The sequence below is a fragment of the Allomuricauda sp. ARW1Y1 genome, from assembly GCF_013407935.1.
GTDB lineage: Bacteria > Bacteroidota > Bacteroidia > Flavobacteriales > Flavobacteriaceae > Flagellimonas.
This window is the reverse complement of sequence record NZ_JACBZU010000004.1, coordinates 230,687-288,357: the sequence shown is the minus strand read 5'-3', so window position 1 is coordinate 288,357 and position 57,671 is coordinate 230,687. Positions and strand designations below refer to the sequence as shown.

The 57,671-nt window shown below is 44.0% G+C and carries 54 protein-coding genes and 1 tRNA gene (2 of these 55 running past the window's edge); 34 read left to right on the top strand and 21 right to left on the bottom strand.

Features of this window, described 5'->3' with window-relative positions; all coding sequences use genetic code 11:
• From GGE08_RS12565 to GGE08_RS12520, 10 genes are all read left to right on the top strand, one after another.
• A protein-coding gene (locus tag GGE08_RS12565) for a DUF3857 domain-containing protein (RefSeq protein WP_179385235.1) crosses the window boundary here: on the top strand, positions 1-1,190 show its 3' portion. It extends 823 nt beyond the left edge of the window; the window shows 1,190 of its 2,013 coding nt (coding positions 824-2,013); its start codon lies off the left edge, out of view; it ends in the stop codon at positions 1,188-1,190.
• 7 nt (positions 1,191-1,197) lie between these two features.
• Positions 1,198-3,159, top strand: coding sequence for a DUF3857 domain-containing protein (locus GGE08_RS12560; protein WP_179385234.1), 1,962 nt, complete (start codon positions 1,198-1,200; stop codon positions 3,157-3,159).
• 45 nt (positions 3,160-3,204) lie between these two features.
• Positions 3,205-3,531: a nucleotide pyrophosphohydrolase gene (locus GGE08_RS12555; RefSeq protein ID WP_179385233.1), complete on the top strand. Its 327-nt coding sequence runs from the start codon at positions 3,205-3,207 to the stop codon at positions 3,529-3,531.
• A 69-nt stretch (positions 3,532-3,600) separates the two neighbouring features.
• Positions 3,601-4,830, top strand: coding sequence for a 3-phosphoshikimate 1-carboxyvinyltransferase (gene aroA / locus GGE08_RS12550; protein ID WP_179385232.1), 1,230 nt, complete (start codon positions 3,601-3,603; stop codon positions 4,828-4,830).
• An 87-nt stretch (positions 4,831-4,917) separates the two neighbouring features.
• Positions 4,918-5,967: a tRNA preQ1(34) S-adenosylmethionine ribosyltransferase-isomerase QueA gene (gene queA / locus GGE08_RS12545; protein ID WP_179385231.1), complete on the top strand. Its 1,050-nt coding sequence runs from the start codon at positions 4,918-4,920 to the stop codon at positions 5,965-5,967.
• 73 nt (positions 5,968-6,040) lie between these two features.
• Positions 6,041-7,081 (top strand): 23S rRNA (adenine(2503)-C(2))-methyltransferase RlmN, encoded by a 1,041-nt coding sequence (rlmN, locus tag GGE08_RS12540; protein WP_179385230.1) that lies wholly within the window; start codon positions 6,041-6,043, stop codon positions 7,079-7,081.
• Between the two features lie 213 nt (positions 7,082-7,294).
• Positions 7,295-8,269 carry a polyprenyl synthetase family protein gene (locus tag GGE08_RS12535; protein WP_179385229.1) on the top strand — a complete coding sequence of 325 codons (975 nt, stop codon included), beginning with the start codon at positions 7,295-7,297 and terminating at the stop codon, positions 8,267-8,269.
• A gap of 112 nt (positions 8,270-8,381) precedes the next feature.
• Positions 8,382-8,960 (top strand): RNA polymerase sigma factor, encoded by a 579-nt coding sequence (locus GGE08_RS12530; RefSeq protein WP_179385228.1) that lies wholly within the window; start codon positions 8,382-8,384, stop codon positions 8,958-8,960.
• 5 nt (positions 8,961-8,965) lie between these two features.
• Positions 8,966-9,688 (top strand): hypothetical protein, encoded by a 723-nt coding sequence (locus tag GGE08_RS12525; protein ID WP_179385227.1) that lies wholly within the window; start codon positions 8,966-8,968, stop codon positions 9,686-9,688.
• A gap of 84 nt (positions 9,689-9,772) precedes the next feature.
• The gene (locus GGE08_RS12520; protein ID WP_179385226.1) at positions 9,773-10,843 is read left to right on the top strand and encodes a hypothetical protein; all 1,071 of its coding nucleotides are present in this window, start codon (positions 9,773-9,775) and stop codon (positions 10,841-10,843) included.
• Positions 10,844-10,887: 44 nt separating this feature from the next.
• Here GGE08_RS12520 and GGE08_RS12515 read toward each other — a convergent pair whose 3' ends face one another.
• Positions 10,888-11,130, bottom strand: a complete 243-nt coding sequence (locus GGE08_RS12515) for a zinc-ribbon domain-containing protein (RefSeq protein WP_179385225.1) — start codon at positions 11,128-11,130, stop codon at positions 10,888-10,890.
• 105 nt (positions 11,131-11,235) lie between these two features.
• On the opposite strand from GGE08_RS12515, the gene GGE08_RS12510 reads away from it, so the two are divergent.
• Entirely contained in the window at positions 11,236-11,865 is a 630-nt protein-coding gene (locus tag GGE08_RS12510) for a 2OG-Fe(II) oxygenase (protein ID WP_257024027.1), read from the top strand.
• Here GGE08_RS12510 and GGE08_RS12505 read toward each other — a convergent pair whose 3' ends face one another.
• From GGE08_RS12505 to GGE08_RS12495, 3 genes are all read right to left on the bottom strand, one after another.
• A complete protein-coding gene (locus GGE08_RS12505) occupies positions 11,866-12,177 on the bottom strand; it encodes a phosphoribosylpyrophosphate synthetase (protein WP_179385224.1) in 312 nt (103 codons plus the stop codon).
• Between the two features lie 9 nt (positions 12,178-12,186).
• The gene (locus GGE08_RS12500) at positions 12,187-12,720 is read right to left on the bottom strand and encodes a flavodoxin domain-containing protein (RefSeq protein WP_179385223.1); all 534 of its coding nucleotides are present in this window, start codon (positions 12,718-12,720) and stop codon (positions 12,187-12,189) included.
• Between the two features lie 88 nt (positions 12,721-12,808).
• On the bottom strand, positions 12,809-14,635 hold the full coding sequence (locus GGE08_RS12495; protein ID WP_257024026.1) for a Xaa-Pro dipeptidyl-peptidase: 1,827 nt from the start codon (positions 14,633-14,635) through the stop codon (positions 12,809-12,811).
• 135 nt (positions 14,636-14,770) lie between these two features.
• Between GGE08_RS12495 and dnaG the strand changes: the two genes are divergently transcribed.
• Entirely contained in the window at positions 14,771-16,744 is a 1,974-nt protein-coding gene (gene dnaG / locus GGE08_RS12490; RefSeq protein WP_179385222.1) for a DNA primase, read from the top strand.
• A 65-nt stretch (positions 16,745-16,809) separates the two neighbouring features.
• On the opposite strand, the gene GGE08_RS12485 is transcribed toward dnaG, so the two are convergent.
• Complete coding sequence (locus tag GGE08_RS12485) at positions 16,810-17,439, bottom strand: response regulator transcription factor (protein ID WP_179385221.1); 630 nt, start codon at positions 17,437-17,439, stop codon at positions 16,810-16,812.
• Positions 17,440-17,598: 159 nt separating this feature from the next.
• The gene (gene nadE / locus GGE08_RS12480) at positions 17,599-18,387 is read right to left on the bottom strand and encodes an NAD(+) synthase (RefSeq protein WP_179385220.1); all 789 of its coding nucleotides are present in this window, start codon (positions 18,385-18,387) and stop codon (positions 17,599-17,601) included.
• A gap of 66 nt (positions 18,388-18,453) precedes the next feature.
• On the opposite strand from nadE, the gene gldB reads away from it, so the two are divergent.
• Positions 18,454-19,443 (top strand): gliding motility lipoprotein GldB, encoded by a 990-nt coding sequence (gene gldB / locus GGE08_RS12475; protein ID WP_179385219.1) that lies wholly within the window; start codon positions 18,454-18,456, stop codon positions 19,441-19,443.
• Positions 19,444-19,779 (top strand): gliding motility protein GldC, encoded by a 336-nt coding sequence (gldC, locus tag GGE08_RS12470; protein ID WP_179385218.1) that lies wholly within the window; start codon positions 19,444-19,446, stop codon positions 19,777-19,779.
• Positions 19,780-19,783: 4 nt separating this feature from the next.
• Here gldC and GGE08_RS12465 read toward each other — a convergent pair whose 3' ends face one another.
• The 5 genes from GGE08_RS12465 to GGE08_RS12445 form a co-directional block, all read right to left on the bottom strand.
• Positions 19,784-20,284, bottom strand: a complete 501-nt coding sequence (locus tag GGE08_RS12465; protein WP_179385217.1) for a hypothetical protein — start codon at positions 20,282-20,284, stop codon at positions 19,784-19,786.
• 69 nt (positions 20,285-20,353) lie between these two features.
• Entirely contained in the window at positions 20,354-21,082 is a 729-nt protein-coding gene (locus GGE08_RS12460) for a pirin family protein (protein ID WP_179385216.1), read from the bottom strand.
• Between the two features lie 91 nt (positions 21,083-21,173).
• Complete coding sequence (locus GGE08_RS12455; protein ID WP_179385215.1) at positions 21,174-22,040, bottom strand: helix-turn-helix domain-containing protein; 867 nt, start codon at positions 22,038-22,040, stop codon at positions 21,174-21,176.
• A gap of 53 nt (positions 22,041-22,093) precedes the next feature.
• On the bottom strand, positions 22,094-22,705 hold the full coding sequence (yihA, locus tag GGE08_RS12450; protein ID WP_179385214.1) for a ribosome biogenesis GTP-binding protein YihA/YsxC: 612 nt from the start codon (positions 22,703-22,705) through the stop codon (positions 22,094-22,096).
• A 2-nt stretch (positions 22,706-22,707) separates the two neighbouring features.
• Positions 22,708-23,472, bottom strand: coding sequence for an alpha/beta fold hydrolase (locus tag GGE08_RS12445; protein ID WP_179385213.1), 765 nt, complete (start codon positions 23,470-23,472; stop codon positions 22,708-22,710).
• Positions 23,473-23,737: 265 nt separating this feature from the next.
• Here GGE08_RS12445 and GGE08_RS16230 point away from each other — a divergent pair, with 265 nt between their 5' ends.
• The 15 genes from GGE08_RS16230 to GGE08_RS12370 all read left to right on the top strand — a co-directional run bounded on the left by GGE08_RS16230 (position 23,738) and on the right by GGE08_RS12370 (position 39,952).
• Positions 23,738-24,193, top strand: coding sequence for a division/cell wall cluster transcriptional repressor MraZ (locus GGE08_RS16230; RefSeq protein WP_179385212.1), 456 nt, complete (start codon positions 23,738-23,740; stop codon positions 24,191-24,193).
• The gene (gene rsmH, locus GGE08_RS12435; RefSeq protein WP_179385211.1) at positions 24,186-25,088 is read left to right on the top strand and encodes a 16S rRNA (cytosine(1402)-N(4))-methyltransferase RsmH; all 903 of its coding nucleotides are present in this window, start codon (positions 24,186-24,188) and stop codon (positions 25,086-25,088) included. Before GGE08_RS16230 ends, rsmH begins: the two co-directional genes overlap by 8 nt.
• Before the next feature lie 41 nt (positions 25,089-25,129).
• Entirely contained in the window at positions 25,130-25,447 is a 318-nt protein-coding gene (locus tag GGE08_RS12430) for an FtsL-like putative cell division protein (protein WP_179385210.1), read from the top strand.
• Positions 25,447-27,456 (top strand): penicillin-binding protein, encoded by a 2,010-nt coding sequence (locus tag GGE08_RS12425; protein ID WP_179385209.1) that lies wholly within the window; start codon positions 25,447-25,449, stop codon positions 27,454-27,456. The genes GGE08_RS12430 and GGE08_RS12425 overlap by 1 nt, the downstream gene beginning before the upstream one ends.
• Entirely contained in the window at positions 27,453-28,916 is a 1,464-nt protein-coding gene (locus GGE08_RS12420; protein WP_179385208.1) for a UDP-N-acetylmuramoyl-L-alanyl-D-glutamate--2,6-diaminopimelate ligase, read from the top strand. The genes GGE08_RS12425 and GGE08_RS12420 overlap by 4 nt, the downstream gene beginning before the upstream one ends.
• Positions 28,917-28,924: 8 nt before the next feature.
• On the top strand, positions 28,925-30,145 hold the full coding sequence (gene mraY / locus GGE08_RS12415; protein ID WP_179385207.1) for a phospho-N-acetylmuramoyl-pentapeptide-transferase: 1,221 nt from the start codon (positions 28,925-28,927) through the stop codon (positions 30,143-30,145).
• Between the two features lie 2 nt (positions 30,146-30,147).
• Complete coding sequence (murD, locus tag GGE08_RS12410; protein ID WP_179385206.1) at positions 30,148-31,482, top strand: UDP-N-acetylmuramoyl-L-alanine--D-glutamate ligase; 1,335 nt, start codon at positions 30,148-30,150, stop codon at positions 31,480-31,482.
• Positions 31,483-31,485: 3 nt separating this feature from the next.
• Complete coding sequence (locus GGE08_RS12405) at positions 31,486-32,691, top strand: FtsW/RodA/SpoVE family cell cycle protein (RefSeq protein WP_179385205.1); 1,206 nt, start codon at positions 31,486-31,488, stop codon at positions 32,689-32,691.
• Complete coding sequence (gene murG / locus GGE08_RS12400; protein ID WP_179385204.1) at positions 32,678-33,769, top strand: undecaprenyldiphospho-muramoylpentapeptide beta-N-acetylglucosaminyltransferase; 1,092 nt, start codon at positions 32,678-32,680, stop codon at positions 33,767-33,769. Before GGE08_RS12405 ends, murG begins: the two co-directional genes overlap by 14 nt.
• A 112-nt stretch (positions 33,770-33,881) precedes the next feature.
• Positions 33,882-35,231, top strand: coding sequence for a UDP-N-acetylmuramate--L-alanine ligase (murC, locus tag GGE08_RS12395; protein ID WP_179385203.1), 1,350 nt, complete (start codon positions 33,882-33,884; stop codon positions 35,229-35,231).
• The gene (locus GGE08_RS12390) at positions 35,221-35,940 is read left to right on the top strand and encodes a cell division protein FtsQ/DivIB (protein ID WP_179385202.1); all 720 of its coding nucleotides are present in this window, start codon (positions 35,221-35,223) and stop codon (positions 35,938-35,940) included. Before murC ends, GGE08_RS12390 begins: the two co-directional genes overlap by 11 nt.
• A gap of 3 nt (positions 35,941-35,943) precedes the next feature.
• A complete protein-coding gene (ftsA, locus tag GGE08_RS12385) occupies positions 35,944-37,278 on the top strand; it encodes a cell division protein FtsA (RefSeq protein WP_179385201.1) in 1,335 nt (444 codons plus the stop codon).
• Between the two features lie 27 nt (positions 37,279-37,305).
• On the top strand, positions 37,306-39,309 hold the full coding sequence (ftsZ, locus tag GGE08_RS12380) for a cell division protein FtsZ (protein WP_179385200.1): 2,004 nt from the start codon (positions 37,306-37,308) through the stop codon (positions 39,307-39,309).
• Positions 39,310-39,409: 100 nt separating this feature from the next.
• Complete coding sequence (locus GGE08_RS12375) at positions 39,410-39,862, top strand: GatB/YqeY domain-containing protein (protein WP_179385199.1); 453 nt, start codon at positions 39,410-39,412, stop codon at positions 39,860-39,862.
• Between the two features lie 13 nt (positions 39,863-39,875).
• Positions 39,876-39,952: transfer RNA gene (locus GGE08_RS12370), tRNA-Arg, on the top strand.
• A gap of 50 nt (positions 39,953-40,002) precedes the next feature.
• Here the strand turns inward: GGE08_RS12370 and GGE08_RS12365 are convergent.
• Positions 40,003-42,402 (bottom strand): hybrid sensor histidine kinase/response regulator, encoded by a 2,400-nt coding sequence (locus GGE08_RS12365; RefSeq protein WP_179385198.1) that lies wholly within the window; start codon positions 42,400-42,402, stop codon positions 40,003-40,005.
• A gap of 219 nt (positions 42,403-42,621) precedes the next feature.
• Positions 42,622-43,197, bottom strand: a complete 576-nt coding sequence (locus tag GGE08_RS12360; protein WP_179385197.1) for a hypothetical protein — start codon at positions 43,195-43,197, stop codon at positions 42,622-42,624.
• A 412-nt stretch (positions 43,198-43,609) separates the two neighbouring features.
• Here GGE08_RS12360 and GGE08_RS12355 point away from each other — a divergent pair, with 412 nt between their 5' ends.
• From GGE08_RS12355 to GGE08_RS12340, 4 genes are all read left to right on the top strand, one after another.
• A complete protein-coding gene (locus GGE08_RS12355; RefSeq protein WP_179385196.1) occupies positions 43,610-44,053 on the top strand; it encodes a YHS domain-containing (seleno)protein in 444 nt (147 codons plus the stop codon).
• A gap of 65 nt (positions 44,054-44,118) precedes the next feature.
• Complete coding sequence (locus tag GGE08_RS12350) at positions 44,119-44,604, top strand: DinB family protein (RefSeq protein ID WP_179385195.1); 486 nt, start codon at positions 44,119-44,121, stop codon at positions 44,602-44,604.
• The gene (locus GGE08_RS12345; RefSeq protein WP_179385194.1) at positions 44,592-45,308 is read left to right on the top strand and encodes an NRDE family protein; all 717 of its coding nucleotides are present in this window, start codon (positions 44,592-44,594) and stop codon (positions 45,306-45,308) included. The genes GGE08_RS12350 and GGE08_RS12345 overlap by 13 nt, the downstream gene beginning before the upstream one ends.
• A 5-nt stretch (positions 45,309-45,313) precedes the next feature.
• Positions 45,314-46,357, top strand: a complete 1,044-nt coding sequence (locus tag GGE08_RS12340) for a D-alanine--D-alanine ligase (RefSeq protein WP_179385193.1) — start codon at positions 45,314-45,316, stop codon at positions 46,355-46,357.
• Between the two features lie 6 nt (positions 46,358-46,363).
• Here the strand turns inward: GGE08_RS12340 and GGE08_RS12335 are convergent, their stop codons facing one another.
• The 5 genes from GGE08_RS12335 to rpsO all read right to left on the bottom strand — a co-directional run bounded on the left by GGE08_RS12335 (position 46,364) and on the right by rpsO (position 52,024).
• The gene (locus tag GGE08_RS12335) at positions 46,364-47,350 is read right to left on the bottom strand and encodes a YpdA family putative bacillithiol disulfide reductase (protein WP_179385192.1); all 987 of its coding nucleotides are present in this window, start codon (positions 47,348-47,350) and stop codon (positions 46,364-46,366) included.
• Entirely contained in the window at positions 47,350-48,009 is a 660-nt protein-coding gene (gene rpe, locus GGE08_RS12330; protein WP_179385191.1) for a ribulose-phosphate 3-epimerase, read from the bottom strand. The genes GGE08_RS12335 and rpe overlap by 1 nt, the downstream gene beginning before the upstream one ends.
• Positions 48,010-48,196: 187 nt before the next feature.
• The gene (locus GGE08_RS12325; RefSeq protein WP_100817395.1) at positions 48,197-49,060 is read right to left on the bottom strand and encodes an RNA polymerase sigma factor RpoD/SigA; all 864 of its coding nucleotides are present in this window, start codon (positions 49,058-49,060) and stop codon (positions 48,197-48,199) included.
• Between the two features lie 235 nt (positions 49,061-49,295).
• Positions 49,296-51,536 carry a polyribonucleotide nucleotidyltransferase gene (locus GGE08_RS12320; protein WP_179385190.1) on the bottom strand — a complete coding sequence of 747 codons (2,241 nt, stop codon included), beginning with the start codon at positions 51,534-51,536 and terminating at the stop codon, positions 49,296-49,298.
• A gap of 218 nt (positions 51,537-51,754) precedes the next feature.
• Positions 51,755-52,024 carry a 30S ribosomal protein S15 gene (gene rpsO / locus GGE08_RS12315; protein WP_179385189.1) on the bottom strand — a complete coding sequence of 90 codons (270 nt, stop codon included), beginning with the start codon at positions 52,022-52,024 and terminating at the stop codon, positions 51,755-51,757.
• Positions 52,025-52,199: 175 nt separating this feature from the next.
• Here rpsO and GGE08_RS12310 point away from each other — a divergent pair, with 175 nt between their 5' ends.
• Complete coding sequence (locus tag GGE08_RS12310) at positions 52,200-53,078, top strand: hypothetical protein (RefSeq protein WP_179385188.1); 879 nt, start codon at positions 52,200-52,202, stop codon at positions 53,076-53,078.
• Between the two features lie 92 nt (positions 53,079-53,170).
• Here GGE08_RS12310 and accD read toward each other — a convergent pair whose 3' ends face one another.
• The 3 genes in view from accD to GGE08_RS12295 are tightly spaced (at most 53 nt apart) and all read right to left on the bottom strand, a layout consistent with a single transcriptional unit that may run on beyond the window.
• A complete protein-coding gene (gene accD, locus GGE08_RS12305) occupies positions 53,171-54,031 on the bottom strand; it encodes an acetyl-CoA carboxylase, carboxyltransferase subunit beta (protein ID WP_179385187.1) in 861 nt (286 codons plus the stop codon).
• Positions 54,032-54,058: 27 nt separating this feature from the next.
• Complete coding sequence (fbaA, locus tag GGE08_RS12300) at positions 54,059-55,126, bottom strand: class II fructose-bisphosphate aldolase (RefSeq protein WP_179385186.1); 1,068 nt, start codon at positions 55,124-55,126, stop codon at positions 54,059-54,061.
• Between the two features lie 53 nt (positions 55,127-55,179).
• On the bottom strand, positions 55,180-57,671 hold the 3' portion of the coding sequence (locus GGE08_RS12295; protein WP_179385314.1) for a BamA/TamA family outer membrane protein. Its footprint extends 94 nt past the window's final position; only the last 2,492 of its 2,586 coding nucleotides appear in the window; its start codon lies off the right edge, out of view — the gene reads right to left on this strand; the stop codon is at positions 55,180-55,182.

The following is a 57,671-nucleotide window of genomic DNA, read 5'->3' as shown; positions in this document are numbered from 1 at the left end:
CCCGTTTTCCCAACCAACCATTTAAAAACTACAGTTTAACCTGGGAGGATGTGGCAAAATCCATTTACGACTACGACAGTTTTGGAGATGAGCTGAACAGGAAAAACTATTTTGATGATGATGTGGACCAAGTCCTAAATGGGCTTTCATCCGATTCAGAAAAGGCGATGGCCCTATTCCAGTTTGTAAAGAACAAAATGAACTGGGATAATTTTGTAGGTGTGGGCTGCAGCAGCCAAGGCATTCGTAAAGCTTATAAAGAAGGCAAGGGCAATGTGGCCGAGATCAATCTGATGCTGATAGCCATGCTTCGGTATGCCGGATTGCAAGCAGATCCTGTCTTGGTAAGTACAAGATCGCACGGTATCCCTTTACTGCCTACCAGCGATGGCTTTAATTATGTAGTGGCAGGGCTCCAGCTCGATAATGGCTTTGTACTTTTGGATGCGACCGAAAAAAATGCATTTCCCGATGTACTGCCCATGCGTGCGTTGAACTGGTTTGGCAGACTGATTAAAGAAGACGGTACTTCTGTTCAAGTAGATCTTACCCCAAAAACAAAATCACTCGATGCTGTTATGATGAGCGTTGACCTAAACGATGATGGTTCCATTCATGGCAGGTACCGTCAGCAGTATACCGCAAACAATGCCTTTATTTTTAGGAACAATTTTGGGGAAGGCTCCGAGGATTCATATTTGGATGAGCTGGAAAAGCGCTACGGCGACCTGGAAATTTCGGATTTTGAACTCCAAAATCAAGACGACTTGTCCAAACCCGTTGTTCAAACGTTCAGCTATAGTAAAGAATCAGCTTATGAGGAAATAGCAGGGAAACTATACCTATCACCTCTTTTTTATCTCACTACCAGTGAAAACCCCTTCAAAACAGAAAAGAGGGAGTTCCCTATCGATTACGGATATCCTTGGACGGATAAATACTTGATTACCATCAATATTCCCGAAGGATATGCTGTAGAGTCAATCCCGGAACCCATTGCGGTTGCCCTTCCCGAAAACATGGGACAGTTTAAGTACATCATATCTGCCGAAAACAACATCATTAACGCCCGTGTAGAAACGGAACTTAACACCCATGTGATTCCAGCCAGTTATTATCCAGATTTAAAGGAGTTTTACGGTCATATCGTGAAAAAGGAAGCTGAAAAAGTAATCCTTACCAAACTGTAGCACACCTATGAAAAAAACAGGGATTCTCTTGCTGCTTCTGCAGCATATGGTTTTGCAGGGACAGCAATTGGAATTTGGAGAACTGACCATTTTCGAATCTGCATTCAAGACCTATGAAAAGGATACGACGGCCCATGCAGTGTATCTTTTTGAAAAAGGAGACAATTTCTTTGAAGTTAGGCGAGGGTATGTCTGGTTGATAAAAAAGTATCATGCCAAAATCAAGATATTGGACAAAAAGGGGTTTTCGGAGGCAGATATCCGTATTCCGTACTACCATTCCGATACGGGTACTGAAGAGGTAAACGATATTAGAGCCATAACCCATACAGATGGCTTAAAGCACATTGTGATGGACAATAATATATTTGATGCCGAAGTCAACGAACATTGGTCGGAGAAAAGATTTACCTTTTCCAATGTGCAGGAAGGATCTATTTTGGAATTTACTTATGAAGTTCAGTCCCCTTTTTTTTACAACTTAAACGGATGGGATTTCCAAGACGACATTCCCAAGGTTTACACGGAGTATAATGCTAAGATCCCTGGGAACTACAGTTATAACCGATCTTTATTTGGAAACCTGCCCTTAACGGTAAATGAAGCAACAATAAAAGAGAATTGCTTTAGTATTCCCAACGTCAATAAACAAGCGGACTGCGAGGTGCTCAAGTACGTTATGGAAGATGTGCCTGCTTTTAAAAGTGACGAGGAATATATGCTTGCCGCTTCTAATTATCAATCTCGTTTGGAGTTTGAGCTATCCGAATACCTGAGTTTTCGGGGGGTTAAAGAGCGGTATACCAAATCTTGGAAAGATGTTGATAAGGAATTTAGATCAGATCGTGATATCGGGGGGCAACTTAGAAAAAAGAACTATTTTGAACGAAACGTACCAATAGACATCATCACTGGTACGGAGGAAGAGCAGGAAAAGGCACTCAATCTTTACAACTTTGTGAAATCCCATTATTCTTGGAACGGAAAGTTTGGAATCTTTCGGGACAATAACGTGAAAAAAGCATTTGACGAGGGTGTTGGCAACGTAGCGGAAATCAACATTACTTTGATCAATCTGCTCAATGCTGCAGGAATGGATGCCGATTTGATGTTGCTCTCCACAAGGGCTCACGGGCTTCCAAAAAGAAGCCATCCAGTAATGTCGGATTTTAATTATGTAATTGCCAAACTCGATATTGACGGAACCACATATCTTTTGGATGCCACGGAAAAACAGCTTCCCTTCGGAATGCTTCCCTACCGTTGCCTGAACTATTATGGAAGGGTTATGGACCTCGATGGGGAAAGTTATTGGTACGACATCGAATCGCCCAAAGGGAATAGCAAGGAAGTGATGCTTCAGCTTGACCTAAATTTAGATGAGGGCACTGCGCGAGGAACTTTTGATGAGATGTCCCGAGGATATGAAGCCTACTTCAAAAGAAACCATTTATCAAGTATTACCAATCAGCAATATTTGGATGAGGTGGAAAAGAATACCAATGGTGACTTTTACATAGATCAATATGAGCTGGATGCCGAGAAATCCAATGACAATTTGTTAATGGAACATTTTAGCTTCGAGTTGGAAAACTTGGATACCTCTACCAGCATTTATTTTAACCCGTTTTTGATTCGCTTTTTCCAAAGTAACCCTTTCAAAAGCTCAGAGAGGAACTACCCTGTCGATTTTGGGTACCTTCGCAATTACAAGTACATGGCCAACATTACTATCCCAAAAGGTTATCGGGTGAAGAGCCTTCCACAAAACAACAACTTGGCACTTCCGGGAGGGAGTGGAGTGCTTAGGTTTAACTGTTCTACATCCGAGAACAATGTCATCATTTTCTTTAACCTTCAATTGCGTTCAACACAATACAAAAGTGAGGGCTATTTATTTATAAAAGAGTTGTTTGAACAGGCTGTGACCAGCATCAACCAAAGTTATTTGGTGTTTGAAAAGGTCTAAAAGAGTATTGTTAGTACCTTAGTGCAGATTTTAAATTCCTCTGAGGTGAACATAGAAAATGCACAAAAAGCGGTTGATGAATGGATCAAAAACCACGGGGTCCGATACTTTAACGAACTGACCAATATGGCCCAGCTCACCGAAGAGGTGGGAGAGGTGGCACGAATAATCGCCAGACGCTATGGTGAACAAAGCGAAAAGGAATCCGACAAGGCCAAAGATTTAGGGGAAGAACTCGCCGATGTGGTCTTTGTGGTGCTTTGTTTGGCCAATCAAACGGGCATCGACCTGCAAAAGGCTTTTGATAAAAAGTTGGACCTAAAGACCAAACGTGACCACGACCGTCATCAAAATAACAAAAAGCTCAAATAAAGTTGGCCCGCTGACAGGACATTAGGCCTGTTTTTTCTAGTTTTGACCATTCATGCAAACCCAAACGAATTGAAACTCCAACTTTCAGCACCCGACCACAAAAAAATCCAAAAGTCCATTGCCATTACCGGCTCCAAGAGCGAAACCAACCGCTCCTTGTTGTTGCAGGCACTGTTTCCCAATATCAAAATTGAGAACCTTTCCAATTCGGATGATGGAGAAGTCATGCAGAAAGGATTGGGCAAATCCGAAGGTACAGTGGACATTCACCACGCAGGAACGGCCATGCGTTTTTTAACCGCCTATTTTGCTTCGCAAGAAGGTAAGCACGTTACCTTAACGGGTTCAGAACGTATGCAGGAACGACCTATCCAAGTTTTGGTCGAAGCGTTACGCTCCTTGGGTGCGGATATCGAATACCTAAAAGAGGAAGGCTACCCTCCCTTGAACATCAAAGGGAAAACATTGGAAAAAAGTACAGTTTCCCTTCCTGCAAATATCAGTAGTCAATACATTTCAGCCTTGTTGCTGATTGCCCCGAGCCTGAAAAACGGCCTAAAGTTGGAACTGGTAGGGAAGATTACATCGGTACCCTATATCAAAATGACCCTGGCCCTGTTGGAACAAATCGGGGTTGAAACGACTTTTGAAGGAAACAAAATCACCGTTGCACCCCAAAAAGCTGTTGCCGATACTACCTTGGTGGTGGAATCTGACTGGAGTTCCGCCAGTTATTTTTACAGCATAGCAGCCCTCTGCGAAGCAGGCTCGGAGATTCAACTGGCTTCCTACAAAAAGAATTCCCTGCAAGGTGATAGCATTTTGGCCGAAATCTATACAAGTTTCGGAGTTGAGACCTCTTTTTCCAACAACTCCATTGTGCTGAAAAAAAACAACGAACCCATTACTAATTACTTGGAGTACGACCTGTCCAATGCCCCGGATATTGCACAGACCATCGCTGTGACCTGTTTGGGATTGGGCATAGGTTGTCATTTGGCTGGATTGCATACGCTGCCCATAAAGGAAACGGACCGATTGGCCGCATTGCAGACCGAATTGGGTAAGTTTGGGGCCAAAGTGGAAATTGATGCCGAGAGCTTGACCCTTCACCCGCAAAACAACTTGAAACCAGAGGTTTCGGTCGATACCTATAACGATCATCGAATGGCGATGGCCTTTGGACCACTGGCTCTCAAGGCTGATTTTACCGTGAACGATGCCGAAGTGGTTTCCAAATCCTATCCCGATTTTTGGAGCGACCTAAAGACGCTTGGATTCCTGGTCCAAGAATTGTAATCCACATTTAATCATCAAATTACTTGACATCCGCTATGGGTAGGTTGTATATTTGCCCCTCTTTTAAAAAATCGAAAAAAAGTCCACATGAAATTATCAAACTTCAATTTTGAATTGCCTAAAGAGTTATTGGCAGAATATCCTGCGGAACACAGGGACGAATCCAGACTAATGGTGGTTCACCGTGATAGCGGAAAAATTGAACATAAAATGTTCAAAGACCTTGTCGATTATTTTGATGAAGACGATGTCTTGGTCTTGAACAACACTAAGGTATTTCCAGCCCGACTTTTTGGAAACAAGGAAAAAACAGGAGCCCGTATCGAGGTTTTCTTGTTGAGGGAACTAAACCAAGAACAGCGTTTATGGGATGTGTTGGTAGATCCAGCTCGAAAGATTCGTATCGGAAACAAACTGTATTTCGGGGAGGACGAAAGTTTGGTGGCCGAGGTTATCGATAATACCACATCAAGAGGTAGGACCCTACGCTTTCTTTACGATGGCTCTTATACCGATTTTAGAAGAAAATTGAGGGAATTGGGAGAAACCCCACTTCCAAAATACATCAAAAGGGAGGTCACACCAGAAGATGAGGAACGCTACCAGACCATTTATGCCAAGCATGAAGGTGCCGTAGCCGCCCCAACTGCAGGACTTCACTTTTCGAAGCATTTGCTCAAGCGATTGGAAATTAAAGGTATCAACTTTGCCGAGGTTACCCTTCACGTAGGATTGGGGACTTTTAACCCGGTTGAGGTGGAAGACCTGTCCAAGCACAAAATGGATAGTGAGGAGTTGGTCATCGATGAAAAGGCCACCGAAATCGTAAATACGGCTAAAGCCAACAAAAGAAAAGTTTGCGCTGTGGGGACCACGGTGATGAGAAGTTTGGAAAGTGCCGTTTCATCCGAGCATACGTTGAATACCTTTGAGGGCTGGACCAACAAGTTTATTTTCCCTCCTTATGAATTCAGCATAGCCAATTGTATGGTGACCAACTTTCACTTGCCAAAATCCACATTATTGATGATGATTTCGGCATTTATGGGGCACGACCTCATGAAAAAGGCCTACAAACAGGCCATTTTGGAAGGTTACCGTTTCTATTCCTACGGGGATGCCATGCTGATTCTATAAAACGGAATATTCGTAAAACAGAAATCCCGTTCGCTTATGGCCAGCGGGATTTTTTCTTGCTTATCTTTAGCTAGTGGAAGTCAAAAAAAAGGACATACGGGCATTGACCAAGGAACAGCTCCGCAATTTTTTTGTGGAGCAGGGCGATAAAGCATTCCGGGGCAACCAAGTCTATGAATGGTTGTGGCAAAGGTCTGCCCACGATTTTGATGCCATGACCAACATCTCCAAGGAAACCCGTAAAATGTTGAAGGATAACTTTGTGATCAACCACATTCGGGTGGATCAAATGCAGCGCAGTTCGGATGGTACCATTAAAAATGCGGTGCGTTTGCACGATGGTCTGGTCGTGGAGTCCGTTCTAATACCCACCGAAACCCGAACCACGGCATGTGTTTCCAGTCAAGTGGGTTGTAGTTTGGATTGCCGATTCTGTGCTACCGCACGTTTAAAGCGGATGCGAAACCTGAATCCCGATGAAATCTACGATCAAGTGGTGGCGATAGATAACGAGAGCCGATTGTATTTTGACCGTCCGTTGAGCAACATCGTTTTTATGGGGATGGGCGAACCCTTGATGAACTACAACAACGTGCTCAAGGCCATCGATAAGATTACATCGCCCGAGGGACTCGGTATGTCTCCGAAGCGCATTGTGGTTTCGACCTCCGGCGTACCCAAAATCATAAAAAAAATGGCCGACGAAGAAGTCAAGTTCGGCTTGGCGGTGTCCTTGCATTCGGCAATTGATGAGGTTCGCACTTCCATCATGCCCTTTAATGCCACATTCCCTTTGAAAGATTTACGGGAATCCTTGGAATATTGGTACAGCAAGACCAAGAACAGGATTACCTACGAATATGTGGTGTGGAAAGGAATCAACGATACCCAAGAAGCAGCCGATGCCTTGGTCAAGTTCTGCAAGTTTGCCCCTTCAAAAGTAAATTTGATAGAGTACAACCCCATTGATGATGGCGAGTTTCAACAAGCCTCCAATCAAGCGGTGGAAATGTACCAGAATACCTTGGAACGCAACGGGATCACGGTCACTATCCGCAGATCTCGTGGAAAGGATATCGATGCCGCCTGTGGTCAGCTAGCAAACAAGAGCTAGTTTTGAGACAAGGGACAGGAGACAGGAGACAGGAGACAGGAGACATTTTGTTTTTCCATTTTTCCCTTTCACCTTTTCCCCTTCACCCTTGGTCCTCATTTCCTGCAAATCATCGATAGTTTGAGGACTGTATCTTAAAACTCGGATTTCATTCCATCAACTCTTTCATTTTCCCTACTTTTAGGGTTTCAAAACCAAACACCACCCGTTACGTTGAAAATCGTTTCGCAGATAAGGGAGCCCATTGAGAATGAGATGCAGCTTTTCGAGGAAAAATTCCTCAAGTCTATGTCCTCCAAAGTCGCATTGTTCAATAGGATTACCTATTACATAGTCAACAGAAAGGGCAAGCAAATGCGCCCGATGTTTGTTTTTTTGACCGCCAAATTGTTGAACGGCGAAGTCAACGAACGGACCTACACCGGAGCTTCCATTATTGAGTTGATACATACTGCGAGCTTGGTTCATGACGATGTAGTGGACGACAGCAACAAGCGCAGGGGCTTTTTCTCCATCAATGCCCTGTGGAAAAACAAAATTGCCGTTTTGGTGGGGGATTTTCTGTTTTCCAAAGGCCTTTTGGTCTCTTTGGAAGGCAAGAACTATGATTTATTGCACATTATTTCCAATGCCGTTCGTGATATGAGCGAAGGGGAACTCCTCCAAATCGAAAAGGCAAGACTTTTGGATATTACGGAAGAGGTGTATTATGATATCATCCGCCAAAAGACCGCCACTTTGATTGCAGCCTGTTGCAGCATGGGTGCCTGTTCCGTGCGTCCCGATTCGGAAGAAGTGGAAACCTTTCGGAAATTCGGGGAACTCTGCGGCATGGCGTTTCAAATAAAGGATGACCTTTTTGATTATGGCGCCGAAAAAATCGGCAAGCCCACTGGAATCGATATCAAGGAACAAAAAATGACCCTTCCTTTGATCTATGCCTTAAACCAGAGTGATAAGGAAAAGAAAAAGTGGTTGATCAACTCCATCAAAAAACACAATAAGGACAAAAAGCGCGTCAAGGAAGTCATTGCCTATGTGAAGGAAAAAGGTGGACTGGATTATGCTGTGGTGAAGATGCTGGAGTTCAAGGATGAAGCCTTGGCCATTTTGGACAATTATCCCGATTCCGAATACAAAAGTGCCCTCAAACTTATGGTCAACTACGTGGTAGACCGAAAAAAATAATTTTTAATAAATTGAAAATCAATATTTTACTGAAAATTTTTAATTTTCAGGCAACTATTTGTGTTTGTATCCCGTCTCTATTAATAGAAGCACTTTTGTAAACCAAACTTTTTTGAAAATCATTACGCTACATAGCAACGAAAAGCAGTTAATCAAGAAATCGATCAAGGGAGACCCACAGGCCCAAAAGGAGCTCTACGATAGATTTTCGCCTAAAATGCTGAGCGTTTGCAGGCAGTACATTAAGGACCTGCATTTTGCTGAGGACGTGATGATCAATGGATTTGTTAAGGTATTCAATCATTTAGGTTCTTATCAATTTAAGGGCAGTTTTGAAGGTTGGATTCGGACCATTATGGTGCGGGAAAGCATTTCTTATTTGCGGAAAAGACAGTTTGTGGTTTACGATGATGAAATCATGGAAGAAACAAAAGACATTGATTTTGGGCACAATAGCGGTCTTTTGGATGTGGAGTATGTGCAGCATTTGATCGATGGACTGCCCGAAGGTTATAAAGCGGTGTTTTTGTTGTATGCCATGGAAGGGTACGGGCACAAGGAAATCGCCGATATGCTCGAAATCACGGAGGGCACATCAAAATCACAACTGTTCAAGGCCCGAAAGATGCTTCAGGAAAATTTGAATTTAAAAGGAATGTCGCCCAAATCACAATCGGCGAACAAACAATAAGGGATATGGATAAATTGGAAAAACATATCAAGGAAAAACTGGAGGAGCGAACCATTGCACCGTCCGAAGGTGCTTGGGATAAGATTGCTTCACAGGTCAAAGGACCTTCGCCCAAAAGGAGAACCCCTTGGTTGCTATATGCCGTCGCCGCCAGTGTAGTGGGTGTGGTATTGGTGTCGGTTTTCTTTTTCACGAACGAGTCACCCAGAGTAGAGGAAAACCAAGTAGTGGAAACGGCAATAAAACCCGAAACCACGATTGAGCCCGAACAAAATACCAATGTCGAACCTCTTGAGGATTCAATGGAAGTTGTTGGGATTGAGGTTGACTCCAAGATTGCCGAGATAGAGGAGCCTTTGAATCTCGAGCAGCCTTTTTCCAACGATAGGATAGCGGAGGAAGAAACCAAAACCCCATTAAAGGATGAAATTTTAATCAACTCGGATGCGTTGATTGCCCAAAAAGTGGAAGAAGTGGTGGCACAGGTAAAACTGATGGAGCATGCGCACCAGGATGTAACCGATGCCGAGGTAGACTCCCTTTTGAGGGCGGCCCAACGCCAAATCTTAACGGATAAGTTGTTCACGGAAAGCGGCTCTGTCGATGCCATGTCGCTGCTGGCCGAAGTGGAAGACGAGTTGGACGAGACGTTCCGTGACCAAATCTTTGATGCACTCAAATCAGGTTACCTAAAATTACGTACTGCGGTGGCAGACCGAAATCAGTAGAATTATTCATCAATCAAGTCAAACCTCTTACAACTTCCTGCCCGAACGGCAGGAAGGAGGGAGGTTTATAATCCAAAAACAATCATGAAAACAATTGCATTTTATTCAACCATCTTAGTCTTGTTCCTTGGTTCCGTAGCGGCTTTTGGACAAGAAGATTATCAACAGAAAATTGATGCGCTAAAGTTGGAAAAACAGCGCATCATTGAACAAGAGAAGGAAGCCCTGAAATTGGAGGTAAGGGATATCAACCAGCGTTTGGACAATGGTGATATCACTGAAAACGAAGCTAGGGTTTTGAAGGAAGAAGTGGCCAAACAACGAGCCCTGAACATTGAAAATCGCGTGGCCATTATCGATAACAGAATTGCCTTGCTGGAACGAAACAAAGGGAAGGTGCTGACCTTAGCCGAAACGGATACCATTTATGATGATTGGGGACGTTTGGGTATTCTTATCGATGGCAAACCGATTATCAGCTTTAGACGAAATCCAAGAAACCGGGAGATTAAATACGATAGGCGAACGTATTCCGATTTTGTCATGGCCGTTGGTTTAAACAATGCTTTGATTGAAGGGCAGTCCTTGAACGATACCCCCTATAAAGTTGGAGGAAGCCGTTTTTTTGAAATGGGCTGGCAATGGCGTACCAGGGTCTTTAAAAATTCCAATTGGCTTCGGTTCAATTATGGCTTTTCTTTCCAGTTCAATGGCCTAAAACCTGACGGGAACCGAATCTTTGTTCAAGAAGGAAACCAAACCGTTTTGGAGGAATTCGAGTTTGATTTGGATAAATCCAAGTTTCGAATGGACAATCTAGTTTTCCCCGTTCATTTTGAAGTTGGTCCCTCGCGATTACGAAAAACGGAGCGCAGCATGCGATACTCCATCAGAGATCAATTTAGACTTGGTTTTGGGGGCTACGGCGGATTCAACCTTGGTACTCGTCAAAAATTAAAGTACAATCGTGATGGCGAAAATGTAAAGGACAAGCTCAAAAGGGATTACAACAGTAGCGACCTTATCTATGGTGTGAGCGGATACATGGGCTTCGATGGGGTGTTGCTTTACATCAAATACGATTTGAACCCAATTTTCAAGGATGCGGAAATCAAACAAAACAATATATCACTGGGCCTTCGGTTTGATATATAACCACTCCAATGGGTTAGCTAACGGTCGGGTTTCCCGGCCGTTTTTTATTTCAGTAGGGCTTGTTCCATTTCTGGGGTAAAATCTTCCTTGTAGTAGACTTTTTTGCAGTGGGAACATTCCGCATAGCGGATATTATTGATCGTAAATAGCGGAATCCAGAACAAATGGGCATAGTTGGGCTGTGCCACTACTGTCAATGTCCCAGTTTGGTTGCAATAGGGACATGTTGCGCGGGTAAGTACCTTGGTCTCTTTTTTGCCGGGTCGTGTTCCAAAGAATAGAATCATGGCTACTGGATGTTGATATGTTCAAAATTAGCGTTTTCCAAATGATTAAAGAAAAATGAATTTCGTTTTTAATTATTTTCTACATTCGCCCACATTTTTGAAGCATTGAACGCCTATCACGGTTTGGAGGATTGGTTGTCCTGGATGGATGATATCTCCAGTAAGGATTATGTGATTATCGACCACTTTCTGAGGGACGAGCTGTATACGGAGATCAAAACTTTTTTTCTCGGTAAGCTGCCCAGTTTTAAGGAGGCGGGAATAGGTGCCCATGCCGATCATCAAATCGACACGAAAATACGGGGGGATTTCACCTATTGGTTGGACAGGAACCGTGACGCCCAATTAACAGGCTATTGGAGCCTGCTGGATGAGACGATGCATATTTTCAACCGATATTGCTACCTCAGTCTGTCGGGATATGAATTCCATTTGGCCCATTACCCATCGGGTGGTCATTACGATAAGCATTTGGACCAGTTCGAAAACCGTAACAACCGGATGATTTCCATGATCATCTATTTGAACGATGACTGGAAACAAGGGGATGGTGGCGAGCTCGAAATCTTCGAAAAAGATGGTTCCAGTTTTTTGGTAGAACCCTTGGCGGGCCGCTGTGTCATGTTTAAAAGTGCCGAAGTGCCCCATGCAGTGCTCAAGGCCCACAAAAGTAGATTTAGCCTTACGGGATGGTTGTTGCACCAACCCTCTTCGGTGGGCAAATTGTTCGTATGATCAATCCTTTTTGTACGGAATCTGTTTAATGAGTTCCTCGTTTTGCCCACTGGTGGCGCTATAGGACATCACCATGGTACCCTTGGTACCGTCCTTTGCCTCAATGGCAAATACAGTAGACTGATCGCCCGGATTGGTCATTCCCTCAAACCGATAGGAATCGATAATCTGGAGGTCATCAGGCTGATACTCCCTTTTGGAATAGAGTGCCTTAATGCACGTTTCGTCGGCCTCAAAATCCTCTTTATATCCGTCCTCTTGTGTCAATGTATTTATTGCTTCTGAAAGTGTTGTAAAACTATGTCTGTCCATATATGTTGATTATGTTTTTAATCGGTTCGAAAAACTCAGGACCTGTTCCTTGACTTTGGTCCAATCCGTGTATTCATGGTCTTTGTCTGTATCCACGGACCCTCCTTCTTTTTTGGCAATGGAACGCATGATCAGCTTTTTGAAATAATTATATTTTGTGTATTTCAAAGCGCCGGCGATATGCCAAACGGTCGCAGTGTTCCATTGCGTTTCTTTCAAAAAGTCCTCGGCTACCTGCGCTATCTCTTCGTGTTCCTCTTTAATGGAAGATGCCATGGCCATACTCACTGAAAAAAAAGCCGTGGGCATGCTATTCAAGGTATCTAAATGCTCTAGCACATAATCCTTGATCAAGGTGTTGTACTTCTGCACATGTACGGAGCTCCCGATAAGGGCAGCATCAAAATCGTTCGGGGCGGGAGGTTCCTCCACAGCGTTGGCAATAGCTACTTGATGGCCTTCCTCCTGAAGGACTTGTTCCATAAACCGGGCAATTTTTCGTGTTTGCCCTTCCACGGTGCCATAAATGATCAAGATTTTCATGAGAACTTAGGTATTGGTTAAACTCCCCTAAGTTCATGAATATCTCCTTTAAGTTACATGATTTTGGTCAGTTGACCATCCAAAACCATCATAATTTCCCACCTACAATGGGCAGGGTGAGTGTAGTTCCCTCCAAATCTACGGTCAATTCGGTGCCGGGCTCCGGCCAGAGGGTGAATTCTTTGTCGCTGGAGAATATCATCAAGCCAATTTGTTGCCCCTTTGGGATTATTTGGTCATCGGGCATCAACTCAAATTCCATTTCATAAAATTTCCCTGGAACCAAAGGTTCACTCTCGGTCAATGATCGATGGTTTTGAGGGTCGGCCCATCCACGCGTGATGATGTTATCGGTAATTTTGGTGTTCAGGGCTTCCGACCATGGCAATGAAACCAACCATACGGATAAATTGGCAGCAGGTTTGCTGCTGGCCATCTTGATCTTGATTTTGGGTATGCCGGAGATGTGCACATCCTCGGTTAATATTGGAGTGACATATAGTAATCGGTGCTCGGTGGTCTCCGCTTTTGCCAAACTGGAGCCTGAAAAGGAATAATTGTCCACCAAGGTCTCGGTTCCAGCATCATCTGGCCTATCCGTAGACAATCCACCTTTTCCTGGGGCACCTGGACTTAGGTGAAATGTGACGTCCTTGGCATCCGGATTGGGATAGTCTGCATAGGGAGTTGGGTTGTCCTTTGCATCATTTTCCCTCACGATCCATGCTTTGGGGTCGTTTTCTACCCCGTTTTCTGCCCCGTACAGGTAACGGGTAAACCAGCGGTTCATCATCGAAATAGGAGGTGGGCCGCCATGTCCGTTCTGATGATAATAAATTTGGACAGGCAATCCCATTTCTTTGGCCTTTTTATAAATCCGATAGCTGTGTTCGGGCATTACGTTCCAGTCGTTAAAACCGTGCGACATTAATAAGGCCGCTTTCATGGGTTTCATGTCGTTCAGATAATCCCTTCCGGCCCAAAAGTCATTGTAATCACCGGTAATACGATCGAGTCCGTTCTTCATTTCCGTATCACGGATTACTTTATTGTTCCGGGCTCTTTTGGATTCGTCACCGCTGTGGATAAAATCATAAAGCACATCAATATCTTCACCCAAATACCCTCCTGGAGACCGAACCAATCCATTGGAACGGTAATAGTGGTAATAGGAAGTGTTCGGGGCAATGGGGATGATGGCTTCCAGTCCATCGACTCCCGTTGTCGCGGCCGCCAATGGTAGGGTCCCGTTGTACGAAGTGCCGGTCATGCCCACCTTTCCAGTGGACCAATAAGCCTTCACTTCGGTGTCCCCATCCCTTTCGGTATAGCCTTTGGCCCTTCCGTTGAGCCAATCGATAACGGCTTTTGGGGCAAGGGATTCATTGTCGCCGCCCACAGTTGGAGCACCTTCCGATAGCCCTGTGCCCGGGGAAGAGGAATGGACAACGATATAGCCTCTGGGCACCCATGTCATCACTTGGGAGTTTGAAATAATGGGGCGTTCCCCAACACGTGTTACGTTGGGATGTGTTCTCGGTTTTGGAGCTTCTCCCAGTTCGTGTTTTACGTCCCAAAAAATACCTTTATCCATTCCTGCGGTACCTGCATAATAGGGACTGGATTCATAAATTACGGGAAGTTGTAGTCCTTCTGTTTCGGTTTGTTCCGGTCGTGTGACATCTACGTGCATACGGTCTAGTTTTCCGTCACCATCCGAATCAAACTCCGTTTCTACCCAAAGGTCGTGGCGAATCCATTTGCTGGGGTCGGAAAAGGCTTCGACCACTTGTGCTTCGCCATTTTCGATAATGGGACCCGCTTTTTTGGCCATTTGGCCGTAGGCAGATACAATAAAAGTCAATAGTGCGGTGGTGATGGCCCAACGAGTACTTGCCATTTTTTTGATCTTCATATTTCTTGTAATCTAGTTTACTTGCTTCAACGGCAAGAGCCTCTAAGATACAAAATGTAAAAGATGGAATTCCTTCTTGCATTCACCAAAAACATTGTTTTTATTTACCTTTAACCGCTAGATTCATACAGTACCGTGATTTCAAAAACCACCATAGACCAAGTATACGAGACTGCCCGTTTGGAGGAGGTGATCGGTGATTTTGTACAATTGAAGAAATCAGGGTCCAATTTTAAGGGATTGAGTCCTTTTACGGATGAACGGACCCCTAGTTTCATGGTTTCCCCTGTGAAGCAGATATGGAAGGATTTCAGTAGCGGGAAAGGAGGCAATGTGGTGGCTTTTTTGATGGAGCACGAACATTTTACCTATCCCGAAGCCATAAAGTACTTGGCCAAAAAATATAATATTGAGGTTGAGGAAACCGAACAGACCAATGAGCAAAAGGAGCAGGCCAACGAGCGGGAAAGCATGTATCTGGTCTCGGAATATGCCCAAAAGTATTTTGCCCAGACCCTTTGGGAAAGCGAACCGGGAAAGGCCATAGGGCTGTCTTACTTCAAGGAACGTGGATTCACGGACGAGACCATCAAAAAGTTTGGCCTTGGCTATAGTTTGGATGAGTGGGAGGCCTTTACCAAAACCGCCTTGGATAAGGGGTATCAGTTGGAGTTTTTGGAAAAAACAGGGCTGACCATTGTCAAGGAACAGGCAGGGGGCGAGAACAGGACCTTTGACCGTTTCAAAGGGCGGGTCATGTTCCCCATCCATTCCATGAGTGGCCGAGTGCTCGGTTTTGGTGGCCGTATTTTGATGAACGATAAGAAAGCCGCCAAATACTTGAACTCGCCCGAAAGCGAGATTTACCACAAAAGCAAGGTGCTCTACGGAATTTATTTTGCCAAACAGGCCATTGCCAAAGAGGACAACTGTTTTTTGGTGGAAGGGTATACGGATGTCATCCAAATGTACCAAAGCGGTATTGAGAATGTGGTATCTTCCAGTGGAACCGCATTGACCCCCGAACAGATTCGGCTCATCAATAGGTTGACCAAGAACATTACCGTTCTTTTTGATGGTGATGCTGCAGGACTTAGGGCTTCCCTTCGCGGTATCGACCTGATCTTGGAACAGGGGATGAACGTAAAGGTGTGCACTTTTCCGGAGGGCGAGGATCCCGATAGTTTTTCCAAGAACAATACCTACGAGGATTTGGTGGCGTATCTGGAGGGGAATGCCATGGACTTTATCCAGTTCAAAACTTCCTTGCTGGCCAAGGAAGCCGCCAACGACCCTATCAAAAGGGCCGATACGGTGCGGGATATTGTAAACAGTATCAGTAAAATCCCCGATCGTATCCGACAGGAAATTTATGTGCAGGAATGTGCCAAGATGATGCAGATTTCTGAAGAAGTCCTGTACAATACCTTGGCGCAGCTGGACAAAAGACATCAAACCGAAACTGTAAAAAAGGCCAAACAAGAACAGAGGGCCTTTGAAGTGGTCAAGAACGATGCGGTGGTGGAAAAGGTGGATGTTCAGTACGAATTGGAACGTAAGATTATTGAGGTCCTTTTACTATATGGTAACCAAAAGCAGGAATTTGAGGACTTAGTGCTGAAAGAAAACGAAAATGGTGAATTAGTGCTGGAGCCTGAAATTGTAGAGTCCAAAGTATATGAAAAAGTGTATTTGGATCTACAGGATGATGAGATTGAACTGACGAATGAGCAGTTCAAGACCATTTATTACAAATTGATAGAGCGGCTTAACGAGGATACCGAATTTTCGGTGAGTACCTTTTTATCGGAACTTGATCAAGAAATCGTTGCCGAGGTGTCTTCCATATTGATGGAGGAGGAACAATATGTGCTCCATGATTGGGAGAGACGGGACATTTATCCCAAGGAGAAAAAAATAGGAGTGGCACAATTGGTGGGGGAGACTATTCTAACCCTTCGGTGCAACCTTATTAAAAACCGTATTGAAAAGCTGAAGGAAAAAACACAGGACCACGTGGGCGACAATACCGAAATTTTGGAGGAAATCATGAACTACCTTCAACTTAACAAACTCTTGAACGCCAAATTGAACCGCGTACTTTCCTAAACGTAAAAACCCTTTCCAATACAATTGAAAAGGGTCAATACAATAGTTGGTTTGGTTGGGTATTTCTAATAGAGTTCCAGGGCTTTGGCCTGTTGCAGCAAGTCCACCAAATTATCCACGTTCAACTTCTTCATCAATCGTGCTTTGTAGGTGCTTACTGTTTTTTCGTTCAGATTTAATCCCTCTGCTACTTCTTTGTTTCGCTTACCGCTGGCCAAGAGTTTCAATACTTCAACTTCTCGGGAAGAGAGTTTTCTAAAGAATCTTCTTGGTTTTTGGGTACTTTCGTCGAAGGCAAGTCTTTGGGCCAGTTCATTGGTGATGAACATATTGCCTTCGCTTACTTTTCTTACGGCTGAAATAATATACTCCAAATCGGCAGTTTTGGAAAGGTATCCGTAGGCACCGGCTCGTATGGTGCTCAGGGCGTACACATCTTCGGACTGTCCGCTGTACATTAAAGTTTTAATGTCAGGGAAATCCTGTTTCATTTTTCTTAGGGTGGCAATTCCGTTGATTTCGGGAATGTCCATCTCCAAAATAACTACATCGGGGGTTATGGATTTCAATGTATTAAAAAGCTCTTCGGTAGTTGATACGTCTGCAATGATTTCAATGTCAGAGCTGGATTCAAGTACCTTTTTGATACCAAGCCTTACAACCGGATGGTTATCAGCTATCAATACTTTTATCATTTTCTTAAGATTTGTTTAATGAATGGTTAGTGGCTAAAAACTTACAATAATTAGCAAGCAAGATAACAATTTAATCATGTAAAAGTGTAATTTTTTTCTTAAAACCATAGTTTTTATATGGTTTTTTTCGTCTTAATCTAAGGTTTTTAGGGTGAACCGCTACTTTAAATTACTTGGAATTTCACAAATGGGAATCGGAACCATCTTGTGTTTGTTGGCGGTGTTGTATCTTTTATAAATAGTGAAAACTTCCTTTTCCCGACCCGTAAAATCGGCTGCGGTTTTACCCTTATCGTCCATGTCCATCGCCCATTCCAGTTCGGGGTACGATGCCCCTATTTGGTCTTCGTCCGTTCTGCTATCTCCCCAGAGTCCATCGGTGGGGGCTGCCTCCATGATATCTTGGTTGACACCCAGCACTCTTCCTAGTTCGTACACTTCTGTTTTGACCAGGTCGGCAATAGGGGAGAGATCTACACCGCCGTCACCATATTTAGTATAGAAGCCTACGCCAAAATCTTCAACCTTATTCCCGGTTCCCGCTACCAAATACCCTTTAAGGGCAGCAAAATAATATAAGGTTGTCATCCGGAGCCTTGCCCGGGTATTGGCAAGCGACATCATCCGTTCCTCCTCATCATCCACTTTTGGGAAAGCACCCACCAAACTGTCAAAGACGGGAGTAAGGTCAACGGGTTGTCTGGACACATTGGGAAAGTTTTCCATCAACCAATCAATATGTCGGTCCGCACGGGTTACCTGATTTTTACCTTGGTGAATCGGCATTTCCAAACACAAAAGGTCCAATCCAGTTTTGGCACATAAGGTAGAGGTGACCGCAGAATCGATACCTCCCGACACCCCAATGACAAAACCCTTGCACTTGGCATTTTCGGCATAGTCCCTTAACCAATCAACAATATGTGCGATTACCTTTTCTGTTTGCATATCTTCCTATTTAGATTCAATAATTTACCTTTGTGCCCTGTAAATTTAAACCCTGTACCCTTAAAAATGAAGCGGTTGTTGAAATACTTTAGGAATAGGATAGGTCATGGGATGCCTTTGGCTCTTATCTTGGTGCTTTGGTCCTGTGGGGAAACCGATAAAACGGAAGCTGAAATCGATAAAGTTCCCGTTGATCTCCGTATTTCAAGGTTCGACCAAGAATTTGCCGATGCCTCTGCTACGGAAATTCCCGAATTAATGGAAAAATATCCTTATCTGTTCCCAGAACAGTTTCCCGATAGCGTATGGGTGGCCAAGTTGTCCGATACCATTCAAATTGAGCTTTCCGAAGAAGTAGACAAGGCTTTTAGAGATTTTGAAGAGGAGGCTGCCGATTTGGAGTCGCTGTTCAAGCACATCAAATATTACTTTCCAGATACTGAGATACCGCATATTGTAACCTTGACTTCAGATGTGAGGTACGAGAACCGGATTATATTGACAGACACACTTTTGCTTATCGGCCTAGATAACTATTTGGGCGAAGATCATCACTTTTACGAAGGAATGCAGCGCTACATTGCTGCTTCTTTGGATAAAAAGTTTTTGGCTTCGGATGTGGCCAATGCCTTTGCCAAAAAGGTGATTTCCTATCCAAGAAACCGGACACTTCTCTCCCGCATGGTCTATTATGGTAAGGAATTGTACCTGAAGGATAAATTGATTCCATCGGCTACGGATGCCCAAAAAATCGGCTACTCGGAAGAGCAAATGGATTGGGCTACGGCCAATGAGGAGCAAATGTGGACCTACTTTGTGGAGCGGGAGCTGTTGTACAGCACCGACACAGGTTTGGACCGTAAATTTCTGGACCCAGCACCCTTCACTAAATTTGGTCTGGAGCTGGACAATGAATCCCCACCACGTTTGGGAAGGTACATGGGGTGGCAAATTGTGCGGGCCTTTATGGAAAAAACGGATACGGGTCTTCAACAATTGCTGGAAATGCCCGCGGATGAAATTTTAAAACAGTCAAATTACAAACCAAAACGATAAATGGCAGTAACACATACTTCGGAAATCACTTTAAAAGTTGGATTGGACGAGAACCGAGTTCCCGAGGAATTGAAATGGTCGGCACAGGATGGTGGCATCAACGAAGAGGAGGCCAAAGCCATGCTATTGTCCGTTTGGGACAGCAACAACCAAGAATCCCTCAAAATAGATTTATGGACCAAGGATATGCCGGTGGACGAGATGAAGGTGTTCTTTCATCAAACCTTGGTGACGATGGCCGACACCTTCTACAAAGCGACCCAAGACGAAAAAATGACGGCTACGATGAAGGATTTCTGTGATTATTTCGCGGAAAAGCTGGAATTGAAAAAATAACGTATTAGACCAAGGGTTCATCAAGGCGATTAAATTTTGCTTTTTCCGCTCCCTGAAGGTTTAATGCCGCCTCAATTCTCTGTTTGGTGGGGCGTTGCAGAAAAAGATAAAATAGTAAGAAGGCACCGATAATCAAATACAATAGATTTTGGGTGTTCCCAAAAATCACGATGCTAAAAAGTGATGCTCCTTCCAATAGTGCGTATTTGATAATGGAAGCTGTCTGGAATTTCGCCAGTTTGGACCTGAGTCCTTCATTTTGGGGTATGGAGGCCACTATTTTTTTAAAAATAAGGTCGCTAACATAAATGCTGGCGAGGGCCACTATGGGGACTATGGCCAAAAAGACATCATTGGAATCCGAAACCAAAAGTTTTGGATCATCGTTGTTGAAATAAAAAAGTGCCCCAAGTATAATGGGAGTCACGGCAATGCCCATGTGCAAAAAGGACATCAGTTTTATAAAACCGGCCGGCGTAAATTTATTGGTAGGATTTTGGGTCATGGTTAATGATATTTATGACCCTAAAATAAGCAAAAAGCCCCTAAAAAGAGGCTTTTTTTAAAGGATGGCCTAACGTCCAATTTGGTCTAGGCTCATCGGGACTTCCATAAGCAAAACCCTACTCTCGGTAATCGATGTAAAGTTAAATGCATCGGTGTCCCAAATTCCAAAACCGTCCCGTTTGTCCAATTTTTGGCCATTAATTTCCACTTCTCCTTCCAGAATAAAGGCATACACCCCATTTCCTTCCTTTTTGATTTCATACGAATCGGTGACACCTGCCTCAAATTTCCCTAGATGGAACCAAGCATCTTGGTGTACCCAAACACCATCGTCCTCTGGATTTGGGGAAAGAACCTGGTAAAAGGTGTTCTCCTTTTCAATATCCCGAATGGAAATCTGGTCGTATCGTGGTTCCACATTACGTTTGTTAGGAAAGACCCATATCTGCAAGAACTTGACCTCTTGATCATCATTCTTGTTGTACTCGCTATGCTGTATTCCAGTTCCAGCACTCATTACTTGGACATCACCTTGTTTGATGGTCTTCGTGTTTCCCATGCTGTCTTTATGTTCCAAGTCACCCTCCAAGGGAATGGAAATAATCTCCATGTTGTCGTGTGGATGGGTTCCAAAGCCCTTTCCGGGAGCTACTCGGTCATCGTTGAGCACTCGCAGCACACCAAAGTTCATACGCTCAGGATTATGGTATCCCGCAAAGCTAAAAGTGTGGTGCGAATTCAACCAGCCATGGTCGGCATGGCCTCGTGTTGCTGCTTTATGTAAAACGGATTTCATATGCTTTAAGATTTTTGTTTGATACAAAGATCCTCACAAACAAAGGATAATACCGTATAAAAATACGGGAAGGACTTATGAAAATCCGATATCAGGCACTTTGTTTGAACTTGCTGGGTGCCAAGCCCGTACAGGTTTTGAAGAAGGCGCTGAAGTTGGCTGGTTCGGAGAACCCCAATTCAAAGGCAATTTCTTTGTTGGAAAGCGTTGTGAAGTAAAGCATACGTTTGGCCGCAGTGGTCAACCGGCTTTGTATGTGCTCTTTTGCGGTTTTACCTGTCAACGATTTCACCACTCGGTTCAAGTGGTCTGGGGTAATGTTCAGGGCATCGGCATAGGCCGAAGCATGGTGCCATTCCTTATAGTTTTGGTTCACCAATCGCTTAAAATTTCGAACGAGGGAACCTCCCGATTCCATGGTCTGCACGTCCAACTGGTTGAGCGAACATAGATGATGGCATGAGATTAGTATGAGTTTGAGCAATGCCCCGATGGCGTCATAGTTATAGGCATGTCCAGAATCCATGAACTCCATCATGTCCATGGCGTAGCGGTCAATTTTTGCCATTTCTGCCTTGCTCAGTTCCAAAGGAGGGGTGCTGCCAAAATCATTAAAAAGATTGATATCCTCTATAAAATCGACCAAAATTTGGTTCATCGCCAAAAACTGGGAGGAAAACACGATGGAATAGCCTTGGGTGGGAAGCTCTTCCGTGAGTTGGTGCACTTGGCCTGGACCAATAAAATAAATCTGATTGCTGGAGAGTTCGTAGTTCTTGAAATCGATAGTGTGCCGACCCTTGCCATTTTTTACAATCAGAATGGTGTAGAAATCATGACGATGAGGTGTATCCGGTTTCCCGTCACGCTTTTTGTAAATATCCTCCATTTTGGAAATTCCAAAATCTTGGGAGCCATCCGCTCTGTTCACCTGATGATAGGTCTTTACCGTATCCATGCCTTAAAGCTAGCAAGAAAACTGTTGATTTGACAGCTTCTCGGAAAATCCAATCAGGTATTGCTGAAAAAGTCTTGATTAATACCATCGATAAAATCCAAAAGCTCTTCCCTTCCCATTCGGTTGCTCGATGAAGTGGTAAAATGTGGAGGAGCTTCTTCCCAAGCACCTTCCAACAGTTTTTGCAGATAAGCATTCACCTGTCGTTCAATCGCATTGGGCTTTAACTTGTCCGCTTTTGTAAAAATGATGGCAAAGGGAATCTGGTTGGTACCCAACCATTCCATAAATTCCAGATCCACCGGTTGTGGTTCGTGGCGTATATCGACCAGAACAAAACCGCAGACCAGTTGTTTGCGCTTTTGGAAATACTCGGTGATATATTTTTGAAAGGTCTTTTTGTCTTTTTTGGAGACACGGGCATAGCCATATCCCGGCAAGTCCACCAAAAACCAATTGTTGTTGATCTTAAAGTGGTTGATGAGCTGCGTTTTGCCCGGTCTGCCCGAGGTTTTGGCCAACGCCTTGCGCTCTACCAGCATATTGATCAGGGAAGATTTTCCCACATTGGATCTTCCTATAAACGCATATTCGGGCAACGGTTCATTGGGGCATTTGGCAACATTGGAGTTGCTCATTACAAAATCTGCCGAGGTGATTTTCATGCCTAGAAGTTACGCTTTTTCAGCCAAGCTTCCAGAATTCGGTTAAAGTCATTGGGGTGCTCCATCATAGGGGCGTGGCCACATTTTTCTATCCAAAATAGGTCGGAGTCCGGTAAAAGCTCGTGGAATTCCTTGGCCACGTTTGGCGGGGTAACCGTATCGTTCTCTCCCCAAATAATACAGGTTGGCGTGTGCATATGTGGTAAATCCTTTGCCATGTTGTGGCGGATTGCACTCTTGGCAATGGCCAACGTTTTTACCAGTTTCATCCGATCGTTTACCGTTGCAAAGACTTCGTCCACAATCTCCTTGGTAGCTACTTTTGGGTCGTAGAAAACATCCTCTGCCTTTTTCTTGATGAACTCATAGTCACCGCGCTTTGGGTAACCATCGCCCATGGCACTTTCATAGAGTCCGGAACTACCCGTAATTACCAACGCCTTGACCATTTTCGGGAACATTTTGGTATGCAAAAGCCCAATGTGTCCACCAAGTGAGTTACCTAATAGAATAACATCCTTTAGTCCTTTGTGCTCAATGAAACCCTCCAAAAAATTGGCAAAATTCTTTACCGTGGTCTTTAGAAGGGGCATGTCGTAAATAGGTAATTCGGGGATTAGAACCTTGTAGCCCTTTTGAGGGAAATATTCAGAGACGCCTTGGAAGTTGCTCAATCCTCCCATCAAACCGTGTAATATGATCATGGGAGTACCTTCTCCCTTTTCTATATAGCGGTATTTCCCGTCCTCAATTAAGTGCTCTTCCATCTATAGTCAGTTGGTACTAAGAGGGGCAAATATAGGAATTTCATATCACAAAGATTTTAGGTTTTTAACATAACCGATAGAAGTTTTTCAATTCCGGACAAAACACATTTCCCATCAATAAGAAAACTCAGCTTCCATTTGAGGGTAAGAAGATGTGCTTTTCGTCTAAAAGTGGAGAATTTATTAACAAAAGTGGTGTTTAGTGGAGAAATGTGGAAATAAAATCTATATATTTGAGTTGTATTAACTAACCAATTGATTTCTAGTGACCCATATCATCGGACAACATGATTGCAAAGCGGACTTCAAAGGAAGGGTGTTACTGCCCATTTCTTTGAAGAATCAGCTATTGCCCGTGATCAAGGATGGGTTCGTGATCAAGCGGTCGGTATTTCAGCAGTGTTTGGAGTTGTACCCAAAGGCCGAGTTTGATGTGTTGATGCAGAAGGTGATGAAGAAAAGCAAAATCAACCGAAAGTACGATGCTTTTGTGAGAAATTTTGTGGCAGGCATGAAGGAGGTCAGTATAGATGGCGATTCCGGACGACTACAAATTCCAAAGAACCTCGTTGATTTTGCCGCGATAGATAAGGAAGTGGTGCTGAATGCGGTTTTTGATAAAATCGAGATTTGGAACAAGGATATGTACGAAAAAGTCTTGGCGGAAGGAGAGAAGGATTATGCCGACCTGGCCGAGGAGATTTTTGACGACGATGAATAGTGCATACCACAATCCGGTGCTGTTGCATGAGTCGGTTGACGGATTGAACATAAAAAAAGATGGAGTGTATGTGGATGTCACTTTTGGTGGCGGAGGGCACTCCAAAGAAATTTTGAAAAGATTGGGCGATGGCGGAAAATTGTTCGCCTTTGATCAAGATGAAGACGCTTTGCAGAATGCATTGGAAGATGACCGGTTTCAATTGATCAATCAGAACTTTCGCTACCTCAAACAGTTTTTAAAGTTCTATGGCATTCGGAAAGTTGATGGAATCTTGGCAGATTTTGGCGTTTCATCCCATCAGTTCGATGAGGCCGAACGTGGTTTTTCCATCCGTTTTAATGCGGATTTGGATATGCGGATGGACAAAAGCAGTGAACTATCGGCCTATCAGGTGGTGAACACCTATTCCCAAGAAGATTTAGCATCGGTTCTTTTTCAATATGGCGAGTTGCGAAATGCCAACGCCATGGCCAAGACCATAGTTGAGGCTAGGTCGGAAGAGCCCATCAAAACTACGGATGACCTTAAAAAGGTGTTGAACAAGTTTTTGCCCAAAATGAAAGAGAATAAAATTTTGGCGCAGATCTATCAGGCCATTCGGATTGAGGTCAACCAAGAGATTGAGGTGCTCAAGGAATTTTTTGAGCAGGTGCCTGCGGTGTTGAAGGAAGGTGGGAGATTGAGCGTCATCAGCTATCACTCTTTGGAGGATAGATTGGCCAAACGATTCATCCGGGCAGGAAGATTCGATGGTGAGCCGGAAAAGGATTTTTATGGAAACATTGATGTGCCCTTAAAAAAAGTCGGAGGATTGATTACGCCATCAGCAGAAGAAATAGCCCAAAATAATAGGGCGCGAAGTGCAAAGCTTCGGATTGCGGAGCGCATATAGCTAGATTCCCGCCTACGTGGGAACGATAAAACGAATATGAAATGAGAAAAGGATTACTGGACATACTGAAAGGAAAGTTTTTGGTGAGCGGGGATGCTCCCAAGAACTGGATGTTCCTATTGTTTGCCTCTTTCTTGGCGGCACTGATGATTTCCAGTAGTCACAATGCCGATAAAAAAGTGCTGGAGATTGCCGAGTTGAACGAAGAGGTGAGAAAACTCAAAAGTGAGTTTTTCGAGGCCCGTTCCAGCGTGCAACAATTGAAACTCGAATCGACCTTGCGGGAAGTGGTGGCCGAAAAAGGATTGGCGCCATCACAAAACCCACCCAAAAAAATCAAAGTTAAATCAGCGGAATAGTGGCCATTACGGAAAAAAATATCATGAACAGACTGTACCTCGTAGCCGGGGGACTTCTTGTTTTGGCCATTGCCGTAGTGGTAAAGTTGGTGGATATTCAAATGGTGCAAGGCGAAAAGTACAAGGAGCTCGCCCTGAGCAAGACCGAAAAGATGTTCACCATTGAGCCCAATCGCGGAAACCTTTATTCGGAAGATGGTAGTTTGCTGGCCGCATCGGTTCCCAAATATGAGATTCGATTTGATGCCCAGACGGTCTCCCAAGAAAATTTCGAGAACTACGTGGGGGCGCTTTCCGATTCGTTGGGCAATATGTTCAATAGGCCTTCCTCTTATTATCGTCAGTTGTTCCGTAAAGCACGTGCCAATGGCAACCGCTACAAATTAGTGGCCCGAAACATTGGCTATTTGGATTATGTGCGCATCAAACAGTTTCCTTTGTTCAACTTGGGTCCATACAAGGGTGGTTTTATTGAGACCCATCGTGTGGTACGTGAATATCCGTTGGGGAAAATGGCTGCCAGGAGTATCGGCTACGAGCGCGTAGATGAAAATGGGTACTATACCCGAGTTGGGTTGGACGGTGCCTTTGGGGAAACCTATTTGAGGGGCAAAGAAGGGAAGCGATTGAAGCAAAAAATAGCCAAGGGACAATGGAAGCCCGTAGGTCTGGACAATATAGTGGAGCCCAAGGATGGGCTCGATGTGGTGTCTACGATCGACATCAACATACAGGATATTGCCCACCACGAATTGCTAAAACAGCTAGAAAAGTATAAGGCCGACCACGGTTGTGTGGTGGTCATGGAAACGGAGACGGGTGAAATCAAGGCGATTTCCAACTTGGGACGTACTTCCGAAGGAAAATATTATGAAAAATTGAACTATGCCGTCGGGGAATCCCACGAGCCCGGTTCTACCTTTAAATTGATGTCCATGGTGGCCGCCTTGGAAGATAAGGTGGTCGATACGAGTACCGTAATTGATACGGAAAAGGGACGCTACCGTATTTATGATGGTGTAGTAAAGGATTCCAAATGGGGCGGATACGGAAAGATTTCTGTAGCAGAGGCCTTTGCTGTTTCTTCCAACACGGCTTTTGCCAAAATCATTCATGAAAATTACAAGGAGCAGCCCGAAAAATTCGTCAACCGCTTGATGAACATGGGCCTTCATAAAAAATTAGATCTTCCCATCATAGGCGAGGGCGACCCCGTCATTCGATATCCTGGAGATAAAGGATGGTCCGGAATCTCCTTAGGATGGATGTCGCATGGGTACGAGGTATCCCTTACTCCCATTCAGACCTTGGCCTTTTACAATGCCATTGCCAACGATGGTGCATATGTAAAGCCCCGATTGATACAGGAAGTACGGGAGGGAAACAAGGTGGTCAAGCGATTTGACCGAGAGGTGCTCAATCCCTCTATCTGTTCCAAGGAAACCGTAAAAAAAGCGCAACAACTTTTAAAGGATGTAGTGGAAAAGGATTATGGTACAGGCCATAAGCTATACTCCAAAAACTTTTCCATGGCTGGCAAAACCGGTACTACGCAAAAGAATTATGTGGAGAAGAACCCGGACAAGTTGGCCTACATCTCCTCCTTTGCCGGATATTTTCCTGCAGACAACCCTAAGTATTCCTGTATCGTGGTAATCCATGAGCCGGATAAGGAAGAGGGCTACTACGGAGCCGATGTATCGGGCCCCGTATTCAAGTCCATGGCACAAAAGATCCATGCCATTTCCCCCATGGTCGATGAGGTGGACAGCAAACTGATAGAGGACAAAAAGCTGGATGAAGCCTACAAACAATACTTTGCCCAAGTGCAGAAAAAGCACAGTACAGTCCCCAATCTTCGAGGAATGAGCGGAATGGATGCCGTTTCACTTTTGGAAAATTTGGGAATAGAAGTGGAGGTGCACGGTAATGGAAAGGTTAAAAATCAATCAGTGAATCAAGGGACCAGCATCAAACAGGTCAAAAAAATAGTATTGGAGCTTTCATGAAGTTATTGAAGGACATATTATATGGAGTAAGTCTCTCTGCAGTGAGCGGGGATACCAATGTGATGGTGAACGATGTGCATTTTGATTCCCGAAAGGTGGAGATGGATGATGTGTTCGTGGCCATACGTGGTACTGTGGCCGATGGTCATGACTTTATCCAAAAAGCCGTAGACTCAGGGGCTAGGGCCATCGTTTGTGAGGAACTGCCCGAGCTCATGGTGAACGGCGTCACCTATTTGCAGGTAGACAATTGCAACAGTGCCCTGGCCGTAATCGCTTCCAATTTTTACGGTAACCCATCCAAGAACCTGAAACTGGTCGGGGTAACAGGTACCAATGGAAAGACAACAGTGACCACACTCTTGTACAATTTGTTCAAGAAAGCTGGATTCAAGGTGGGATTGATCTCCACCATCAAAGTGTTGGTGGATGACAAGGAATACAAGGCTACCCACACCACTCCCGATGTGCTCACCATCAACAACTATCTATCCAAAATGAACGAGGTTGGAGTGGAGTTCTGTTTTATGGAAGTGAGCTCTCATGGAATCCATCAAAAAAGGGCCGAAGGATTGCATTTTGAAGGGGCCATTTTTACCAATTTGTCCCACGATCATTTGGATTACCATAAAACCTTTGCCGAGTATAGGGACACCAAGAAAAAGTTGTTCGATGGACTGTCCAAAAAGGCATTTGCCTTGGTCAATATCGATGATAAAAATGGTTTGGTGATGCTACAGAACACCAAGGCCAAAAAATATACCTACGCATTAAAATCCTTTGCCGATTACAGGGCCCAAATTTTGGAAAAGCAATTCAATGGTCAGTTGTTAAAGGTTGATGACAATGAGTTGTGGACCAAGTTGATAGGGGATTTCAATGCGTACAATTTACTGGCCATTTATGCCACTGCGGATATTTTGGGACTCGAAAAAATGGAGATCCTGAGATTGATGAGCGAGTTGGAGAATGTGGATGGCAGGTTTCAATATTACATATCAAAAGATAAAATAACGGCTATTGTTGATTATGCCCATACGCCGGATGCACTAAAAAATGTGTTGATAACCATCAATGCATTGAGGACTGGAAATGAAAACGTCATCACCGTAGTGGGGTGTGGTGGTGACCGTGACAAGTCTAAGCGTCCGGTTATGGGTCATATCGCATCAGAAATGAGCAATCACGCCATATTTACTTCGGACAACCCTCGGACCGAATCGCCCACAACCATCATCGAAGAGATGGAGGCGGGAGTGGAGGCCCAGAACGCTCGAAAAGTATTGTCCATTGAAAATAGAAGACAAGCGATAAAGACTGCCTGCAAATTGGCGGTGCCCAACGATATTATCCTAGTGGCGGGAAAAGGCCACGAAACCTATCAAGAGACCAATGGCGTCCGTGTAGAGTTTGACGATTTCAAAGAAGTAAAAGAAGCGCTGGAAAGCCTAAAAAAGTAATGTAGTCCATGCTATACTATTTGTTCGAATATCTAGAGAAACAATACCAGCTTCCCGGAGCGGGACTTTTTCAGTTCCTCACCTTCAGGGCGGCCATGTCCGTGTTGTTGTCCCTGTTGATAGCGATGGTCTACGGAAAGCGAATCATTGTTTTCCTTCAGAAAAAACAAATAGGCGAAAGCATTCGCGACCTTGGCTTGGAAGGGCAGCAACAAAAAGCGGGAACCCCTACCATGGGTGGGTTGATCATCATCATCTCGACCCTATTGCCCGTAATTCTTTTTGCTGATATTAAAAATATTTATGTCATCCTTTTGATCGTAACCACCATTTGGATGGGCATCATCGGGTTTATCGACGACTATATCAAAATCTTTAAAAAGGACAAACAGGGGCTGAAAGGAAGGTTTAAAGTGATGGGCCAAGTAGGTTTGGGACTGATTGTTGGGCTGACCCTCTATTTCCACCCAGAGGTAACCATCAAAGAGAAGGACACCACCACCATAACCAAGAGTTTTCAAGTAGAGCAGGTTTTTGGTAAGGAGACCAAAACACTCCGGACCAATGTCCCATTTTTCAAGAACAATGAGCTCGATTATGCCGATTTCATTTCATGGATGGGTGAAGGAGCGGAAGACTATGCGTGGCTCATTTTTATTCCCGTTGTGATTTTGATCGTGACAGCCGTATCCAACGGTGCAAATTTGACCGATGGCATCGACGGACTGGCAGCAGGTTCATCGGCAATTATAGTATTGACCCTTGGGATTTTTGCCTGGATATCTGGAAACATACTGTTCTCGGGCTATCTCGATATTTTCTACATCCCTCGCGTGGGGGAATTAGTGGTGTTCATTGCCGCCTTCGCTGGTGCCTTGGTGGGCTTTTTATGGTACAACACCTTTCCCGCACAAGTATTTATGGGAGATACGGGCAGCTTGACCATCGGGGGCGTCATTGCCGTAATCGCCATTATTGTTAGAAAGGAACTATTGATTCCCATTTTATGCGGAATCTTCTTTGCTGAGTCCTTATCCGTAATGCTACAGGTGGGGTATTTCAAACATACCAAGAAGAAGTACGGAGAAGGTAAGCGCATATTCTTGATGGCGCCATTGCACCATCATTATCAGAAAAAATCCTATCACGAGAGTAAAATAGTGACCCGTTTTTGGATTATCGGAATCATGCTGGCCATCATCAGTATCGTTACCCTTAAAATTCGATAACCATGGGTCGTTTGGTGATACTCGGAGGAGGAGAAAGTGGCGTTGGAACTGCCATTTTGGGAAAGCAAAAAGGATTTGAGGTCTTTGTTTCGGACAAAGGCGAAATCCAAGAAAAATATAAAGAAGTTCTTGAACATTTTGAGATTGAATGGGAATCTGGTGAGCATACCGAAGCCAAAATTTTAAATGCTGACCTGGTGATGAAAAGTCCAGGTATTCCTGATTCGGTGCCATTGGTAAAAGCCCTGGTCGAAAAAGGGGTGCCCGTGATTTCGGAAATTGAATTTGCATCGAAATATACGGATGCCTCTTTGATTGGAATCACAGGAAGTAACGGAAAAACCACCACTACCATGCTTACCTATCACCTTCTAAAAAATGGGGGGCTAAATGTGGGTATGGCAGGGAACATCGGTGACAGTTACGCCAAAATGGTGGCTGAAAAGGACTTTGACCACTATGTGTTGGAGATAAGCAGTTTTCAGTTGGACGGTATTGTAGATTTTAAACCGCATATCGCCATGATCACCAATATCACGCCCGACCATTTGGACCGATATGAGTACAAATTTGAGAACTATATCGCATCCAAATGTAGGATAGCCATGAATCAAGATGCCAACGATTACTTGATTTATGACGCAGATGATGAAGTGATTCGGGAAGCATTGAAAAAGCACCCTATTCAATCCAAATTGGTGCCCTTTTCGGTAAAACGGAAATTGGAAGAGGGAGCTTGGTTGGAAGACAAAACGATAAAAATAAAATTAGAACATAAAACCTTGGAAATGAGTGAAGATATTTTGGCCTTGGAAGGTCAGCACAACGTAAAAAACACTATGGCCGCAAGTATGGCTGCCATGTTGGTGAAGGTCAGAAAAGAGGCCATTCGCGACAGTATTCAATCGTTTCAGGGCGTACCCCATAGATTGGAAAAGGTGTTGAAGATCAATCATGTGGAATACATCAACGATTCAAAAGCCACTAACGTAAACGCTACGTATTATGCTTTGGACGGGATTAAAAAACCCATTGTTTGGATTGTGGGCGGAGTTGATAAAGGAAATGACTATGCGGAATTGATGCCTTTGGTGCGAGAAAAAGTTAAGGCCATTGTTTGCTTGGGTGCCGACAATTCCAAATTGATTGATGCTTTTGGGAATGTGATAGACCTCATGGTTGAGACCTATTCCATGCAAGAAGCCGTGAAAGTGGCCTATAAGATAGCGGAACGAGGGGATGCCGTATTGCTCTCGCCGGCATGTGCCAGTTTTGACCTGTTCAAAAACTATGAGGATAGGGGAGACCAATTTAAAAACGCCGTAAAAAATTTGTAGAACGTGTTCGCAATTTTCAAAAATCTGAAAGGTGATAAAGCCATTTGGGGCGTAGTGGCCCTCTTGGCACTTTTCTCATTTTTGCCCGTGTACAGCGCCAGTACCAATTTGGTCTATGTAAACGGGGATGGGACCACTTTTGGCCATTTGGTCAAGCATGCGGTGCTCCTGTTTTTGGGCTTCGGAATCATCTACGCCGTGCACAGGATACCTACGCATTATTTCAAAGGGCTGTCCATCATTGCCATGCCCATTGTCATCCTGTTGTTGATTTACACCTTAACTGTGGAAACCCGAATAGGTGGGGTAACGGCCAACCGATGGATCAAGATTCCTTTGGTTGGGGTCAATTTTCAGACTTCCACTTTGGCATCGGTAGTGTTGATGATTTGGATTGCGAGATATCTAACAAAAATCAAGGATGTCAAGATTACTTTTAAAGAAAGTATTTTGCCGCTTTGGCTCCCAGTTGCCTTGGTGGTGCTATTGATTCTTCCCGAAAACTTTTCAACCGCAGCCATCATTAGCCTAATGGTATTGGTGCTATGCTTTCTGGGAGGATACCCCCTAAAATATTTGCTTGCCATGGTGGCTACTGGAATCGTATTCGCAGGAATGTTCCTGTTTGTGCTGTTCAAGGCGCCAGAGGTATTGCCACAACGTGCTGGAACTTGGAAATCAAGGATTGAAACCTTTATCCATCCCGAGCAAGCGGATAAGGATGATCTGCACCAGTTGACCTTGGCCCAGATTGCTGTGGCCGAAGGTGGCGTAGTGGGCAAAGGAGCAGGAAAAAGCGTGATGAAGAACATGTTGTCCCAAAGTACATCGGATTTCATTTTTGCCATCATCATTGAAGAATATGGCTTATTGGGCGGGGGAGCTTTGCTTTTCTTTTATCTCTTATTGCTGTTTCGTATTGTGGTTGTGGCGCATTCGTCCAAAACGGTTTTTTCAAAATTGTTGGTGATAGGCGTAGGCTTGCCCATCGTGTTTCAGGCATTTATCAATATGGCGGTGGTGGTACAATTATTCCCGGTTACGGGTCAGCCGTTACCGTTGATCAGTATGGGCGGAACATCCATTTGGATGACCTGCATGGCCATTGGAATTGTATTGAGTGCCAGTAACAAAAAGGAAAATCTAGAGGAGCAATCCCATGGAATAGATGAAACAAACCCTTTAGAAGTATTAAGTGGACAGATATAGGTTTATACTTTCTGGAGGAGGAACGGGCGGACATATTTATCCGGCTGTGGCCATCGCAAACGAGTTGAAGCGGAGATATCCCGATGCTAAATTCTTGTTTGTTGGAGCCAAGGATAAAATGGAAATGGAAAAAGTACCGCAAGCTGGGTATGAAATCAAAGGCTTGTGGATAAGTGGATTACAACGGAAACTGACATTGAAGAATCTCATGTTTCCCTTTAAAGTGATAAGTAGTTTGTTGGAAGCACGCAACATTATTAAACAATTTAAACCCCATGTGGCCATTGGCACGGGTGGCTTTGCCAGCGGACCTTTGCTGCGAATGGCCCAAAGGGCTGGTGTTCCCTGCGTGTTGCAGGAACAAAATTCCTTTGCGGGCATCACCAACAAATTGTTGGCGGCAAGGGCTGAGAAGATTTGCGTGGCCTATGATGGGATGGAGCGATTTTTTCCAAAAGAAAAGATTGTGAAAACTGGAAATCCTATCCGCACGGATTTGGTTGCTGTCTCGAAAAATAAAGAAGAAGCACTTGATTTTTTTGGACTGAAAGGAGATAAAAAAACGGTATTGGTATTGGGTGGGAGCCTTGGAGCCCGCAGAATCAACCAATTGATAGAAAAGGAGGTCGATTTTTTTGCAAAGCAAAACCTCCGAGTGCTCTGGCAATGCGGCAAACTGTATTACGAAGCCTATAAAACGCATGATTCGGATACAGTAAAAGTTATGGCCTTTGTCAATCGAATGGATTTGGCCTACGCCGCTGCCGATGTAATCATCTCAAGAGCCGGTGCCGGTTCGGTTTCGGAACTCTGTTTGGTGGGCAAACCGGTGATTTTTATACCATCGCCCAATGTGGCAGAGGACCATCAAACACAAAACGCAAAGGCCTTGGTGTCCAAAGACGCCGCCATCATGCTTAAGGAGGATGAATTGGATGCCGAATTTGAAACCAATTTTTCAAACCTAATGGGCTCCGAAGCCCTCCAGGAAAAATTGGGAAAGAACATTAGAAAAATGGCTATGCCCAAGGCTACGGAACATATTGTGGATGAAATTGAAAAATTATTAAAGAAATAATGCAGGGAAACGATTTGCAAAATATGGATAAGTGTCACCTCGAGCGCAGTCGAGAGGTGCGGTTGTTCTTGAGTTTTGTTATTGGTTGTGCACGAACTGAGAGGAAGACTTTATGAGTTTGAAAGATATACATAGCGTTTATTTTATCGGAATTGGCGGCATTGGAATGTCCGCCTTGGCGCGCTATTTCAAATTTGTGGGTAAAGAGGTGGCAGGGTATGATCGCACCCCAACGCCCATTACCGATGACTTGATGGAGAAGGGTATTTCCGTGCATTTTGAGGATAATGTCGATTTGATTTCCGATACCTTCAAGCATCCGAATACTTTGGTGGTCTATACTCCTGCAGTTCCTTCAAAGCATTCCGAATTCCAGTTTTACAAAAACGGAGGTTTCAACTTTAAAAAGCGTTCGGAGGTGTTGGGCATCATCACCAAGGATTCCTTTTGTTTGGCTGTTGCTGGTACACACGGTAAAACCACTACGTCCAGTATTTTGGCCCATTTGCTGAAGGAGTGTGAATTGCCCATGACCGCATTTTTGGGCGGTATTTCTGAAGATTTCGATAGCAACTTTGTGTTGGATGGCACCGAATATTCGGTAGTGGAGGCTGATGAGTTCGATCGTTCCTTTTTACGATTAACACCAACGGTCGCCTGTGTCACATCCATGGATGCCGACCATTTGGATATCTACGGTACCAAGGAGGAGTTGGAGCATTCATTCCGTGAATTTGTGGAAAGAATCAAGCCGGGTGGAAAGCTCTTCGTACGCAAGGGACTTCCTTTGGAAGGAACCACTTTTGGCATAGAGGATGGTGCTGATTACTGCATAGAAAACATCAAAATTGAACATGGAGCCTACATATTTGATATCGTAACACCTTCCGAGGTTATCAAGGACGTAAAGTTCAACAAGCCGGGCAGACACAATCTGCTCAATGGATTAGCTGCTTTTGCGATGGCGGTGCAAACAGGTTGCCCACCTCACCGCCTTGCCAAAGCTTTGGAGACTTTCAAGGGGGTTCAGCGCAGGTTTTCATATCAAATCAAGGAAGAAGATTTTGTGTTTATCGATGACTATGCGCATCATCCAACGGAAATCAGTGCAGTGCACCAAGCGATTCGCGAAATGCACGCTGGGGAAAGGATAACGGTGATTTTTCAGCCCCATCTTTTTTCGCGCACACAAGATTTTGCAGATGATTTTGCGGCAAGTCTCTCCGATTTTGATGAAATCATCCTATTGGACATTTACCCGGCCCGAGAAGAACCTATTGAGGGTGTCACATCGCAATGGCTGTTGGATAAAATAGAAAACCCCAATAAAAAACTGATGTCGAAATCGGAATTATTGGAAGAGGTAAAGAACTGCAAAACAGGGGTTTTGGTTGTCCTTGGAGCAGGGGATATTGGAATGGAAGTGCCAAAAATCAAAAACATATTGGGTTATGCGCATTAATTGGGATTACATCAAACTCGCATTTTTGTCGGTTGCCGTAATTGCGCTTTACGGTTTTGCCGACCAAAGAAACGAACGCAGAACGGTGCAGGGTATGACCGTAAAATTTGTTGGTGAAAACAATTTGTATTTAACTGAAGATGCGGTTAATAAATTGTTAATACAAAAATACGGAGCCCTAGAGAATAGGCCCAAAGAACAGTTAGTTTTGAATAGCATAGAGGAGGTTATACTATCCAACGATATGGTCAAAAATGCCCAGGTCTATCTCACTGTAAACGGGGAACTTGTATCCAAGATTGTTCAGCGAAAGCCAATTGGAAGAATAGAAGGTGCCTCCAAATTTTATTTGGATGATGAGGGCAAACGCATGCCGTTGTCAAGATACCATTCAGCAAGGGTGCCCATCATTACAGGGAAAATCACAGGGAAAACCCTTGAGGACGCCTATGTGATTTTGGACTATATCAACAATGATGATTTTTTACGAAAAAATGTCATTGGGATACATATCGAGGATGAAAATAAATATCAGCTCAAGTTCCGCATGGAAAACTTTGTGGTGAATTTGGGCGGAGTGGACAATTTGAACAAAAAGTTCAAAAATTTTATGGCCTTTTATGCAAAGGCAGCCAAGGACAATTCCTTGGAGGATTATGCAACAGTGAGTTTGGAATTCAACAATCAAGTGGTTTGCACCAAAATTTAACGTATGGAACAAGGTAATTATTCAGTTGGGTTGGATATAGGAACTACCAAGATCGTGGCGATCATTGGTAGGGAAAATGAGTATGGGAAAATTGAGATTTTGGGCACCGGGCGGTCTAAAAGCTTGGGTGTTCACCGTGGTGTGGTCAACAATATCACACAGACCATTTCGTCCATACAGCAGGCAGTGGAACAGGCCGAGTTGAATTCTGGCCTAAAAATCGGCTCCGTTGTAGTTGGCATTGCAGGCCAGCACATCCGAAGCCTACACCACAGTGATTACATCACCCGTCCCAACTCGGAAGAAGTGATAGACAATGATGATTTGGACAAGCTTTGCAACCAAGTGTATAAATTGGTAATGCTTCCGGGTGAGGAAATCATTCATGTGCTGCCTCAGGAGTACAAAGTGGACGGTCAGTCCGAAATCAAGGAGCCCGTGGGAATGTACGGTGGTCGATTGGAGGCCAATTTTCATGTGGTTGTCGGACAAGTGTCCTCCATAAAAAATATTGGAAGGTGCATCAAAAGTGCTGGATTGGACTTGGGGAACATCACCTTGGAACCCTTGGCATCCGCAGATGCCGTATTGAGCCAAGAGGAGAAAGAAGCTGGTGTAGCCTTAATCGATATAGGTGGTGGAACCACGGATTTGGCCATTTTCAAGGACGGCATCATCCGTCATACCTCTGTTATTCCATTTGGAGGTAACGTCATCACAGAAGACATCAAAGAAGGCTGCTCCATTATTGAGAAGCAGGCCGAATTACTTAAAATAAAATTTGGTTCCGCCTGGCCCGGAGAGAACAAGGACAATGAAATCGTATCCATTCCGGGATTAAGAGGCCGTGAGCCCAAGGAAATCACCTTGAAAAACCTTTCGAAGATCATTCACGCCCGAGTGGTGGAAATCGTGGAGCAGGTTTATGTGGAAATCAAAAATTATGGCCACGAGGAACAAAAGAAAAAGTTGATTGCTGGTATTGTGCTGACCGGTGGGGGAAGCCAATTGAAACACTTGAAACAATTGGTGGAATACATAACTGGCATGGATACCAGAATTGGTTATCCAAACGAGCATCTAGCGGGAGATTCCGATGAAGAAGTGGCCAGTCCACTCTATGCAACGGCGGTCGGATTGTTGATGAACTCTTTGGAGGCCAAGAAGAAAAATAGAAAGGTGCAGCACCAAGAAGAAGAACTCAAGGAGGAAGAAGTATTGGTTGGCGAGGAAAACGAGATGGGAGCGAAAACCAACGCAGCTACCCATCCGGAGAGAAAATCCATTTTTGATAAATGGTCAGAAAAGTTGAAGGACTTTTTGGACAACGCAGAATAATAACCCCAATAGAGAAACACAACTGTCATGAGTAAGAACACTGAATTTGACAACATCGCTTTTGATTTGCCCAAGAACAAGAGCAACGTAATTAAAGTAATTGGAGTTGGTGGAGGTGGAAGCAATGCCATCAACCACATGTTCCAGGCCGGTATCAACGGAGTGGATTTTGTAATCTGTAACACCGATGCCCAAGCCTTGCAAAACAGTCCGGTGCCCAACAAAATCCAGCTAGGGGTATCCCTTACGGAAGGATTGGGTGCAGGGGCCAACCCAGAAATTGGGGAGCAGGCCGCTTTGGAAAGTATGGAAGATTTAAAGGCCATGTTGGAGCACAATACCAAAATGGCATTTATTACGGCCGGAATGGGCGGTGGAACCGGAACAGGTGCGGCTCCCGTAATAGCCAAGTTGGCCAAGGAAATGGATGTTCTTACTGTAGGGATTGTTACCATGCCGTTCCAGTTTGAAGGAGCCATGCGGAACAAGCAAGCACAGATGGGGATTGAAAAGCTTCGTGCCAATGTGGACTCCCTGATCGTCATCAACAACAACAAGCTTAGGGAAGTATACGGCAATCTTGGGTTTAAGGCAGGTTTCTCAAAAGCTGATGAAGTTTTGGCCACTGCAGCAAGGGGTATTGCAGAGGTAATTACGCATCACTACACCCAGAACATTGACCTTAGGGATGCCAAGACGGTACTGTCCAATAGTGGTACTGCCATTATGGGCTCCGCGACGGCGTCCGGTTCTGCAAGGGCAACGGAGGCCATCATGAAGGCTTTGGATTCGCCATTATTGAACGATAATAAGATCAACGGGGCCAAAAATGTGTTGCTATTGATTGTTTCCGGTTCGCAGGAAATCACCATCGATGAAATCGGTGAGATCAACGACCATATTCAAATAGAGGCAGGTCACGGAGCCAACATCATCATGGGGGTAGGAGAAGATGAAAGCCTTGGTGAAGCCATTGCAGTTACTGTTATTGCGACAGGATTCAATGTTGACCAGCAGGACAATATTGTAAATACAGAGTCCAAAAAGGTGTTTTATACCTTGGAAGACGAACAAATCGCGGAGCAAGACTTGACACCGGAATCTACCTCGGTGCAAGAAGTCCAAACGGAAAAAGTACCGGCTCCACAACCGGAGCCAACCCCTCAGCCAGAACCGAAAGTGGTGAAGCATACCTTGGATATGGATATGGAAATGGAAGAGGAGAAGGTAGCACCAAAAATACCATCAAAGGATCCCGATTTGATTCCGACCACGAGCTATATCAGAAACTTCAATGTGTTCTATGAGGAAGTAGTCGCAGATAAGGTGGAGGATGATTTTGTTATTATAGAGGCAAAGAATGTTATCAATAATTTTGATGTGATAGATGCCGAAGTGGTACCATCAAAGAGTAACGAAGACCAGTTTACGCTTAGCTTTGATATGCCTTTGAACAACGAAACCGAGGAGTCGGATGAAAAGGAACATACCGTAACCTTTAATCTGGATGATGATGGTTTAGGGGATGTAGAGGTAAACGACTACGTAGAGGTAAAACCTGTTTTGGAATACAAGAAAGAGGGCGAGACTAGATACGACCTCCAAGAGTATATGGAATTGGAGGAAAGGTTGACAGGTGCCAAATCCAAAGCGGAGACCCACGAGCCAAAATTAGTGGAGAACGAGCTGGTTTTTGAGAAGAAGACCGTGAAAGTGGAAGAGGGCGAAGGTTCTGGAAAAAACGAGGAAACCATGGATAGCCTTGACCCCATGAACAGTTCCATCAGCGATATCTTGAAGAACCGTGCCGATGAGCGCAGAAGAAAACTGAAAAATTTTAACTATAAGTTCCAAAACAACAGGAGCAGTATAGACGACATTGAAAAAGAGCCTGCTTACAAAAGGCAAGGAGTGGACCTGAATGATGTTCCAAAGGAACAGAAAGTCTCTAGGACCACTTTGGGAGAGGATAGTAACGATGATTTGCAATTGCGCTCCAACAACTCTTTTTTGCACGATAATGTTGATTAGTAGTGTTTAGATTAACATCCATTTTTTATGGAAAGCATAAACCCGAAGGTGACCATACTTTCGGGTTTATTTTTTATCTTCGCGCTCTAAATAAGAATACATGGGTTTGCAGGATAAGGTAATGACAGAAATGAAGGCCGCGATGAAGGCAAAGGATACTGTTGCCTTGGAAGCATTAAGAGCCATTAAGTCAGCAATTTTACTGGCCAAAACCGATAAAGGTGCTGGAGCGGAGTTGTCCGAAGAGGATGAGATAAAATTGGTTCAGAAATTGGTAAAGCAGCGGAAGGATAGTGCTGTAATTTACCAAGAGCAAGGTCGTGAGGATTTGGCAGAACCAGAATTGGCTCAGGTTGCCGTGATCGAGAAGTTTTTGCCAGAGCAACTTACCGAAGAAGAAATCGAAAAAGTGGTGGTACAGACCATCGATTCGGTCGGAGCATCGGGAATGCAGGATATGGGCAAGGTAATGGGAATTGTTTCCAAAGAATTGGCCGGGCAGGCTGACGGGAAGACCATTTCAGCCATTGTTAAGGCAAAATTGAGTTCATAGTTTAAAAAATATTGGCCCAGTAGTTCAACTGGATAGAATATCAGATTTCGGCTCTGAGGGTTGGGGGTTCGAATCCTCCCTGGGTCACCACAAAAAAAGCAAGCTTTAGTTTTAAGCTTGCTTTTTTGTTTTTGGAAGGTTTAGGCCACCTTGTCTATGTCCGTATCGGGCAGTATACTTTTCTGCATTTTTGCCAACAAACGGGGTCCATTGACGGGTTTTGTCAGTAAGTCGTTGGCGCCTAGTTCAAAAATCTTCTTGCGGGTTTTTGCGGTGTTGTCGGCTGTCAATACAATAATTGGAATTTCAGGCTCACAGGAAGCTTTTCCGCTTCTTATGATGGACGTGGTCTCAAAACCATCCATTTCGGGCATTTGCAGATCCATCAAAATAAAATCAAAGCTTTCTTTTGTGAGCAGTTCAAGTGCCTCTTTTCCATGGTTGGCAATGTACAGCTTCGCTTTTGGCCAACTCTTTTTAAAGAGCAGTTTAACCACTGTTTGGTTCATTTTGTTGTCCTCCACCAATAGCACACTACAGGCTTTTGGTTCCTCTGGACGGATACTTGTATTGGGTACAATGTCCAAAATCTCTTCATCTTCCTCAATTTCAAAATTCAGATTCAATTTACAGATGGTACCCTTAGGTTCATTGCTTGCAAATTCAACGGTTCCCTCCTGTAGATCAACATAGGTTTTTACGATATAAAGCCCTAGGCCCAATCCACTAAACTCCCGCTTGTCCATAAACGATTTCTTGGTGAACGATTCAAATACCGTACTCATTTTTTCCTTGGATATACCAATCCCCGTATCCTTGATTGTAAACTGAAGCGACGTCCGATTACCTTTCTTGTTACAATCAATGGCTATCTCCACACCGCCTACGTTGGTAAACTTAATGGCATTGTCCAATAAGTGATTTAGGATTTGGGTGAGCTTGGCCTTATCGCCTACGATTCGGGCTGGTAAACTCGCATCAACCACATCTGTAAAATCCAATCCTTTGGCAAGAGCTTTTTTTCGTTGTTGATTTAGTATTCTCTGCAAAGCAGGTTTTAGTTCAAAGGGTACCTCTTTGAGTTCTTGGTCTCCCTTTTCGATAACGGTAAAATCCAGAATGTCTTCAATATGCCCCAAAAGGTTCTTGGACGAGTTCAGAATCATTTTGCATTTTTCTTCAAGTTCCTTATCCTGTTTTTCCTCTTTGAGTGAAGAGGCTACCGCCATGATCAAGTTTAACGGCGTTCGCAATTCATGGCTGATATTGGATAAAAAGGACGATTTGATTTGGTTCATATCTTCCGCTCGTTGCAGTGCCAATAGTTGGTTTTGCTCATTTTGCATCCTGAGGTCCCTGATTCTATTGATCATGGAAATGGACAGAAATGCGATTTCCAATCCAATCCCAAATTTGGCTCCATTACTGGTAAGGAATGAATTTTCGATGGCATTGAAATTGTTCAGGATAAAAACGATAAACCCTATAAGCAGGAAGGAAATACCTATGATGAAATAAGGATCAATTTTTACTTTTTTGATTTTCAACACCACAATGGATACAATCATGTGGGCCAAAACCAAGATGCCCAATCCGTTGGCCAATGGATAACAGTACTCAAATGAGGGAGCAACGGCCAATAGGGTTAGTCCTACAATCAAAGAAAAGGCCAATACCTGGTTGGCGATGTGCAACACAGGGCTATTTTTTTTCAAATCGAGGTAGGAGCCACCATATTTGCCAAAAAAGAAAAGGGAAACAAAAGCCGTCAACAGTACGGCCCGATCGGACAGCCATCCTCCCTGTGGGGTAAAATATTGATGGAAAAAGCCATCTAACGAGAACTGCATCAATGCAATAAAAAGTACATAAAGCGGGTAATACAAAAAGGCCCGGTCCCTTAAGGCAAAAAAGAAGAATAGGTAAATGATGCAGGCGAGAATCAAAATCCCGTAAAAGAAACCGTAGAACACCTGCTCTTTGTAGGTGAGTTCAAAAAAGCTGCTCTCTTGGTATAGGTTCATGGGAAGCATGACCACTTCACCATCACTTTTTAGGTGTAAAAAAGCCTGTAACTTTTCATGGGGCTTTAGCCGTATGTCAAAAATTGATTTTCTATGCTGGACACTCTTTTTGGCAAACGGGATTTGATCACCGCTGCTTTGCTTCTTCACATTTCCGTTTTCATCCACCAAAAAAAGTTCAACCACATCTGTAATGGGTCTGGCAGTTTCCAAGTAATAATTGCCAAACTCCTCAGTTGGGTTGTCCAATGTGAATTGTAACCAATAATACTCATTGGAAAACCCGAGGTTTTCCTTTACACTGGTCAATGGAACAAAATCCGCTTCTTTATGTCCTTGGATTTCCTTAAAGTTATAAGCTTTTTCTCCTGCGAAAAACAGAGAGGTTTGGGAACGAAGGGAAATAATATCGGAATCGATTTTTTCTGGATGCAGTTGTGCATTGCAGACGATGGACCATAATAAAAACAGGACCGAAATACCGGCATAGGATGTGGGGGGAGTTATGCGGCGCATGAAGTAGGCTTTTTGGGTCCGCCATTGGGATAGCGAACATATTTCTTGTTTTGAACGCTGCCAATGCCCGGTTTATTTCATTTTATGCGTTTAACAGGCTTTTCTAGGGATATGGTGCGATGTAATGCCAAAATCTTCGATAAACGAACAAAGAATAAGCCCGATGCGACATAAACGATGTGCATCGGGCTTGCGTGGTTCCATATGTAATAGGTAGGTTTATAGCCCTAGAATCTTGGAAGCCTCTTTATAGTTGTTCAGATTTAACTCGTTTGCTTCTGACACATTTGCTGGTACTAGTACGTAACGGACAGTAAATGTTTCGGTATCTTCATAAACAAAAATACTATCGTTCGGATTGGTGGCTCTTAACAATACACCAGACACGCTTTCATTAGAGAATATAGAAAAGTAGAAATAGGTTTCAGCATCTGTAAATGGAAGAGGTACTATTTCATCGAATACGCCTTCTTGTCTAAATCTTAAATAAACCATCACCACACCACCAGTTGCTATAAATTCTTCCAAATCGATATCCTTTACATCGATTAACATGGTGCCAAAATTAGGAAGCGATCCTTCATCCCACTGAATTGTCTGCCAATCCGAAGCTATCACATTGGCATTCCCATCTTGTCCAGCAGGCCCTTGGGCCCCATCTTTGCCATCAATACCGTCAATACCGTCAATACCATCCTTTCCGTCTTCAGGGGAACAAGAGGTTAAGAGTACACTAAGGCCCATAATCGCATACAGACCCATTTTCAAAAAACTCAAAGTTGTTGTTGTTTTCATAATTTTTGATCTTTGTTAAGGTTCCATTTTGGACTTGGTTTCGGGTTTTCACAGTTAGTGTTTCTTTACCCTTCGTTGGCCAAAATCTTAGATGGAGGTTGTTTGTTTCGATGTCAAAGTTAGATGGAGATTTTATCCGATTTTGAACCAATTGACGGATGCCCCTTTTGAATTGACGGATGGGCCTTTTGGGTTGATCTGTGAAAAATGGAATAAGATTTATCCTACGAAATTTTAATGCTTCTGACCATTTTTAATCTCATTATTGGAATTACTTCATCCAAAAATTGAAGCATCGCTTCGCTTCAAATTGAATTATTCAGCACATCAACTGAAAGGAATGTATCTGGTTATGGACTAAAGGTGGAGTAGTGAGCTGATTCACTATACAAACCATCTAATAAAAAAGACTATGCGCTTAATTTTTAATACACTTTTTCTGTTAATCGGAACTTTTGGTTTTGCCCAAGCCGTGGATTATAACACCAAAGGGGGCTATGCCGTCGAAGGTTACGATGTCGTCTCCTATTTTCAAGGGCAACCGTTGGAAGGAAAAAAGGAGTTTACTACAACATACGACGGTACCAAATTCCAATTTGCGAGCAAAGCCCATTTGCAAAAGTTCCAGAGCGACCCAAAGGCCTATTTGCCACAATATGGGGGCTATTGTGCCTATGCTGTTGCCGTTAATGGTAAAAAGGTGAGTGTAGACCCACTTACGTATGAAATCAGGGAAGATAAACTCTATCTATTTTATAATAAAGGCAAAAACAACACCTTGGAATTTTGGCGCAACGAATCTCCGAACGAATTGGTTTCCAGGGCAGATAAAAACTGGGAGCGGATCAAGAATTGATTATTCTTTCTATCTTATACTCCAATTGATCAAAAAACGAATACAAAACCAATATCTAAACTATCATGTTCAAATCATCCTTGGAAACCTTGGAGCAGTTTAAGCAGGTGCTTTTAGAGTTGCCGGCCGACTGTTATTCCCAATCCTGCGAAACCTTGTCCAATGCTTCCATAGGGCAGCATACCCGACATGTAATCGAACTTTACCTCTGTTTGATACATGGATACGACCTTTCCGAGATTTCATACGACCGTAGGGAGCGTAACCTTCAAATTGAACAGGATTTGAATTATGCCCTGGAACGCATTTCCTACATTCAAGGGCATTTGGTAAAACCGAACAAGTCAATTCGGATCAGCTATGAACTGGGTGGTGAAGAAAGTAATCTGGAGTCCAATTATTTTAGGGAGGTGATGTACAATTTGGAGCACACCATACATCACCAAGCCTTGATCAAGGTTGGGATTCGGCATTTTTCCGCCCAACAGCTACCAGACTCCTTTGGAGTAGCGCCATCTACCATGCAATACAGAAAGGAATGTGCACAGTAAGCTTTATTTCGCAAGGTGAAAATTATTGGATTACCTCCAACAGGGACGAACATATATCTCGCCCCTCTGCCCATAAGCCAAACGAAGAGCGGATAGGTAAGGTTAAAGTACTTTTTCCCAAAGACCCCAAGGCGGGAGGTACCTGGTTCGCACTGAAGGAAGATGGCGCCGTAGCCGTGCTGCTCAACGGGGCCTTCGTAAATCACGCATCAAACGGAAAGTATGCCAAGAGTAGGGGATTGGTGCTGTTGGATATCATAGCATCAGAAGAGCCCTTTGTGTTCTTGCAAGAGATGGATCTATATCGAATCGAGCCCTTTACCTTGGTGCTTTTTCATAAGAAACTATTGGAATTCAGATGGGATGGTCACCAGAAATATTTTAAGCCCTTGGATCCCCAAGAGAATCATATTTGGTCATCCGCAACTTTATATCATGATGATGTCATTGCACACCGAAAACAGTTGTTTGAGAAGTTCATGGCGGATACGAATGCTGTTTCGTTTGAAAAGATATTGGATTTCCATTCCAATAACCAATACGATTTTGAAAATGGGTTTATCATTGATCGGGAAACCGGATTAAAAACCTTTAGTGTCACCCAAGTGGTTTTGGATAGTGACGGAACCACAATGAGACATTTGGATTTACGGAACGATAGGTCTTTTCAAGTGCCTTTTACATCCAACCAACTTACGCTCTAAAAGCCATGGATTTTTTCAAACTGACATGGCATCGTATCACTCATTGGGAATATTGGCCCTTTTGGTTGATCTACTATCCCATGTTTCCTGTGTGGCTTTACTATTCCTTCAAAGCGAGATCAATATTCTTTTTTAACGCCGCCAATCCGGGTATGAAGAATGGTGGCATGGCGATGATTTCCAAAATGGACATCTATCAAATGATCCCTCCACAGTTCATCCCCAAAACCTTGTTCGTGGATAAAAATGCCGCTGCTGACGAGACCTTGGAACGCATAGGGGACCAAGGCATTGATTTCCCATTTATTGCCAAGCCGGATATTGGGATGAAGGCCTTTGGTGTAGAGAAGATTCATCATAAAGATGAATTTGCGCAGTATGTGGAATGGAGCCCTTCCCATTTTTTGGTGCAGGAACTGATTCCGTATCAAAAAGAAGTGGGCGTTTTTTATGTGCGCAGGCCCGGGGAACCATCAGGTACGGTTACCGGAGTGGTGGCCAAGGAGTTTCTTTCCATCACTGGCGATGGCCATAGCAGTATGTTGGAACTTATTAAGAAGAACCCGCGCAGTCATCTACAATTAAAAGTATTGCAAAAGAAATACGGTAACCAGTTGGAAGAAGTGCTGAAAGACGGGGAAACATTTGTTTTAGTCCCCTACGGAAGCCATACCCGCGGGGCCAAGTTTATGGATATCAGCCATCGCATCAATAAAGATTTGGAGGAAACCATCGATGCCATCTGCTCTCAAATGAACGGGTTTTACTATGGACGGTTGGATGTGCTGTGCAACTCCTTTGAAGATTTGTGTCAAGGTCGCAACTTTAGCATTATCGAAGTGAACGGGGCAGGAGGGGAAGCGACCCATATTTACGATCCCAAGCATTCCTTATGGTGGGCATGGAGAGAAGTGGCACGCCACTGGGGCATGTTATGTGAAATCAGCATTCTCAACAACCAAAAAGGACATGCTTACCTGAGTTTTCGTGATGGCAGGTCTATGCTGAAGCAAAACGGAGCCTTGCAGTCCCGTTTAAAATTCCATTGAAACCTATTACGCCTTCTGTTCCGCCAATTCCAATTTACGCTTGATCGCATTCATGATAATGGGTGCGTGGATACGGGAGTTCTCGATAAACCATTTATGGGTTTCCATTCCGCCACAGATGACGCCTGCCAAAAATAGGCCCTCGACATTGGTTTCCATGGTTTCCGGGTCATAGTTGGGCAATCGTTTCGCGTCGTCGGATAATGCAATCCCCAGTTTTTCCAAAAAGGCAAAATTGGGACGATACCCGGTAAGTGCCAGTACAAAATCGTTCTCCAAAACAACTTCACCGTCTGGGGTTTCGATGATAATCTCGTTGGACCTGATTTCCTTGACCGTCGAATTGTAATACGCCTTGATACTGCCTTCCTCAATACGGTTGATGATGTCGGGGCGTACCCAATATTTTACCCTTGGGCCTACCTCCGGGCCACGGATGATCAAGGTGACCTCGGCACCTTTGCGCCAACACTCCAATGCCGCGTCTATCGCCGAGTTACTGGCCCCAATAACAGCCAGTTTTTGACTGGCATAAAAATGGGGGTCGTTGTAATAATGCGATACCTTGGGCAAATCCTCCCCGGGGACATTGATGGTGTTGGGCAAATCGTAAAAGCCAGTGGCGAGTACTACATTTTTCGCAACATATTCACCCTTATCAGTTTTTACCAAAAAGGAATCTTCCTGTTTTTCGGTATCCAGCACTTTTTCAAATAGATGAATGTTGAGTTGGTTGGACGTCACAATCCTACGGTAGTATTCCAAAGCTTCATTGCGTTTGGGTTTGGCCTCCTTACTGATAAAGGGTATATTATCGATTTCCAACTTCTCCGAGGAAGAGAAAAACTGCATGTTCACCGGATAATTGAACAATGAATTCACTATGGTCCCTTTTTCAATGATGATATAGGAAATCCCTTGTTTTTTCGCTTCCAATCCGCACGCAATCCCAATGGGACCGCCTCCAATAATGACAACATCAAACTCCTGCATTAGGCAATTTTTTCCTTTAATTCTTTAATGGTAGCCGTTGGGTCTTCACTTTTGAACACAAAACTGCCCGCTACCAGCACATCTGCTCCATGGTCCACCAGTTTTTTGGCGTTTTCTGCATTTACCCCTCCATCGATCTCGATTAAGGTTTTCGCATTCTTGCGGTTGATGAGTTCTTTCAGGTCGGCTACTTTTTGATAGGTGTTCTCGATAAAGGATTGTCCGCCAAATCCAGGGTTTACGCTCATCACAAGAACAATATCAATATCCTGAATGGTATCTTCCAACAAATTCACCGAAGTGTGCGGGTTAATGGCCACACCAGCTTTCATCCCCTCGGCCTTAATGGCTTGCAATGTTCTATGCAAATGTGGACATGCTTCGTAGTGGACGGTAAGGTGGTCTATCCCCAAATCACCAAAAGTTTTGATGTACCTATCTGGGTCAACAATCATTAAATGGGTGTCCAACGGTTTTTTGGCATGCTTGGCAATGGCTTCTATCACAGGCATTCCAAAGGAAATATTGGGTACGAATACCCCGTCCATGATATCCAAATGGAACCAATCGGCATCACTTTGATTTACCATTTCTATTTCCTGTTGAAGATTGGCAAAGTCGGATGCCAGTAGCGAAGGGGCAATCATTGATTTGTTCATGTTACAAAGTTAGCCAATTAGGGCCATCTTTAAACGAAAAAAACTCCGGTAATCAGCCGGAGTTTATTCATCAATCAAAAAACGAACAGTCATGATAAACTGTTATATCCTACTAAATTACAACTTTCCTGCCAAAAATCAAATTTAAGGATAGTTTAACTGTAATTATTCGTGTGTTTTTTACCCTTTATCCTAAATAAGTCTTTAAAATCTTACTTCTGGAGGTGTGTTTCAATCTTCGGATAGCTTTTTCCTTAATCTGGCGAACACGCTCCCTGGTCAGGTCAAAAGTTTCCCCAATTTCTTCCAAGGTCATGGAATGTTGTCCGGCCAAACCAAAGTAAAGTCGGATAACATCGGCTTCACGAGGAGTCAAGGTTTCCAATGCACGCTCGATTTCTGTACGAAGGGAGTCGTGCAAAAGTTCCTTGTCTGGGTTAGGGGATTCCCCACTGCGCAGTACATCATATAGGTTGGAATCTTCACCATCGATCAAAGGTGCATCCATGGATACGTGGCGACCCGAGTTTTTCAAGGATTGCTTCACATCTTCCACGGTCATGTCCAATTCTTTGGCAATTTCCTCTGCGGAAGGTGGACGCTCGTGCGCTTGCTCCAAGAAAGCAAAGGTTTTGTTGATCTTGTTGATGGAACCGATTTTGTTCAACGGCAAACGAACAATACGGGACTGCTCCGCCAAGGCCTGAAGAATGGATTGACGAATCCACCAAACAGCGTAAGAAATAAATTTAAATCCACGGGTTTCATCAAAACGCTGGGCTGCTTTAATAAGGCCCAAGTTTCCTTCATTGATCAAATCCGGAAGTGTCAACCCTTGATTTTGGTATTGTTTTGCTACAGAAACCACGAACCTAAGGTTGGCTTTGGTCAATTTTTCCAGGGCAACCTGGTCTCCCGCTTTAATGCGCTGTGCCAATTCCACTTCCTCATCGGCGGTAATCAAATCCACTTTTCCAATCTCCTGCAAATACTTGTCCAACGACGCGGTTTCCCTATTGGTAACCTGTTTTGTAATCTTTAACTGTCTCATCTAATTATCCCTTCAAATTTTGTTTTGTGAACCGGAGCTCAATAGGTTATACGTTCATCAAACGGAAAAAGTTACATTTTAGTTACATTTTTTTAAAAAAACCTCATTTCTAGCTATTGAGATCGACCACTTCTCGACTGCGCTCGAAGTGACAATGTAAGACCCTGACTCTATTAAAAAACAAAACCCCGAGGAATTTCCCCGGGGTTGTTTCTATATCTAGAAAGGTTGATAGTTAATCCCTTCTCGGCTTTCTATCGCGGTTGCCACCTCTGCGGTCGCCACCACCTCTACGGTCACCGCCTCTGCGATCACCATCTCTATCGTTTCTTGGTGCGCGCTCTTTGTAGCCTTCAGGTTTTGGCAACAAGGCTTTCCTTGATACCTTTTCCTTTTTGGTTCTTGGGTCCAGCCCGAAGTATTTCACATCGAACACATCACCCATGTTCACCACATCGGATACATTTTCAGTACGTTCCCATGCCAATTCGGATACATGGAGCAGAACTTCATTGCCAGGTGCTTCGGTGTATTCCACCACAGCTCCAAAGTCAAGCATTTTGATGACTTTTACTTCGTAAACGCTACCTACTTCCGGTTTGAACATCAAAGCATCGATTTTGGCCAATACCTTGTCGATACCATCTTGATCTGTACCCAAGATTTCCACGATACCTTCTTCGGTATCAGGATCTTCATTGATCACAATAGTGGTCTTGGTTGTTTTCTGAAGTTCTTGGATGACTTCACCACCTTTACCGATCAAGGCTCCGATGTATTCACCTGGGATTACTCTGGTCACTATTTTAGGTGCGTAGGATTTCACCTCTGGTCTTGGCTCGGCAATGGTTTCTACCAATTTGTCCAAAATGTGCATTCTGCCATCTCTGGCCTGCATCAAGGCTTTTACCAAGATTTCGTAGGAAAGCCCTTTTACTTTGATGTCCATTTGACAGGCTGTGATACCGTCTGCAGTACCGGTTACCTTAAAGTCCATATCGCCCAAGTGATCCTCGTCACCCAAGATATCGGATAGAACCGCATATTTACCAGTTTCGGTATCGGTAATCAATCCCATGGCAATTCCGGAAACTGGTTTTTTCAGTTGAATACCAGCATCCATCAATGCCATGGTACCGGAACATACAGTGGCCATGGAAGAGGAACCGTTGGATTCCAATACTTCGGACACCACACGAACGGTGTATGGGCAATCCGCAGGAATCATGCCTTTTAAGGCACGTTGCGCCAGGTTACCGTGACCTACTTCTCTACGTGAAGTACCTCGAATGGGTCTTGCTTCACCAGTGGAGAAAGGAGGGAAGTTGTAGTGCAAATAGAATGTTTCTTCACCTTCATAGGATGGCATATCTATTTGGTTCGCTTCTCTTGAGGTACCTAAAGTGACCGTAGCCAATGCTTGGGTCTCGCCACGGGTAAAGATGGCAGAACCATGTACCGATGGCAAATAATCGATTTCGCACCAGATGGGACGGATATCGGTAGTTTTACGGCCATCCAAACGAAGTCCTTCCTCTAGGGTAAGGTTTCTAACGGCTTCTTTTTCGGCTTTATGGTAATATTTGGAAACCAAATCACCAATCTCTTCCAATTCTTCCTCGGAAAAGGAGGCTTTGATTTCTTCCTTGATCGCAGCAAAGGCTTCGCTACGTTCTTTTTTAGATGAACCTGCCTTGGCTACTTCGTAAACTTTGTCGTAAGCCATGTCGTGGATTTTCTTTTCCAGATCGGCATCTTCGGTTTCAGGTTCGTACTCACGAACTTCTTTCTTGCCAAAAGCTTCAGCCAATTTTACTTGGGCGGCACATTGTACTTTGATAGCTTCGTGGGCAAATTTGATGGCTTCTACCATCTCCTCTTCGGAAATCTCACTCATTTCACCTTCTACCATCATCACAGAATCTGCAGATGCACCGATCATCATATCGATGTCCGATTCTTCAAGTTGGGCTCTGGTTGGGTTGATAATGAGCTCGCCATTGACTCTACCTACGCGTACCTCAGAAATAGGGCACTCGAACGGAAGGTCCGATAGTTGGATGGCTGCGGAAGCGGCCAATCCAGCCATTGCATCAGGCATCACTTCTTCGTCGTGCGACATGAGTTGGATCATCACCTGTGTTTCGGAATGGTAATCCTTGGGGAACAAAGGTCTCAATACCCTATCCACCAAACGCATGGTCAATACTTCACCATCGCTCGGTCTGGCCTCTCTTTTGAAGAAACCACCTGGGTAACGTCCTGCCGCAGCAAATTTTTCACGATAATCAACGGTAAGTGGCAAAAAGTCCACATCCGAAGCTTTGTAATTGGAGACAACGGTGCATAACAACATACACTTGCCTGATTGGACAACAACAGAACCGTGGGCCTGTTTTGCCAGTTTTCCGGTTTCGATAGAAATCTCTCTACCGTCGCCAAGGTCTATGACCTCTCTGAATGTCTTTGGAATCATAAAAATAATCTTACCCTGCCTTATGGCGGGGTCGTTAAACATTTGGTCTACCGCCATCCGGGCGGTCGGGTTGTGTTGTTGTTGTGTGTGCCTTGGAGGCACTTGACCAATGAAAAACTATTTGTAGCTTTTTGTGTTTGCCCGGTTGCCCGGGACTTTTGGGTGATCGGAACACGTCCAATCAAAACAAAGGGGAAGCCAAAGCCTCCCCGATTGTTTTATTTTCTAATATTCAATTCCTTGATCAAGGAACGATATTTTTCAATGTCTTTTTTCTTTAGGTAATCCAAAAGACTACGTCTTTTACCTACCAATGCCACCAAAGAACGCTCGGTGTTGTAATCCTTGTGGTTCCTTTTAAGGTGACCTGTCAAATGGTTGATACGGTGCGTGAACAATGCAATTTGTCCTTCCGTAGAACCGGTATTGCTCTCAGAGCCGCCGTATTTCTTGAAAATTTCGGCTTTTACTTCTTTTGTTAAATACATTCCAATATTTTTTTAAATGATTTTTATGTATTGATTGTCAGTTCCTTTGCGGTGCTCAGGTTGAGCAATCAGCCTGCAAAGATAAACTCTTTTTCCTAATCTACGAATTTTAATGGGAAATTAAACCTTTTCCCAAAGTTTCTATCCAAGAAGCAAACCTATAAATTCAATCAGTATGAAAAAGAGACTAAAATCAATCCATTTAACTGGAATCGCTTCTTTGCTTACGGGTACCTTATTATTGATGTTTGTATCCTGCAGCAAAGATTCCTCAAATGAGGAGGAACTCACCACGGCGGAGGTCATGTCGGCCACAGAGCTACAATTTAGTGACGAAACGGATATGATCACCGAAGAAATTATGAGCATTGCCGAAGATGTATACGCCACGGAAGAGATTGCTGCCACTTCAAAAGGGAATTATAGTTCGGATTATCTGCCGGATTGCGTTACCGTATCGGTTGTTTTGAACCAAGGTATGAGAGAGGTTACCCTAGATTTTGGGGAAGGATGTGAGCTGCCCACCGGAAATTTGGTCAGTGGAAAGGTGAACCTTAGCTATGTCTTGGATTTGGAAGCTGCTTCCAATAGGGTGGAACTGACCCTGGAGGATTTTACGTTTAACGATGTTTTGGTAGAAGGTGATGCCACTATTGTGAGGGTGCGAAGCAATGAAAGCGGAAATCCACAGGGAACGGCCAACGCTACTTTTGTGGCCACATGGCCCAATGGGGATACAGCTTCTTTTACAGGTACCCGGACCCGGGAATGGATTGAAGGATTCGGTACAGGGTTTTGGGGCGATAATGTGTTCCTGATCACTGGAAAGCGCACCTATATCAGTAGGGCAGGGAATGAATTTGTAAAAGAAGTGATTACTCCCTTGCGACGGGAACTGTCTTGTCGATTTATTGTAAGTGGCGTTTTGGATATTTCTCGTTTGGGGAATACCGCGCGTCTCGATTTTGGTGATGGTAGTTGCGATGCCAAAGGTACGCTTACTAATGCTGATGGCACCGAAGAGGAAGTGTATCTACGACGGTTTAGGAAATAATTCTCAAGTAAAAGGTACTCGACTGCCTGCCCGTCCGGCCGGCGGCGCTCGAACCGACAGTAAATGAAAAAGCCCCGATTTCGGGGCTTTTATTATTCTCTTATGGGTTGATTCGTGATCAAATCTATGTACAGATTGATTTTTTTCTTCAAATCGCGTCGATGTGTGATAAAATCCAAGAAACCATGTTCTTTCAAAAATTCCGCAGTTTGGAAACCTTCGGGAAGGTCTTTTCCTGTGGTGTCTTTTACCACTCTGGGCCCTGCAAAGCCTATCAAGGCACCTGGTTCGGCAATGTTGATGTCACCAAGCATGGCGTAGGACGCCGTGGTTCCCCCCGTTGTAGGGTCGGTGCACAAAGAAATATATGGAATCTTGGCTTCGGCCAATTGTGCCAGCTTTGCAGAGGTCTTGGCCAACTGCATCAAGGATAGGGCAGCTTCCATCATACGGGCGCCTCCTGATTTGGAAATCATTACAAAAGGAATCTTTTTCCTCTTCGCCACATCTATGGCCCTTGATATTTTTTCGCCGACAACGCTACCCATGGAGCCACCAATAAAGGCGAAGTCCATACAGGCGACCACAATATCCTTTCCTTGGGATTTGCCTACTGCTGTCCTTACGGCATCTTTGAGGCCCGTTTTTTTCTGGGCGGCCTGCAAACGGTCCGAGTATTTTTTGGTATCCACAAACTTCAAGGGGTCCTTGGAAGTCATTTTGGTATCCAGCTCACGGAACTTGTTATCGTCAAAAAGAATCTCAAAGTATTCTTTACTGCCTATTCGAACATGGTAATCATCCTCTGGACTTACATAAAAGTTTTTGGCCAAATCTTCGGCCTCCACAATCTTACCGGTAGGGGATTTGTACCACAGCCCTTTTGGGGTGTCTTTCTTCTCCTCCGTAGCGGTCTGTATTCCTTTTTCCTTTCTTTTAAACCAAGACGACATGCAATCAATATTTAATTAAACAAAGGATTATAGGGTGTTCACGTTGTTCAAATCTTCAAAAGCCTTTTTTAAGCGGGCAATAAAGGTTTTTTCACCTTCACGAAGCCAAACACGTGGGTCGTAGTACTTTTTGTTGGGTTGGTCTTCACCCTCTGGGTTTCCAATTTGGGCTTGTAGGTAATCTGCTTTTCCTTGGATATAGTCCCGAACACCTTCCAAAAATGCGTATTGTAGATCGGTGTCGATATTCATTTTGATGACCCCATAACCAATGGCTTCGCGGATTTCCTCCACTGTGGAACCGGAACCTCCGTGGAATACAAAGTCGATATGATTGTGCTCTACTCCGTACTTTTCTGTAATGAACTCTTGGGAGTTTTTCAAGATTTTTGGTGTCAATTTTACGTTTCCAGGTTTGTATACCCCGTGAACGTTACCAAATGCAGCTGCTATGGTAAATCTATGGCTTACTTTGGAAAGTTCCTCATAAGCGTAGGCTACTTCTTCGGGCTGGGTGTATAATTTGGAATCGTCCACATCCGTATTATCCACGCCATCTTCTTCTCCTCCAGTGATTCCCAATTCAATCTCCAAAGTCATATCCATTTTGCTCATGCGCTCAAGATACTTTTTGCAGATTTCAATATTTTCCTCGAGCGGTTCTTCGGAAAGGTCGATCATATGCGAACTGAACAAGGATTTTCCAGTTTCTTTATAATGTTGCTCGCTAGCGTCCAAAAGCCCATCGATCCAAGGCAACAGTTTCTTGGCACAGTGGTCGGTATGAAGAATCACGGTAGCTCCATAAGCCTTGGCCAATTGGTGTACATGTTTTGCTCCTGCAACGGCTCCCAAAATGGCAGCTTGTTGGTTTTCGTTGGAAAGTCCTTTACCAGCATTGAATTGGGCCCCTCCATTGGAAAATTGAATGATTACGGGAGAGTTTAGTGTGGCAGCGGTTTCCATGACGGCATTGATACTGTCCGATCCGATCACATTAACGGCCGGAAGTGCATATCCGTTGGCTTTGGCATGGTTGAAAATTGCTTGTACTTCATCCCCGGTAGCAACGCCGGGCTTTATATTGTGGGACATAGTTTAAATTGGTTTCGAATTAAATAGGAAACAAAAGTAATAAAATATTTGCTCTAGAAGGGATAATTGATCCCGATGTTAAAGACCGCTCTTTTAAAGTTGTACCCATCGAACCAACGATCCGAACCCTCTCTGGCGGGATTGTAGGTTTTGAATCCTACATCCAACCTGAATACAAAATAGGTAAAGTCGTACCGCAAGCCCAATCCCGTACCCAGTGCAATATCGGCCAATGAGGAGAATCCGCTGAAAATGGCTTCTGGGTTGTTCTCGTTATCGAATACGTTCCAAATATTCCCAGCATCGGCAAAAAGGGCACCTTTTACGTCTCCGGCAATGGGGAATCGATATTCCAGATTTAAGGCAAGTTTTAGGTTGGCTTCGTTAAAGTCGTTGATGTTGTTGGTTCTACCCGGGCCCAATTCGTAGGCATTCCATGCACGGTTGTCGTTGGAGCCACCGGCAAAGTAACTTCGTACAAAGGGAATATTGTCTGCATTGCCGTAGGGAATCGCAATTCCGGAGAAACTTCGAAAAGCGATGACCTGACCGCCTCCAATGCTCCAATGGCGAATGTAATCGAATTCTGTTTTTACATATTGGGAAAAGGGTACACCGAAAACAAGGTTTTGGCCTTGGTCGTTTTGGTTGTAGGGAATCACATTGGTGAGCAGGGAAAGCATAGCGCCCGCACTTTCCAGTTTGATGCGATATTGGTAAAAATCCAAATCGTTGATTCCGGATTTGCTGTTTTTGGTATGGGTAAAGTTACTGGCAAAAATGAGGTTGTTTTCCGTTAGTCGTCTACGTCTTTCGGCAATGCTGTTCACTTGCTCAAAATCGTCGTTGCTCACTGGGATTTCACCCTCCAGCACACGACGCACAAAATCATTGGCACCTCTTGGAATGTTCAATCGGGGATCCTCGCCCTCTTCATCCACGGGATTGAACAAATCCGCATACTTAGGGTCGTCCTGAAAGGCATCGGCGATGTCGTCCAAATTGGAAAATGTATTCCGGTAGACGTTGAAAAAATTGTTTGGGTTCACATTGCGCACAAACTCAACGTTTATCAATTCTATATTGTTCTTTAATCGTTCTGTGGGAGACCAGTTGAACGACAAGACGGAGTTAAGGGACTGTTTGTCCAGACCAATGTTCTTTTGAAAATTGGTACCGGCCGATAGTCGGCTCTGTGGCAGCATGTAGTATGGAATAATCCTCTCGGTGTTGAAGGGCAGCCAGATCCTTGGGAATGTAATATTGATGTCACCACCAAGTTCGGAGGTAAAGGTTTCGTTGGACAAGGATGCGTCGCTCAAAAGACCAATGGAACCGCGAGCGGAGACATTCAAGGTTTCCGCACCGCCAAATACATTTCTGGTAATTACACCGGCGCTAAATGCAGTTCCCACCCTTTGAATGTTCGAATGGGTTACGTCAAAATTGAGGTTTAACGAGTATTTGGGTTTGGCAGCTAGGTAAATATTCGATTCCAAATGGGTGTGTGTGGAATCGGGTATAAACTCAACGTTCGGATACTTAAAGGTATTGAGGTTCGTAATCTGCCTGTAGGTACGAATACGGTCCAAATCCCTGTAGATACTATCTTTTTCAAAGAAAACGGCATCGGTAAGTGCTTTTGGCCTGTACTTTAATTTTCCTTTATAGTAAATGTTGTAATTCTCGTACTCCACTTTTTGCAAGGTGTCCGTGCCGCCACCAATATCGTAATCCGCATAAATGTTGATTTCTTTATGTCGTGCCACTTTATAGGGCATGCTGGTGTCGGTGCTGTCGTTGGTACTTCGAAATTTTTTGATGTTCAACTGTACATCCATCAATTGGTCGTCCGCAGCGAGGGTGGTATCCCGTAAAATATTGTAGTTGATGGAGCTTTCCTGAAAATTGTAGACTCCCGAATTCCGGAAAAGATTGGTCAACCGCTCCCGTTCCAAGGTGAATTTTTCCAAATCAAATTGTTCTCCCTGTTTCACAAGGCTACTACGCTCGGCATTTTTATAAATGGAATCCAACTCGGGCGAGGTGATGTTTTTTTGAATGGTGTCCACTATATAGGGCTTGTTCAGTGTCACACGATACTCGATTTGTGCCTTTCTACTGTTTTTTCCGGGGATGATTTCGTATTCCCCTGAGTTGTTGAAGTATCCCTTGGTATTGTAGTACGCCTCTAACTTACTGACAGATTTGTTTGTTTTTGAAGTGTCGATAATCGCCGGAGGTTCCCCGATACGTTTGAGAAATTCGCTCGCGCCCTTTACCATGAAGGATTCCCTCAGGCGGTTTACCTGCTTTTCGGAGAGCAGATTGTTCAGGCGTTTTTCCCTTTTTTCTTTTCGGTTCAGCCAATCTTCAAAGGAAGAGTCGGGATTTTCTTTGGCAAGGTTATAGAGGTTCAGCTTTAAAGGGTACCCCAGTACGCTGCTGTTGGGTTTTTGGGTGATAAGACCTTTTATTTCGCTGCTGGTCACTTTTTCGTCATCGACCAGAATGGTGTTTTTGGTGAGCAATAGTTCATCCTCCC

Excerpts from the sequence above, each read along its gene's own strand:
- GGE08_RS12560 (WP_179385234.1), top strand. The coding sequence starts at position 1,198 with ATGAAAAAAACAGGGATTCTCTTGCTGCTTCTGCAGCATATGGTTTTG.
- queA (WP_179385231.1), top strand. The coding sequence starts at position 4,918 with ATGAAATTATCAAACTTCAATTTTGAATTGCCTAAAGAGTTATTGGCA.
- GGE08_RS12525 (WP_179385227.1), top strand. The coding sequence starts at position 8,966 with ATGGATAAATTGGAAAAACATATCAAGGAAAAACTGGAGGAGCGAACC.
- GGE08_RS12520 (WP_179385226.1), top strand. The coding sequence starts at position 9,773 with ATGAAAACAATTGCATTTTATTCAACCATCTTAGTCTTGTTCCTTGGT.
- GGE08_RS12515 (WP_179385225.1), bottom strand. The coding sequence starts at position 11,130 with ATGATTCTATTCTTTGGAACACGACCCGGCAAAAAAGAGACCAAGGTA.
- GGE08_RS12505 (WP_179385224.1), bottom strand. The coding sequence starts at position 12,177 with ATGGACAGACATAGTTTTACAACACTTTCAGAAGCAATAAATACATTG.
- GGE08_RS12500 (WP_179385223.1), bottom strand. The coding sequence starts at position 12,720 with ATGAAAATCTTGATCATTTATGGCACCGTGGAAGGGCAAACACGAAAA.
- GGE08_RS12495 (WP_257024026.1), bottom strand. The coding sequence starts at position 14,635 with ATGAAGATCAAAAAAATGGCAAGTACTCGTTGGGCCATCACCACCGCA.
- GGE08_RS12485 (WP_179385221.1), bottom strand. The coding sequence starts at position 17,439 with ATGATAAAAGTATTGATAGCTGATAACCATCCGGTTGTAAGGCTTGGT.
- nadE (WP_179385220.1), bottom strand. The coding sequence starts at position 18,387 with ATGCAAACAGAAAAGGTAATCGCACATATTGTTGATTGGTTAAGGGAC.
- gldB (WP_179385219.1), top strand. The coding sequence starts at position 18,454 with ATGAAGCGGTTGTTGAAATACTTTAGGAATAGGATAGGTCATGGGATG.
- gldC (WP_179385218.1), top strand. The coding sequence starts at position 19,444 with ATGGCAGTAACACATACTTCGGAAATCACTTTAAAAGTTGGATTGGAC.
- GGE08_RS12465 (WP_179385217.1), bottom strand. The coding sequence starts at position 20,284 with ATGACCCAAAATCCTACCAATAAATTTACGCCGGCCGGTTTTATAAAA.
- GGE08_RS12460 (WP_179385216.1), bottom strand. The coding sequence starts at position 21,082 with ATGAAATCCGTTTTACATAAAGCAGCAACACGAGGCCATGCCGACCAT.
- GGE08_RS12455 (WP_179385215.1), bottom strand. The coding sequence starts at position 22,040 with ATGGATACGGTAAAGACCTATCATCAGGTGAACAGAGCGGATGGCTCC.
- yihA (WP_179385214.1), bottom strand. The coding sequence starts at position 22,705 with ATGAAAATCACCTCGGCAGATTTTGTAATGAGCAACTCCAATGTTGCC.
- GGE08_RS12445 (WP_179385213.1), bottom strand. The coding sequence starts at position 23,472 with ATGGAAGAGCACTTAATTGAGGACGGGAAATACCGCTATATAGAAAAG.
- rsmH (WP_179385211.1), top strand. The coding sequence starts at position 24,186 with ATGAATAGTGCATACCACAATCCGGTGCTGTTGCATGAGTCGGTTGAC.
- GGE08_RS12430 (WP_179385210.1), top strand. The coding sequence starts at position 25,130 with ATGAGAAAAGGATTACTGGACATACTGAAAGGAAAGTTTTTGGTGAGC.
- GGE08_RS12420 (WP_179385208.1), top strand. The coding sequence starts at position 27,453 with ATGAAGTTATTGAAGGACATATTATATGGAGTAAGTCTCTCTGCAGTG.
- mraY (WP_179385207.1), top strand. The coding sequence starts at position 28,925 with ATGCTATACTATTTGTTCGAATATCTAGAGAAACAATACCAGCTTCCC.
- murD (WP_179385206.1), top strand. The coding sequence starts at position 30,148 with ATGGGTCGTTTGGTGATACTCGGAGGAGGAGAAAGTGGCGTTGGAACT.
- murC (WP_179385203.1), top strand. The coding sequence starts at position 33,882 with ATGAGTTTGAAAGATATACATAGCGTTTATTTTATCGGAATTGGCGGC.
- GGE08_RS12390 (WP_179385202.1), top strand. The coding sequence starts at position 35,221 with ATGCGCATTAATTGGGATTACATCAAACTCGCATTTTTGTCGGTTGCC.
- ftsA (WP_179385201.1), top strand. The coding sequence starts at position 35,944 with ATGGAACAAGGTAATTATTCAGTTGGGTTGGATATAGGAACTACCAAG.
- ftsZ (WP_179385200.1), top strand. The coding sequence starts at position 37,306 with ATGAGTAAGAACACTGAATTTGACAACATCGCTTTTGATTTGCCCAAG.
- GGE08_RS12375 (WP_179385199.1), top strand. The coding sequence starts at position 39,410 with ATGGGTTTGCAGGATAAGGTAATGACAGAAATGAAGGCCGCGATGAAG.
- GGE08_RS12365 (WP_179385198.1), bottom strand. The coding sequence starts at position 42,402 with ATGCGCCGCATAACTCCCCCCACATCCTATGCCGGTATTTCGGTCCTG.
- GGE08_RS12360 (WP_179385197.1), bottom strand. The coding sequence starts at position 43,197 with ATGAAAACAACAACAACTTTGAGTTTTTTGAAAATGGGTCTGTATGCG.
- GGE08_RS12355 (WP_179385196.1), top strand. The coding sequence starts at position 43,610 with ATGCGCTTAATTTTTAATACACTTTTTCTGTTAATCGGAACTTTTGGT.
- GGE08_RS12350 (WP_179385195.1), top strand. The coding sequence starts at position 44,119 with ATGTTCAAATCATCCTTGGAAACCTTGGAGCAGTTTAAGCAGGTGCTT.
- GGE08_RS12345 (WP_179385194.1), top strand. The coding sequence starts at position 44,592 with ATGTGCACAGTAAGCTTTATTTCGCAAGGTGAAAATTATTGGATTACC.
- GGE08_RS12340 (WP_179385193.1), top strand. The coding sequence starts at position 45,314 with ATGGATTTTTTCAAACTGACATGGCATCGTATCACTCATTGGGAATAT.
- GGE08_RS12335 (WP_179385192.1), bottom strand. The coding sequence starts at position 47,350 with ATGCAGGAGTTTGATGTTGTCATTATTGGAGGCGGTCCCATTGGGATT.
- rpe (WP_179385191.1), bottom strand. The coding sequence starts at position 48,009 with ATGAACAAATCAATGATTGCCCCTTCGCTACTGGCATCCGACTTTGCC.
- GGE08_RS12325 (WP_100817395.1), bottom strand. The coding sequence starts at position 49,060 with ATGAGACAGTTAAAGATTACAAAACAGGTTACCAATAGGGAAACCGCG.
- GGE08_RS12320 (WP_179385190.1), bottom strand. The coding sequence starts at position 51,536 with ATGATTCCAAAGACATTCAGAGAGGTCATAGACCTTGGCGACGGTAGA.
- rpsO (WP_179385189.1), bottom strand. The coding sequence starts at position 52,024 with ATGTATTTAACAAAAGAAGTAAAAGCCGAAATTTTCAAGAAATACGGC.
- GGE08_RS12310 (WP_179385188.1), top strand. The coding sequence starts at position 52,200 with ATGAAAAAGAGACTAAAATCAATCCATTTAACTGGAATCGCTTCTTTG.
- accD (WP_179385187.1), bottom strand. The coding sequence starts at position 54,031 with ATGTCGTCTTGGTTTAAAAGAAAGGAAAAAGGAATACAGACCGCTACG.
- fbaA (WP_179385186.1), bottom strand. The coding sequence starts at position 55,126 with ATGTCCCACAATATAAAGCCCGGCGTTGCTACCGGGGATGAAGTACAA.